The 57,671-nt window shown below is 39.8% G+C and carries 57 protein-coding genes and 1 riboswitch (2 of these 58 cut by a window edge); of the genes, 49 read left to right on the top strand and 8 right to left on the bottom strand.

Features of this window, described 5'->3' with window-relative positions:
• The 22 genes from MKX62_RS22150 to MKX62_RS22045 form a co-directional block, all read left to right on the top strand.
• A protein-coding gene (locus MKX62_RS22150; protein WP_067210598.1) for a thioesterase family protein crosses the window boundary here: on the top strand, window positions 1–86 show its end. 310 nt of this gene lie to the left of the window's left edge; only the last 86 of its 396 coding nucleotides appear in the window; its start codon lies off the left edge, out of view; it ends in the stop codon at window positions 84–86.
• Between the two features lie 44 nt (window positions 87–130).
• Window positions 131–1,276, top strand: coding sequence for a Leu/Phe/Val dehydrogenase (locus tag MKX62_RS22145; RefSeq protein ID WP_340742360.1), 1,146 nt, complete (start codon window positions 131–133; stop codon window positions 1,274–1,276).
• Between the two features lie 15 nt (window positions 1,277–1,291).
• Window positions 1,292–2,347: a pyruvate dehydrogenase (acetyl-transferring) E1 component subunit alpha gene (gene pdhA / locus MKX62_RS22140; RefSeq protein WP_067210595.1), complete on the top strand. Its 1,056-nt coding sequence runs from the start codon at window positions 1,292–1,294 to the stop codon at window positions 2,345–2,347.
• A 3-nt stretch (window positions 2,348–2,350) separates the two neighbouring features.
• Complete coding sequence (locus MKX62_RS22135; protein WP_340742359.1) at window positions 2,351–3,367, top strand: alpha-ketoacid dehydrogenase subunit beta; 1,017 nt, start codon at window positions 2,351–2,353, stop codon at window positions 3,365–3,367.
• A 12-nt stretch (window positions 3,368–3,379) separates the two neighbouring features.
• Window positions 3,380–4,600, top strand: a complete 1,221-nt coding sequence (locus MKX62_RS22130) for a dihydrolipoamide acetyltransferase family protein (protein WP_340742358.1) — start codon at window positions 3,380–3,382, stop codon at window positions 4,598–4,600.
• 1 nt (window position 4,601) lies between these two features.
• On the top strand, window positions 4,602–6,041 hold the full coding sequence (locus tag MKX62_RS22125; RefSeq protein WP_340742357.1) for a dihydrolipoyl dehydrogenase family protein: 1,440 nt from the start codon (window positions 4,602–4,604) through the stop codon (window positions 6,039–6,041).
• A gap of 154 nt (window positions 6,042–6,195) precedes the next feature.
• Window positions 6,196–7,179 carry an ABC transporter substrate-binding protein gene (locus MKX62_RS22120; RefSeq protein WP_187045177.1) on the top strand — a complete coding sequence of 328 codons (984 nt, stop codon included), beginning with the start codon at window positions 6,196–6,198 and terminating at the stop codon, window positions 7,177–7,179.
• A gap of 18 nt (window positions 7,180–7,197) precedes the next feature.
• On the top strand, window positions 7,198–8,247 hold the full coding sequence (locus tag MKX62_RS22115; RefSeq protein ID WP_340742356.1) for an ABC transporter permease: 1,050 nt from the start codon (window positions 7,198–7,200) through the stop codon (window positions 8,245–8,247).
• On the top strand, window positions 8,225–9,022 hold the full coding sequence (locus tag MKX62_RS22110; RefSeq protein WP_067210581.1) for an ABC transporter ATP-binding protein: 798 nt from the start codon (window positions 8,225–8,227) through the stop codon (window positions 9,020–9,022). The genes MKX62_RS22115 and MKX62_RS22110 overlap by 23 nt, the downstream gene beginning before the upstream one ends.
• 39 nt (window positions 9,023–9,061) lie before the next feature.
• A complete protein-coding gene (locus tag MKX62_RS22105) occupies window positions 9,062–9,853 on the top strand; it encodes a fumarylacetoacetate hydrolase family protein (RefSeq protein ID WP_340742355.1) in 792 nt (263 codons plus the stop codon).
• Window positions 9,850–10,608 (top strand): fumarylacetoacetate hydrolase family protein, encoded by a 759-nt coding sequence (locus MKX62_RS22100; RefSeq protein ID WP_340742354.1) that lies wholly within the window; start codon window positions 9,850–9,852, stop codon window positions 10,606–10,608. The genes MKX62_RS22105 and MKX62_RS22100 overlap by 4 nt, the downstream gene beginning before the upstream one ends.
• Window positions 10,609–10,630: 22 nt before the next feature.
• Complete coding sequence (locus MKX62_RS22095) at window positions 10,631–11,020, top strand: 5-carboxymethyl-2-hydroxymuconate Delta-isomerase (protein ID WP_340742353.1); 390 nt, start codon at window positions 10,631–10,633, stop codon at window positions 11,018–11,020.
• Window positions 11,021–11,569: 549 nt separating this feature from the next.
• Complete coding sequence (gene hpaB, locus MKX62_RS22090) at window positions 11,570–13,054, top strand: 4-hydroxyphenylacetate 3-monooxygenase, oxygenase component (protein ID WP_340742352.1); 1,485 nt, start codon at window positions 11,570–11,572, stop codon at window positions 13,052–13,054.
• Window positions 13,055–13,189: 135 nt separating this feature from the next.
• Entirely contained in the window at window positions 13,190–13,660 is a 471-nt protein-coding gene (locus MKX62_RS22085) for a flavin reductase family protein (protein WP_340742621.1), read from the top strand.
• A 115-nt stretch (window positions 13,661–13,775) separates the two neighbouring features.
• Window positions 13,776–14,699, top strand: a complete 924-nt coding sequence (gene hpaI, locus MKX62_RS22080; RefSeq protein ID WP_340742351.1) for a 2,4-dihydroxyhept-2-ene-1,7-dioic acid aldolase — start codon at window positions 13,776–13,778, stop codon at window positions 14,697–14,699.
• A 198-nt stretch (window positions 14,700–14,897) separates the two neighbouring features.
• Window positions 14,898–16,409 carry a 5-carboxymethyl-2-hydroxymuconate semialdehyde dehydrogenase gene (gene hpaE, locus MKX62_RS22075; RefSeq protein ID WP_338656241.1) on the top strand — a complete coding sequence of 504 codons (1,512 nt, stop codon included), beginning with the start codon at window positions 14,898–14,900 and terminating at the stop codon, window positions 16,407–16,409.
• A 20-nt stretch (window positions 16,410–16,429) separates the two neighbouring features.
• Entirely contained in the window at window positions 16,430–17,413 is a 984-nt protein-coding gene (gene hpaD / locus MKX62_RS22070) for a 3,4-dihydroxyphenylacetate 2,3-dioxygenase (RefSeq protein ID WP_338656243.1), read from the top strand.
• 323 nt (window positions 17,414–17,736) lie between these two features.
• On the top strand, window positions 17,737–18,723 hold the full coding sequence (locus MKX62_RS22065; RefSeq protein ID WP_340742350.1) for an ABC transporter substrate-binding protein: 987 nt from the start codon (window positions 17,737–17,739) through the stop codon (window positions 18,721–18,723).
• 790 nt (window positions 18,724–19,513) lie between these two features.
• Window positions 19,514–19,639, top strand: a complete 126-nt coding sequence (locus tag MKX62_RS22060; protein ID WP_338656246.1) for a hypothetical protein — start codon at window positions 19,514–19,516, stop codon at window positions 19,637–19,639.
• A gap of 103 nt (window positions 19,640–19,742) precedes the next feature.
• Window positions 19,743–21,080 (top strand): gluconate:H+ symporter, encoded by a 1,338-nt coding sequence (locus MKX62_RS22055; RefSeq protein ID WP_067210563.1) that lies wholly within the window; start codon window positions 19,743–19,745, stop codon window positions 21,078–21,080.
• A gap of 165 nt (window positions 21,081–21,245) precedes the next feature.
• Window positions 21,246–22,037 (top strand): VLRF1 family aeRF1-type release factor, encoded by a 792-nt coding sequence (locus tag MKX62_RS22050; RefSeq protein WP_340742349.1) that lies wholly within the window; start codon window positions 21,246–21,248, stop codon window positions 22,035–22,037.
• Between the two features lie 200 nt (window positions 22,038–22,237).
• Window positions 22,238–24,058: a LysM peptidoglycan-binding domain-containing protein gene (locus tag MKX62_RS22045; RefSeq protein WP_340742348.1), complete on the top strand. Its 1,821-nt coding sequence runs from the start codon at window positions 22,238–22,240 to the stop codon at window positions 24,056–24,058.
• A 64-nt stretch (window positions 24,059–24,122) separates the two neighbouring features.
• Here MKX62_RS22045 and MKX62_RS22040 read toward each other — a convergent pair whose 3' ends face one another.
• Window positions 24,123–24,311, bottom strand: coding sequence for a hypothetical protein (locus tag MKX62_RS22040; protein ID WP_340742347.1), 189 nt, complete (start codon window positions 24,309–24,311; stop codon window positions 24,123–24,125).
• An 820-nt stretch (window positions 24,312–25,131) separates the two neighbouring features.
• Here MKX62_RS22040 and MKX62_RS22035 point away from each other — a divergent pair.
• The 11 genes from MKX62_RS22035 to MKX62_RS21985 all read left to right on the top strand — a co-directional run bounded on the left by MKX62_RS22035 (window position 25,132) and on the right by MKX62_RS21985 (window position 34,444).
• The gene (locus tag MKX62_RS22035) at window positions 25,132–25,296 is read left to right on the top strand and encodes an aspartyl-phosphate phosphatase Spo0E family protein (RefSeq protein WP_067210553.1); all 165 of its coding nucleotides are present in this window, start codon (window positions 25,132–25,134) and stop codon (window positions 25,294–25,296) included.
• Between the two features lie 317 nt (window positions 25,297–25,613).
• On the top strand, window positions 25,614–26,630 hold the full coding sequence (locus MKX62_RS22030; protein WP_187045167.1) for an ABC transporter substrate-binding protein: 1,017 nt from the start codon (window positions 25,614–25,616) through the stop codon (window positions 26,628–26,630).
• An 18-nt stretch (window positions 26,631–26,648) separates the two neighbouring features.
• The gene (locus tag MKX62_RS22025) at window positions 26,649–27,701 is read left to right on the top strand and encodes an ABC transporter permease (protein ID WP_340742346.1); all 1,053 of its coding nucleotides are present in this window, start codon (window positions 26,649–26,651) and stop codon (window positions 27,699–27,701) included.
• A complete protein-coding gene (locus tag MKX62_RS22020) occupies window positions 27,676–28,473 on the top strand; it encodes an ABC transporter ATP-binding protein (RefSeq protein ID WP_067210546.1) in 798 nt (265 codons plus the stop codon). Before MKX62_RS22025 ends, MKX62_RS22020 begins: the two co-directional genes overlap by 26 nt.
• 152 nt (window positions 28,474–28,625) lie before the next feature.
• Window positions 28,626–29,747: an NAD(P)/FAD-dependent oxidoreductase gene (locus MKX62_RS22015; RefSeq protein ID WP_340742345.1), complete on the top strand. Its 1,122-nt coding sequence runs from the start codon at window positions 28,626–28,628 to the stop codon at window positions 29,745–29,747.
• Between the two features lie 151 nt (window positions 29,748–29,898).
• Window positions 29,899–30,432, top strand: coding sequence for a YhcN/YlaJ family sporulation lipoprotein (locus MKX62_RS22010; RefSeq protein ID WP_187045164.1), 534 nt, complete (start codon window positions 29,899–29,901; stop codon window positions 30,430–30,432).
• A 230-nt stretch (window positions 30,433–30,662) separates the two neighbouring features.
• Window positions 30,663–31,439 (top strand): hypothetical protein, encoded by a 777-nt coding sequence (locus tag MKX62_RS22005; protein ID WP_338656260.1) that lies wholly within the window; start codon window positions 30,663–30,665, stop codon window positions 31,437–31,439.
• 214 nt (window positions 31,440–31,653) lie between these two features.
• The gene (locus MKX62_RS22000; protein ID WP_340742344.1) at window positions 31,654–32,049 is read left to right on the top strand and encodes a hypothetical protein; all 396 of its coding nucleotides are present in this window, start codon (window positions 31,654–31,656) and stop codon (window positions 32,047–32,049) included.
• Between the two features lie 898 nt (window positions 32,050–32,947).
• Window positions 32,948–33,145, top strand: coding sequence for a hypothetical protein (locus tag MKX62_RS21995; RefSeq protein WP_067210533.1), 198 nt, complete (start codon window positions 32,948–32,950; stop codon window positions 33,143–33,145).
• 129 nt (window positions 33,146–33,274) lie between these two features.
• Window positions 33,275–34,030 (top strand): exodeoxyribonuclease III, encoded by a 756-nt coding sequence (locus MKX62_RS21990; RefSeq protein ID WP_067210531.1) that lies wholly within the window; start codon window positions 33,275–33,277, stop codon window positions 34,028–34,030.
• A 132-nt stretch (window positions 34,031–34,162) separates the two neighbouring features.
• Entirely contained in the window at window positions 34,163–34,444 is a 282-nt protein-coding gene (locus MKX62_RS21985) for a VOC family protein (RefSeq protein WP_338656828.1), read from the top strand.
• 157 nt (window positions 34,445–34,601) lie between these two features.
• Here the strand turns inward: MKX62_RS21985 and MKX62_RS21980 are convergent, their stop codons facing one another.
• Window positions 34,602–35,543: a YsnF/AvaK domain-containing protein gene (locus tag MKX62_RS21980; RefSeq protein WP_340742343.1), complete on the bottom strand. Its 942-nt coding sequence runs from the start codon at window positions 35,541–35,543 to the stop codon at window positions 34,602–34,604.
• A gap of 420 nt (window positions 35,544–35,963) precedes the next feature.
• The gene (locus tag MKX62_RS21975) at window positions 35,964–37,166 is read right to left on the bottom strand and encodes a CynX/NimT family MFS transporter (RefSeq protein WP_338656830.1); all 1,203 of its coding nucleotides are present in this window, start codon (window positions 37,164–37,166) and stop codon (window positions 35,964–35,966) included.
• Window positions 37,167–37,317: 151 nt separating this feature from the next.
• Window positions 37,318–37,419: riboswitch (purine riboswitch) on the top strand.
• A gap of 154 nt (window positions 37,420–37,573) precedes the next feature.
• Between MKX62_RS21975 and MKX62_RS21970 the strand changes: the two genes are divergently transcribed.
• The 4 genes from MKX62_RS21970 (at window position 37,574) to MKX62_RS21955 (ending at window position 41,571) form a co-directional block, all read left to right on the top strand.
• The gene (locus MKX62_RS21970) at window positions 37,574–38,161 is read left to right on the top strand and encodes a xanthine phosphoribosyltransferase (protein WP_338656266.1); all 588 of its coding nucleotides are present in this window, start codon (window positions 37,574–37,576) and stop codon (window positions 38,159–38,161) included.
• Window positions 38,158–39,444 carry a nucleobase:cation symporter-2 family protein gene (locus MKX62_RS21965; protein WP_340742342.1) on the top strand — a complete coding sequence of 429 codons (1,287 nt, stop codon included), beginning with the start codon at window positions 38,158–38,160 and terminating at the stop codon, window positions 39,442–39,444. The genes MKX62_RS21970 and MKX62_RS21965 overlap by 4 nt, the downstream gene beginning before the upstream one ends.
• Before the next feature lie 331 nt (window positions 39,445–39,775).
• Window positions 39,776–40,510: a VWA domain-containing protein gene (locus MKX62_RS21960; protein WP_338656297.1), complete on the top strand. Its 735-nt coding sequence runs from the start codon at window positions 39,776–39,778 to the stop codon at window positions 40,508–40,510.
• Between the two features lie 245 nt (window positions 40,511–40,755).
• Window positions 40,756–41,571 carry a Cof-type HAD-IIB family hydrolase gene (locus tag MKX62_RS21955; RefSeq protein ID WP_340742341.1) on the top strand — a complete coding sequence of 272 codons (816 nt, stop codon included), beginning with the start codon at window positions 40,756–40,758 and terminating at the stop codon, window positions 41,569–41,571.
• Window positions 41,572–41,818: 247 nt separating this feature from the next.
• Here MKX62_RS21955 and MKX62_RS21950 read toward each other — a convergent pair whose 3' ends face one another.
• Window positions 41,819–42,148: a DUF3889 domain-containing protein gene (locus tag MKX62_RS21950; protein WP_340742340.1), complete on the bottom strand. Its 330-nt coding sequence runs from the start codon at window positions 42,146–42,148 to the stop codon at window positions 41,819–41,821.
• A gap of 458 nt (window positions 42,149–42,606) precedes the next feature.
• Here MKX62_RS21950 and MKX62_RS21945 point away from each other — a divergent pair, with 458 nt between their 5' ends.
• Complete coding sequence (locus tag MKX62_RS21945) at window positions 42,607–43,818, top strand: NupC/NupG family nucleoside CNT transporter (RefSeq protein ID WP_340742339.1); 1,212 nt, start codon at window positions 42,607–42,609, stop codon at window positions 43,816–43,818.
• An 87-nt stretch (window positions 43,819–43,905) separates the two neighbouring features.
• Here MKX62_RS21945 and MKX62_RS21940 read toward each other — a convergent pair whose 3' ends face one another.
• From MKX62_RS21940 to MKX62_RS21930, 3 genes are all read right to left on the bottom strand, one after another.
• Window positions 43,906–44,184 (bottom strand): DNA primase, encoded by a 279-nt coding sequence (locus MKX62_RS21940; protein WP_338656303.1) that lies wholly within the window; start codon window positions 44,182–44,184, stop codon window positions 43,906–43,908.
• Between the two features lie 140 nt (window positions 44,185–44,324).
• Window positions 44,325–46,133: a cache domain-containing sensor histidine kinase gene (locus MKX62_RS21935; RefSeq protein WP_340742338.1), complete on the bottom strand. Its 1,809-nt coding sequence runs from the start codon at window positions 46,131–46,133 to the stop codon at window positions 44,325–44,327.
• 4 nt (window positions 46,134–46,137) lie between these two features.
• Window positions 46,138–46,917, bottom strand: a complete 780-nt coding sequence (locus tag MKX62_RS21930) for a response regulator transcription factor (RefSeq protein WP_340742337.1) — start codon at window positions 46,915–46,917, stop codon at window positions 46,138–46,140.
• Between the two features lie 369 nt (window positions 46,918–47,286).
• On the opposite strand from MKX62_RS21930, the gene MKX62_RS21925 reads away from it, so the two are divergent.
• The 6 genes from MKX62_RS21925 (at window position 47,287) to MKX62_RS21900 (ending at window position 53,250) form a co-directional block, all read left to right on the top strand.
• Window positions 47,287–48,660 carry an ABC transporter substrate-binding protein gene (locus MKX62_RS21925; RefSeq protein WP_340742336.1) on the top strand — a complete coding sequence of 458 codons (1,374 nt, stop codon included), beginning with the start codon at window positions 47,287–47,289 and terminating at the stop codon, window positions 48,658–48,660.
• Between the two features lie 67 nt (window positions 48,661–48,727).
• Window positions 48,728–49,624: a carbohydrate ABC transporter permease gene (locus tag MKX62_RS21920; RefSeq protein ID WP_445683392.1), complete on the top strand. Its 897-nt coding sequence runs from the start codon at window positions 48,728–48,730 to the stop codon at window positions 49,622–49,624.
• Window positions 49,625–49,639: 15 nt separating this feature from the next.
• Complete coding sequence (locus MKX62_RS21915; protein ID WP_340742335.1) at window positions 49,640–50,521, top strand: carbohydrate ABC transporter permease; 882 nt, start codon at window positions 49,640–49,642, stop codon at window positions 50,519–50,521.
• A gap of 88 nt (window positions 50,522–50,609) precedes the next feature.
• Window positions 50,610–51,527: a dihydrodipicolinate synthase family protein gene (locus MKX62_RS21910; RefSeq protein WP_340742334.1), complete on the top strand. Its 918-nt coding sequence runs from the start codon at window positions 50,610–50,612 to the stop codon at window positions 51,525–51,527.
• 18 nt (window positions 51,528–51,545) lie between these two features.
• Window positions 51,546–52,532 carry an SGNH/GDSL hydrolase family protein gene (locus tag MKX62_RS21905; protein ID WP_340742333.1) on the top strand — a complete coding sequence of 329 codons (987 nt, stop codon included), beginning with the start codon at window positions 51,546–51,548 and terminating at the stop codon, window positions 52,530–52,532.
• Window positions 52,533–52,560: 28 nt separating this feature from the next.
• Window positions 52,561–53,250, top strand: coding sequence for an N-acetylmannosamine-6-phosphate 2-epimerase (locus MKX62_RS21900; protein ID WP_067210503.1), 690 nt, complete (start codon window positions 52,561–52,563; stop codon window positions 53,248–53,250).
• Window positions 53,251–53,493: 243 nt separating this feature from the next.
• On the opposite strand, the gene MKX62_RS21895 is transcribed toward MKX62_RS21900, so the two are convergent.
• Window positions 53,494–54,396 (bottom strand): aldo/keto reductase, encoded by a 903-nt coding sequence (locus tag MKX62_RS21895; RefSeq protein ID WP_067210500.1) that lies wholly within the window; start codon window positions 54,394–54,396, stop codon window positions 53,494–53,496.
• 70 nt (window positions 54,397–54,466) lie between these two features.
• Here MKX62_RS21895 and MKX62_RS21890 point away from each other — a divergent pair, with 70 nt between their 5' ends.
• The 5 genes from MKX62_RS21890 to deoB all read left to right on the top strand — a co-directional run.
• On the top strand, window positions 54,467–55,012 hold the full coding sequence (locus MKX62_RS21890; RefSeq protein ID WP_067210499.1) for an NUDIX domain-containing protein: 546 nt from the start codon (window positions 54,467–54,469) through the stop codon (window positions 55,010–55,012).
• Window positions 55,013–55,381: 369 nt separating this feature from the next.
• Window positions 55,382–55,897: a hypothetical protein gene (locus tag MKX62_RS21885; protein ID WP_340742332.1), complete on the top strand. Its 516-nt coding sequence runs from the start codon at window positions 55,382–55,384 to the stop codon at window positions 55,895–55,897.
• Between the two features lie 94 nt (window positions 55,898–55,991).
• Window positions 55,992–56,450: a ferric iron uptake transcriptional regulator gene (gene fur, locus MKX62_RS21880; RefSeq protein WP_067210494.1), complete on the top strand. Its 459-nt coding sequence runs from the start codon at window positions 55,992–55,994 to the stop codon at window positions 56,448–56,450.
• A 204-nt stretch (window positions 56,451–56,654) separates the two neighbouring features.
• Window positions 56,655–57,554, top strand: coding sequence for a site-specific tyrosine recombinase XerD (xerD, locus tag MKX62_RS21875; protein WP_340742620.1), 900 nt, complete (start codon window positions 56,655–56,657; stop codon window positions 57,552–57,554).
• A 39-nt stretch (window positions 57,555–57,593) separates the two neighbouring features.
• Window positions 57,594–57,671, top strand: the beginning of a protein-coding gene (gene deoB, locus MKX62_RS21870) for a phosphopentomutase (protein WP_340742331.1). It continues 1,116 nt past the right edge of the window; 78 of the gene's 1,194 nt are visible here — the first part of the coding sequence; the start codon lies at window positions 57,594–57,596; its stop codon lies beyond the right edge, outside the window.

Raw genomic sequence — 57,671 nt, 5'->3', positions numbered from 1 at the left:
TAGGGCTTATCGGAAAAGGTGAAGTGATGCAAGTTATATTGTTAAAGGAAAAAATTGCGGAAAAGCTGAATGAAGCTTCATCCTGAAAAAAGAGGTTTTCATGACCAATCTTAAAGGGGAGAATCGAGTAATGCTAGCTGAAAGAACGTCAATGACAAAGGAATTTGAACTCTTCGATCGAATGAGTGAGCATGAGCAAGTCGTTTTTTGTAATGACTCTTCAACAGGTTTGCGTGCGATTATTGCAATTCATGACACAACGCTTGGACCAGCACTCGGCGGATGTCGCATGCAACCTTATAGCAGTGTGGAAGAAGCGTTAGAAGATGTTCTTCGCCTTTCAAAAGGAATGACCTATAAATGTGCGGCAGCCGATGTCGATTTCGGGGGTGGGAAAGCAGTTATTATCGGTGATCCGAAAACAGATAAATCACCGGAATTATTTCGTGCGTTCGGTCAATTTGTGAATTCACTGGGCGGCCGTTTTTATACGGGAACGGATATGGGAACGACAATGGATGATTTCGTTCACGCAATGAAAGAAACCAATTTCGTCAATGGTCTCCCTGAGGTATATGGGGGCGGCGGAGACTCATCAATTCCAACAGCTGCAGGTGTTTTGTACGGTATAAAAGCGACCAATCAGATGCTCTATGGAAATGACGATTTAGGCCAACATATATACGCGATTCAAGGTCTTGGAAAAGTTGGATTCAAAGTTGCAAGTGGATTGCTTGAAGCAGGAGCTCGCATTTTCGTAACGGATATTAATGAAGAGAGTCTGCGGGCAATTGAAGAAGTTGCAACAAAAACTACTGGTAACGTACAAATTGTTGCAAATGAAGCTATTTATTCGCAGGAAGCGGATATATTTGTTCCGTGTGCATTTGGTGGAATTATTAACGACGCTACAATTCCTCAGTTTAAAGTAAGAGCGATTGTAGGTTCGGCTAATAATCAGTTATTAGATGATAGACACGGTAAATTATTGCGAGATAAAGGGATATTATATGCACCAGACTATATCGTCAATTCCGGTGGGCTTATTCAAGTGGCAGATGAATTGTATGGCATTAACCATGAGCGTGTACTTGTGAAAACGAAACATATATACGATGCAATTATGGAAGTTTACGAGGAAGCTGCGAATAGTGGAAAAACAACAGAGGAATCCGCTAATGCAATGTGCGAGAAAAGAATAGCGGATCGAGGAAGAAGGAATAGCTTTTACTCAGCACCAGCTAAACCAAAACGGTCGTTTCGCAATCATTCCTGATTGGAGGCAAGTTAAGTGGAACATAACTATCCTATAAAAAGAATAGTAGATAATAAAGGCTTTCTTGTTGATACAAGCTTTGAAAAGCAGATAGATGAGCAATTGGTAAAAAATTTGTACTATCACATGTTACGAGTTCGTACATTTGATAGAAAAGCAATTAATTTGCAACGACAGGGACGTCTAGGTACTTATGCGCCTTTTGAAGGACAGGAAGCTGCTCAAGTTGGTAGCGCACTCGCACTAAATGCCGACGACTGGGTGTTCCCGACGTATCGTGATCATGGTGCGACGATAACGTTCGGGAAAAGTATGGCCAGAACATTTTTGTACTGGAATGGGAGAGTAGAAGGTTGTGTAGCTCCAACGGATAGAAATATTTTCCCGCCAGCTGTTCCAATTGCGACTCAACTCCCCCATGCCGCAGGCGCTGCATGGGCTGAAAAGAGAAGGGGAACACAAAATGTTGCAATTGCCTATTTCGGCGACGGTGCTACCTCGGAAGGGGATTTTCATGAAGGATTGAATTTTGCGAGCGTATTCAAAGTACCAGTCGTCTTTTTTAATCAAAATAATGGGTATGCGATTTCGGTTCCGATTGAAAAACAGATGAATTCTGCAACAATCGCTCAAAAATCAGTTGCCTATGGTATGCCAGGGTATCGAATTGATGGTAATGATTGTTTTGCAGTTTATTTTGAAACGAAAAAGGCCTTTGACTATGCCCGGTGTGGAAATGGCCCGACATTAATAGAAGCGGTTACTTGGCGAAAAGGAGCTCATACGACTGCTGATGATCCGTCTAAATATCGTCCTGAAAAACAAGGAGAGAATTTTGTTGACCCTCTTATCCGATTAGAATTATTCATGAAGAATTACGGCTACTGGAATGATGAGTGGATCCAAGCGACTAAAGAAGAAACGACTAGTGAAGTTGAAGCAGCAGTAGAAGAAATGGAAAAGTTCCCGCCGCCGAATGTAGCTGACGTTTTCGATCATGTATACGCTGAAATGCCAGCACAACTCGCTGAACAAAAAGAAGCGTACCTTGCACATTTAGGGAGGCAATAATTGATGACACAACTGAAAGAGTCGGATTCAAAAAAAGAAACGACAAAACAAATGACACTAATCCAAGCGATTAATGATGGCATGCGTTTGATGCTAGACGAGGATGATCGAACCATCATACTCGGTGAAGATATCGGTAAAAACGGTGGAGTTTTCCGTGCGACAGAAGGACTTCAGGAGCAGTTTGGGGATGACCGGGTAGTCGATACTCCGCTTTCAGAGGCAGGAATTATTGGCACATCAATAGGTCTTGCAGTTAATGGTTTTCGACCGGTTGCAGAAATCCAATTCCTTGGTTTTATCTATCCTGCGTACGAACAGATTATGACACATGTTTCAAGGATTAGAATGCGGTCGATGTCTCGTTTTACTGTGCCTATAGTCATTCGAGCACCATACGGGGCAGGAATTCGTGCGCCCGAAATACATTCTGATAGTACAGAAATTTTATTCACACATATGCCTGGCATCAAGGTAGTCTGTCCGTCTAATCCATACGATGCTAAAGGGTTATTGATTGCGGCGATGGAAGATCCTGACCCTGTTCTAGTTTTGGAGCCTATGAAAAACTACCGTTCGAAGAGAGAAGAAGTACCTGTTGGAAAGTATACTGTGGAAATTGGTAAAGGGAAGATCGTGCGTAAAGGTTCGGATGTCACACTTATTGCTTGGGGAGCTATGATTTCAATCGCAGAAAAAGCCGCCGAACTGGCCGGGAAAAAGGGGATTAGTTGCGAAATTATCGATCTGCGAACATTGTATCCAATCGATCGGGACATCATTACTCAATCTGTGCAGAAGACAACGAGAGCGGTCATCATTCATGAGGCGCATAATACCGGAGGGCTCGGCAATGATATTGTTTCGATTATAAACGATACCGCTTTCCTTTATCTACGAGCTCCAATTGAACGCGTGACGGGATTCGACGTACCGGTTCCATTCTTTACATTAGAAGAACATTATCTTCCAACTACGGCACGTGTCGTTGAAGGAATAGAAAAAGTGCTTCATTTTTAAGGAGGAAATGGAATGCTCGAAGTAAAGTTACATGATGTCGGGGAAGGAATGACCGAAGGGGAAGTGCTCCATTATTTAGTCAAAGTTGGGGATTCGGTTATGACAGATCAACCGCTTGTTGAGGTGCAAACAGACAAAATGGTCGCTGAACTTACTTCACCCTGCTCAGGTATCGTGAAAGAAATACGTATTGAAGCAGGGGAAACCGTTCAGGTCGGAACAAGTCTACTTTATATTGAAATTGATGAAGCTGTTCGAGCTGTACAAAAATCATTCGTAGAAACGAAGTCAATTGCTGAGGAGCAAGCAATCCCGACAATTAAACTAGAAGAGAAATCCCCTCATATGCCTTTTAATCGAATACTAGCTGCACCATACACACGCAAGATTGCACGGGATAACAATATAAATATTGAAGATGTCCATGCTAGTGATCCCTCTGGAAGAATAAGCGAAGAAGATGTTTTACGATTCTTAAAAGGACAACAAACCGACACGGAACCAAAGAAGGAAAGTAAGCAGGTAGAGGTCGACCAAGAGGTTCCTGATGAAATTCCTTTTAGAGGAATTCGAAGAAAAATCGCAGAAAAGATGACGAAATCACTCTTTACAATTCCGCATGTTACTCATTTTGACGAGGTCAATATGACGAACTTATTTAAAATGAGAGAGCAATTGAAAGCTGATGGTGAATCAGTTAGTGTATCAGCATTTCTTATAAAGGCACTCGTTATTTCGTTGAAGGATTTCCCGATATTCAATGCTGAACTTGATGAAGAAAATAGCCGGATACTACTCAAGAAAAACTATCATATCGGTATCGCAACAAATACCGATAGCGGTCTAATTGTACCTGTTTTACATGATGTTGATAAACAATCCATCAAAGAGATTAATGCAAATGTCAGAAGTTTGACAGCAAAAGCAATCGCTGGTAAATTACAACCGTTTGAAATGAAAAACAGCACATTTACGGTGAGTAATGTTGGACCCCTGGGTGGTATGGGTGCCACACCAATTATCAACTACCCTGAAACAGCTCTAATTGCTTTCCACAAAACGAAAAAACAACCGATTGTCAATGAGCATGATGAAATTGTTATCGGTCATATCATGACACTGTCAATGGCGTTTGACCATCGTGTTGCTGATGGTGCGACAGCCATTGCATTCACAAATCGTTTTGCAAGCCTAATTGAACAGCCTCACAAGCTGATGATGGAGATGATTTAAAATGGTTGTTGGAGAAATCAGTCAGGAAAGAAATCTCATTATCATTGGAGGGGGACCGGGCGGCTACTCTGCTGCTATACGTGGTGCGCAGCTTGGTCTCTCAGTGACGTTAATTGAACAGGCAGAATTGGGCGGTGTTTGTCTGAATGAAGGATGCATTCCATCTAAAATATTTACACATGCAGCAGGTATGCGCTCAGATATAGCCCATTTTCAAGAACTTGGAATTGGGAATATGGAAAAAATAATTGATATCAAAAAGCTGGTTTCCTATAAAGACAAAGTTATCAAACAGCTCAGGTCTGGCGTAGAAAGTCTATGTAATGAAAACAAAATTGAAATAATCCGGGGCAAAGTTACTTTCCTCGCAGTAGACAAAATCGGTGTAGAAAATGGCCATCAATTCGATATCTTTGAATTTGAGCAAGTTATTATCGCAACAGGAAGTTCCCCAACTATGCCGCCAACAATTCAAGAAAAAGGGGAAAGGATTTTATTGCCTCATGAAATATTTAAACTGGAAGAGATACCTAAGCATCTTATTGTTAGAGGTCAAGATACCATTGCACTCGAAGCAGCTTCAAGTTTTGCAGCATTAGGAGCGCAAGTAAGTATTGTAATTGACGATCAAGCAGGTTTTCCATTTGACGAATCTATTAATAAGGAATTAAATCGTTTATTTAAAAAGCGAAAAATGAAAGTCTATAAAGAACTTGAACTCATATCAACACATGAAACGGAAGACGGAATTACGCTAACATTTCAAACAGATAAAAACGTAGAAGAGACAATTAGGGGATCATATCTATTCGTTTCTGGAACTAGGAGACCCAATTTGGAGGCTCTCGGCATAAGCCGCTTCGGAATTGTACAAACAGCCGAGGGTTTCATAAAAGTAGATGGAAATATGCAATCATCGATACCTTCTATATATGCAATTGGTGATGTAACAGAAGGTCCCCTATCGGCTGTGAAAGCAATTAAACAAGGAAAAGCTGCCGTAGCATCAATTGCAGGAGAACAAACTGAAGTCAATCTGACATTTATGCCGGTTGTGGCACATACAATTCCACCAATCGTTTCTGTAGGGCTTACAGAACAAAGTGCGCGCGATTTTGGATTGGCTATTCGTGTCAGTCAATTTGCACTTGGTGGCAATGGCTATGCAACAATTACTGGTAAAAAGGATGGGTTTATTAAAGTTATTTCTGATGCAACAACTGAAATCATTCAAGGCATTCACATGATTGGTGAAGGGGCCGTTGAAATGTCAGGTTCGTTTGTGCAGTTGCTTGAAATGGCTGCGAAAGAAGAAGATATTAAATTCCCACACTATGCACATCCAGGGTTCAATGAAGGACTACTTGAAGCGGTAGAGGGGCTAATCGGACAAGCGATTCATGCTGCGCCGATAAAAAGAAAAGACATGTTGACGATCTAACGCATCTAAAAAGGAGTAAAGGAAATAAAAATCTCATTCAACCCGTTTTGGCGCTTAGTTCATCAATTCAACTAGGCAAACCAAACGCATCACACATTGATTCCTAGGATTCAAATAAATAGTAAATATACTAGCATAAAAAGGGGGAATTGTAATGAAGAGCGGTTCGAAAAAAATGTTGGTATTTATTCTTAGTGCTGTATTACTACTTGCAGCATGTGGGAATAGCGGGGAAGTTAAGGATAAGAAAACATCTTCGAAGAAATATAAAATAGGTGTCAGTCAAATTGTTGAACATCCATCCCTCAATGCAGCTTATGACGGCTTTAAAAAGGCTTTAGAAGATGCAGGGATTGATGTGGAATATGATGTTCAAATTGCTCAAGGCGATAACAGTGTAAACACAACGATAGCGACAAATCTTGTCAGCGCAGATGTCGATCTAATATTTGCGAACTCAACTCCTAGTGCTCAGGCAGCAGCTAGTGCTACAACGGAAATTCCAATCATTTTCACATCGGTAACAGATGCGGTTGGGGCGGAACTCGTTGACTCAATGGAAAGCCCTGGAGGCAACGTTACAGGAACAATTGACGCGCATCCTGATGCAATTACCAATACAATGAAGTTCCTTAAAGAAGAATTGGATGCAAAAAATGTAGGAATGGTGTTTAACTCTGGAGAGCAAAACTCTCGTGCTCAAGTAGATGCAGTTAAAGAAATGCTGAAAGATATGGATATGACTGTTGTCGAAGCGTCTGTTGCTACATCCGCAGATGTGAAACAAGCGACTGAATCGTTGCTTGGCAAAGTAGATTCTATGTACATCATCACAGATAACACGGTTGTTTCGGCGCTTGAATCTGTAATTTCAGTCGCCAATGACAATAAAATTCCGATGATGGTTGGCGAATTCGACTCTGTAAAACGAGGCGGCTTAGCAGCATATGGATTTGAATACTTTGACATCGGTTATGAAGCAGGACAAATGGCTGTGAAAATCTTAAAAGGTGAAAGTAAACCAGCTGACTTACCAGTTCAAATTCCACAAAAGTTGAAATTGATTATGAATAAAGACACCGCATCTACTCTAGGACTCGACATTAAAGACGAATGGAAAGCTGAATTTAGTGAATAGATAGGAGGGTGATTTTACATGTTTTCAGCTGTATTTGGCTCTGTAGAGCAAGGAATCATCTATGCAATTATGGCACTTGGCGTGTATATTTCATTCCGAGTTTTGGATTTTCCAGACTTAACGGTTGACGGAAGTTTTGTTACAGGAGCTGGAGTTGCCGCCACGATGATTATCTTCGGATATCATCCGGTGGCGGCTACAGTAGTAGCCATTGTTATCGGTTTTCTTGCTGGATGTGTAACCGGCCTTCTGCACACAAAAGGGAAAATCAATGCACTTCTATCTGGAATATTAATGATGATTGCCTTGTATTCGATAAATTTACGCATAATGGGACTGACATCTGAGAATTCGATTGGTCGTCCGAATATCCCATTGCTAAATGCCGAAACTTTGTTTGTTCAGTTCAAAACATTTTGGAGCCCTTTAGGTATCGACACTGCGATTAGCAATTTTTTCAGCATGCTGGGATTCCAACACTTGCCTTCAACGTGGGGTACATTGTTCATCATGATTATTATCGTTTTGCTAATCAAATTTGTCGTCGATTGGTTTTTGAAAACCGAAGTCGGGCTTGCAATAAGGGCTACTGGTGATAATAAGAAAATGATTCGTAGTTTATCAGCTAATACAGACACACTCGTTATTGTAGGTCTTGGCTTTTCAAATGCACTCGTTGCCTTTTCGGGAGCATTGATTGCTCAGTATTCAAAGTTTGCTGACATCGGAATGGGAATCGGAATGATTATCATCGGGCTAGCTTCCGTTATTATTGGTGAAGCAATTTTCGGTACGAAAACGATTATGCGAACGACGTTTGCTGTAATTGCAGGAGCCATTATTTATAGAATTGTACTTGGACTTGCACTTAGAGTGGACTTTCTCGATACGGGTGATATGAAATTAATTACAGCAGTTATTGTAATTGGTGCGTTGATATTACCGCAGTTCTTTGAAAAAAAGCGAGAAAAAAGCAGGAAAGCTAAACGCCATGCTGAGAGGCTAATAGAGCATGAACAGTTGCTGATGAGGGAGGGAAATCCCGTTGCTAAAGCTCAGTCAGATTAATAAATTATTTAATGAAGCAACACCTGATGAAAAAGTAGCTTTGGATCAAATTAATCTAACATTAAATCCAGGAGATTTTATGACTGTGATTGGAAGCAACGGTGCCGGTAAATCGACGATGTTAAATATGATTTCAGGTGCTCTTTCTCCTGATTTTGGTGTTATTGAAATTGCTTCTAATGATGTTACAAAAATGCCTGAATACAAGCGCTCACAAATGATTGGAAGGGTATTTCAAGATCCAATGGCGGGGACAGCTCCTACAATGACGATTGAGGAAAACCTTGCAATGGCCTATTCACGAAACAAAAAACGTGTATTAAAAAAGGCTGTTGATAAGAAACGGCGTGAATTATTCCGCGTATCTCTTGAAGCCCTTCATTTAAACCTTGAAAACCGATTGAATGCAAAAGTAGGAATGCTTTCTGGTGGGGAGAGGCAAGCACTTTCACTGTTGATGGCTACCTTTACACAACCATCTATTTTGCTACTTGATGAACACACTGCTGCACTAGATCCAGCACGAGCCGAATTAATTACAAAATTAACAAAGCAACTTGTTGAAAAAGATCAGCTCACAACGCTGATGATCACTCATAATATGCAGCAAGCACTCGACCTAGGGAACAGGCTTATTATGATGGATAAAGGGCAAATCATTTTGGAAATAGAGGCCGATGAGAAGAGGAAATTAACCATTCCTAAACTGATGGATGAATTCCAACGCATTCGCGGTGAAAAGTTAACGAGCGATAAAGCATTGTTATCAGTATAGTAATTTGTTTTCTTTGTTTGTTGCAAAGGAGTGGAATGGATGAGTAGAGCAAGGATTAAAGTGTTTGGGGTAAATGAATTAGTTTCAGTCGATGTGAATATAGTTACGAGTACAATCACGATAGAGGACTGCGCGGTAAATGCTAATGAAATACAACTCGACATCCCGATAACAGGAACGGTTTTTGGTACACTGCTGAACTATAAAGGGGCACTTGAAAGACTTGGTGATGCTGTAAATGACAAACCATATAGTGCACCACCAATTGCCCCAGTTCTTTATATTAAACCGGCAAATACTTTCAACCGTTACGGTGCAGAAATCCCTATGCCAGCTGGGATATCAAGGCTGGAAATGGGTGCGGCACTCGGAGTGGTCATAGGAAAGCAAGCCGTTGCTGTGGATGAAGAAAATGCGCTGACTCATGTGGCAGGCTATACGATTATCAATGATGTCAGCGTGCCACATGATAGCGTATACCGTCCAGCTGTCCGGCACAAAGCACGTGATGGATTTTGTCCTATAGGGCCATGGATTATCGACCGGCAAGAAGTGGATACCCCAGATGATTTAATTATCCGTGTATTCATCAATGATAAGCTCCAGCAGGAAAATTCAACATCGAATTTGATTCGTTCGGTCTCTCGTTTACTAACTGATGTAACCGAGTTCATGACGTTGAATCCAGGAGATGTGTTACTCGTAGGGGTCCCTGAAGAAGCACCGCAAGCCAAGATAGGCGATAAAGTTCGAATTGAAATAGCAGGTATTGGTAGTTTAGAAAATTTCATAGTTGACGAAAAAGAATCCAAATGGAGGGGGACGATATGAAAAAAGCACGAATAGCATATGGGGGTGCCATCCATGAAGCAATTGAATGGGAAGGGCAACTCAAATTAAATGATGGTCGACTAGTAGAGGAGAGCAAAGTAACTTGGCTTACGCCGATAGAGCCACGGACGGTATTTGCGTTAGGTCTTAACTATGCGGATCATGCAGCAGAACTTGCATTTGCCGCTCCATCTGAACCACTTGTCTTTTTAAAAGGACCGAATACATTTATCGGGCACCAAGCATATACTCGTCGTCCCTCAGACGTAACTTATATGCACTGTGAGTGTGAATTGGCCGTCATCATCGGTGATACAGCTCGAAACGTCAAAAAAGAAGACGCCTATAACTATGTTAAAGGCTATAGTGTCGCTAATGATTATGCGATTAGAGATTATTTGGAAAATTATTACCGTCCCAACTTACGCGTGAAGAATCGTGATACTGGGACACCATTCGGTCCGTGGATTGTTGAGGCGGCAGATGTTGCGGACCCAATGAATTTAAAATTGACGACGCATGTCAATAACAAACTCGTACAAGAAGGAACTACAGCGGATATGATCTTCGATATTCCCACGCTTATTGAGTACTTAAGTAGTTTCATGACATTGAGTGAAAATGACGTCATTCTTACAGGAACTCCTAAAGGTTCTGTCAATACTGCCGTCGGAGATGTTGTCGTCACGGAAGTTGAGGGAATCGGACGGTTAGTAAATACCATTATCGGAGATGAATCTTTCATCTATCGATAGTGTAAAGAGGAGAAGAATTTGCTTGCCACATTTTATTGTAGAGTACACGGATAATATTAAAGATGAAGCGAATATTGCAAAGCTATTTGAAGAGATTCATAAAGTCTTGATTGCACGAGATACGATTTTTCCGATAGGGGGAATCCGCTCAAGAGCGATTGAATTAAAGGAGTATCGGGTGGCAGATGGTGCTGAGGAAGACGCTTTTGTCCATGCCAAGTTGAAAATAGGGGCTGGACGCTCAGAAGAAATAATGAAAGAAGTTTGTGATGCGCTATTTGAAGTCATGAAAGAACATTTCTCGCAAGTAATGTCCAAGCGCTATTTAGCATTGTCAATGGAAGTAATCGAATTTAGTGAAGCGGGTACTTATAAACAAAATAATATTCATGCTAGATTTAAAAAGAAGTGAGAGATGACTATATAGTCGGCACTTAACAAATAGACTGTTCTTCCAACACCGCTTTGTCGCTCGGTGATGGCCTCACGCAATAAGCCCGCCAGAAGATTACTGTCGGTCTTATTGCTCCGGCTCACACTTGTCGCTCCTTCGCTAGAATTGTTCGTTATACGGGTGAGGTATACCACCTAGTTAATTCTAAATAAGTAGTGCCGAATATATATATGGACTGCACATCTGAATTTTTTATGTCCTTACGCTCTTGGAGATTGTTTGGTGTGGCCATTTCTACTCAGTGTGCAGTGTCAGTAACTGGAACAATACATTTTTCTTCATTGTACTAGTAATTTCCTTACCTATGTAAATTTAGCGTAGGCGCCTTAAAGGGGTAGCCGAAGCCCTAAGACTGGCGGCGAAGCTGCTTGGCTTAGGGCGAGAGGCATCCCCAAGCGCCGCAGCGGATTCAACGGAATTCTATATTTAAATCTAAATAGTATGAACTGTTAAATGTCGCTTGTCATATTGAAATTTCACTTTATCCAAAAACAAGGAGGAAATAGAATGGGCGCACGAACGGGGAAAGAATATATTGAAGGTATTAAAGAACGGAACACGGAAGTATGGATACATGGTGAGAAAGTAAACGACGTTACCATACATCCAGCATTTAAAAATGTGGTGGAGAGCGTTGCAGGTCTTTATGATTTACAACATGAGAAGCCTGAAAAAATGCTTTATACATCACCGACATCTGGGAAAAAAGTTGGACTTTCTTTTATCGCTCCTAAAACGAAAGAAGATTTGTTCAAAAGACGTGAAATGCATACGGAGTGGGCAACTTTTTCCGGCGGCATGATGGGACGTTCCCCAGACTATCTGAACACTAGCATTATGGCATTCGGTACAGCCAGTCAATTCTTTGCGCAGGAAGGTGGTGGTAGTGATCAATTCGCCAAAAATGCAGCAGATTACTATGAATATGCACGTGAAAATGACATTAGTTTAACACACACATTAATTCATCCACAGGTAAACAGGTCGATGCTAACGCAAGCAGAGCAAAAAGATCCATTTCTCTCCGCACGTATTACGAAAAAGACTTCAGACGGAATTATTGTGAACGGTTGTCGACTCTTGGCAACATTAGGCGGTATCACTGATGAGCTCGTCGTATTTCCTTCCACTATAAACAGAACGCCAGGTACTACAGATGACCCCTTCGCATTTGCATTTGCGATCCCAAATAATACAAAAGGTTTAAAATTCCTATCCCGTGAATCATTCGACTATGGTAAAAGCAAATGGGATCATCCATTAGGTGCTAGGTTTGATGAGAGTGATGCAATCATTTCATTTGAAGATGTATTTGTTCCATGGGAAAGAGTTTTTGTAAGTGAAAGTACAGATATATGTAATCGTACGTATACCGAGACAAATGCGGTTATACATATGACGCATCAAGTGATTGCAAAAAACGTTGTCAAAACAGAGTTCATCCTTGGTGTTGTCATCAGTATGATGGAAGCAATCGGTATTGATAAATTCATGCATGTTAAAGAAAAAGCGAGTGAAATCATGGTTATTTTAGAAGTGATGCGTTCCCACTTATTCAAATCGGAGCACAATGCAAAAATCGATCAATACGGTAATATGACGCCGGACTTTGAACCACTAAATGCAGCACGTAATTGGTTCCCGAAAATGTATCAGCGTATGAATGAAATTATTAAAATTCTAGGCGCTTCCGGATTAATGGCGCTTCCAACTGAAGCAGACTTTAGCAATACGGATGTTGGACCGTTAGTTCATCGATATACACAAGGTGCGAACATTAACGGCGAAGAAAAAGTACAGCTATTCCGTTTAGCATGGGATATTTCTATTAGTGCGTTCGGTAACCGACAAGCTCTCTATGAATATTATTTCTTTGGAGATCCAGTGAGAATGTCGAATGCCTATTATGATGGATTTGATAAGCAACCTTATAAAGACATGGTTACAAACTTTTTAAATAAAACTAAAAAAGAAGCTGGAATAGTATTTTGACTAGAAAAGCGTATGGCGCCTGAAGACTAGACGCTGTACCGTGTCGAATAACTTATAATTTCTTATTTCGAAATAAATAAACAGGTGAATTGAAAGTGGAAAGGAGAATATATTATGCAGCAAGTAGATCACGAGATTGATGATCGTTTATTCAGAAATGCTATGGGCAGTTTTGCAACGGGTGTGACGGTTATTACAACGGAAGTTGCTGAAGAGGTACATGGTATGACAGCGAATGCTTTTATGTCCATATCTCTAAACCCGAAGCTGGTGGCAATTAGTATTGGAGAAAATGCAAGAATGCATCAGCATATCAAAGATGCTAATCAATTCGCGATTAACATATTATCATCTGACCAACAAAATGTGTCAAAACAATTTTCGGGTCAGCTTAATGGAGAATCTGAAATTACATTTGCCACCTATAAAGGATTGCCAATTCTAGAAGATGGGTTAGCCGTTGTTACATGCAAACTGTATAGCGAATACGTAGTAGGAGATCATACGGTTTTTATTGGTCATGTTACTGGCGTTAAACTTGAACAAAAAGATCCATTACTATTTAGTCAAGGAAAGTACCGTGAACTAAAAGAACTCGAAGAATAATGAGTGTGCTAGTTTACCTTATTAGTGGTGTGAAAGAGAGTCGAGTAGGCGAGCTATACAGCTGGAATACTTTTCTTGAAACAGATATTTAATAATTTTGAAGGAGTGGATTCTTTTGATATACGATGAAGCCAAAAAGAAGTTAAGAGGTTCAATTTGTCCTGTCGTTACACCATTTACTGAAAGTGGTGCGATTGATGAAGATGCATTCATTAAGCTGATTAATTGGCAAATTGACAGCGGAAGTCATGGGATTTCTGTTACAGGAACGAGTGGTGAACCAAGTTCTTTAACAATTGCTGAAAGAAAACGAGTTATGGAATTAGCAAAAGAAACAATTGCTGGACGTGTATTTTTTGCACCTGGTACAGGGTCTACCAATCATGATGAAACAATGGAGTTAACGAAATATGCAGAAGAACTAGGTGCAGATGCTGCAATGGTTATTGTGCCTTACTACAATAGACCGAACCAGGAAGCACTTTATCAGCACTTTAAAACGGTTGCTGATTCAGTTACAACGCCAATCATTATTTACAATATCCCAGGTCGATCCGCCGTAAATATGGAAGTTAGCACGATGAAACGCTTAGTTGAGGACTGTCCCAACATTATTGGTGTAAAAGAAGCAAACAAAGACTTTGAACATGTAAATCGTGTACTTCTAAATTGTGGAAGAGACTTCCTGTTATTCTCAGGAATCGAACTGCTTTGCTATCCAATGCTGGCAATTGGCGGGGCTGGATTTATTAGTGCCACAGCAAATGTTGAGCCAACTAAAGTAGCCGAACTTTACAATGCTTGGGTTGCTGGAGACGTTGCGAGAGCACAAGATCTTCACTTCGAATTAATGCCATTAAATGATGCACTCTTCAAAGATACCAATCCAGCCCCCGTTAAAGTAGCACTTGGTATGATGGGGAAAATTACGCCGAAGCTTCGCTTACCTCTAGGATTACCAACAGCTGTAATCCAACAAGAAGTTCGTGAATCACTTATTGAGCTTGCAATTTTACCTAAGGAAGTTACTGCAAACTGACTAAAAAAATAATATATATGTTGAACAAATGAATGCCTATATAAACTGAGTGAAGGCGCATTACAGGGGGGCTAAGGAAGGCAGTCTAAGTTCGCAACGTCATGTCGCAACGACTGCATGACCTGCATCCTGCAGGCCAAAGCGAATTAGATGGGATTCCTTATTTCAACATATATAAGAAGGAAATAGGTGATAAGTATGGTGTCAACCCATGGGGTAGTTTCTTATAAACATGAAACACAACAGAATATTTCACTCTATATAAATGGAGAGTTCACTCCCGCTTTAAGTGGGACGACGATCAAAAATATGAATCCGTTTACTAATGAACAAATCAATGAAGTTGCTGAAGGGCAATCTGATGATATTAATAAAGCAGTGGCAGCTGCGCGGGAAGCCTTTGATCATGGTCCATGGAAAACGATGAAGCTAAAAAAAAGAATGGCCTATATTTATCGAATTGCAGATTTGATTGACGAAGATATAGAGAAAATCGCTTATTTGGAATCACTTGATACGGGACTTCCAATTAGTCAAACTCGAAATATGGTAAGCCGTGCTTCAGAAAACTTTCGGTTTTATGCACGTATGGTAGAAAGCCGTCTTGTTGGAGATGCCTATCAAGTAGATGATGAATTTATCAACTACACGATTCATGCGCCTGTAGGAGTTGCAGGATTAATCACGCCATGGAATGCCCCCTTCATGTTGGAGACATGGAAAGTTGCACCAGCACTTGCGACAGGAAATACAGTTGTTTTAAAACCAGCAGAACTTTCTCCGCTTTCGGCAAATCTATTGGCTGAAGTGATTCATAAAGCGGATCTTCCAAAAGGCGTTTTCAACGTTGTTCATGGCTACGGCGAGACAGCGGGGGATGCGCTAGTCAAGCATCCTGATGTCCAGCTTATTTCATTTACTGGCGAAACAACGACGGGTACAACGATCATAAAAAATAGTGCCGATACACTGAAAAGTTGCTCGATGGAACTTGGTGGGAAATCACCAATTATCGTCTTTGAAGATGCTGATTTCGATCGTGCTTTAGATGCTTGTGTCTGGGGAATATACTCTTTTAACGGTGAACGATGTACGGCGAACTCACGCTTATTTGTGCAAGAAGAGATTAAAGACAAATTTATCGACGCTTTAAAGATACGTGTTGCGAATATTAAAGTTGGTGACCCCCTCGACGCATATACGGAGGTGGGACCACTAATCGATAAAGGGCATTATAATAAGGTCAAAAGCTATTTGGAAATTGCAAAAGAAGAAGGTACCGAAGTGATTAATGGAGATATCCCAATTGAATTAGCTAAAGGAAACTTTGTGGCACCGACACTTATACTAAATGCTGAAAATCATATGCGCGTTGCACAAGAAGAAATTTTTGGTCCAGTACTAACCGTGATGACATTTAAAGATGAAGAAGAAGTCATTAGGTTGGCAAACAGTATTGAATACGGACTTGCGGGTTATGTTTGGACGAACGATATTAAACGAGGTCACCGTGTTGCGCAAAAAGTTGAAGCAGGAATGCTTTGGGTGAATGCTCAGAACGTTCGTGACTTAAGAACACCCTTTGGAGGTTCGAAATCTTCTGGTATCGGTCGTGAAGGTGGCCATTACGGCTTCAATTTTTATACTGAACAGAAAATTATTCATGTTTCAATTGCTGATCATCGTATTCAGCAGTTCGGGAAAAAATAGTGGAAGGTATGGTGAACACGATGGATTTTTCAATCATACGGATCGCGAGAACGGTTCTTCATGTAGTAGATTTGCAGGCGTCTCGTAAGTTCTATGTTGAGGGATTAGGCATGATTGAAACAGAAAGTGATGAAAATCATATTTACTTAAGAGGTTTAGAAGAACATTCGCATCACAGTTTACTATTGAAAAAAGCAGACAAAGCCGTTGTTGAGGTACTTAGTTACAAAGTGGAAAAAGAACAGGATCTCGATGAAATTGAAAAGCTTTTCATCTCACTGGGTCTGAAAACAAAATGGGTAGCGAAAGGGGTACAACATGCAATTGGAAGAACCCTTCGAGTGCATGATATCTCAGGAATTCCATTAGAGTTTTTTGCAGAAATGACTATCGTTGACCGGATGTTGCAGCGTTATGATCTTTATCGAGGAGCGAAAATTCAAAGGATTGACCACGTAAACTGTGCAGTACCAGATGTTCAAAAAGCCTTTGATTTTTATGTTGATCACTTAGGATTCTCGTGTTCAGAGTATACGGATACTGAGGATGGGGACTTGTGGGCAGCATGGCTTTATCGAAAGCCGACTGTTCATGATCAAGCATTCATGAGCGGTCCTGGACCAAAATTGCATCACTTTGCTTACTCATTAACAGATCGACTTAGCGTGCTCGATTGTTGTGATATTTTAGCGAGTATGGGCTATGCAGATTCAATTGAACGGGGACCCGGCCGCCATGGATTATCCAACGCCTTCTTCCTCTATTTAAGAGATCCAGATGGCCACCGCATTGAACTTTATACGGGCGATTATTTAACAAGCGACCCAGATTTAAAGCCGAAACGCTGGGATTTAAATGATCCACTTCGCCAAACATTCTGGGGTCACAAAGCACCGGATTGTTGGTTTAATGAAACAAGTACGTTCATTGATATTGAAACGGGTGAAGAAATAGAGTGTCAAGAACCATTATTAGCACAAAGACAACCAAAAATTATGGCTTAAGTACTGAACTAACCTATAGAACAATATGAAACACCTACGAAAATGTACCTGTTAACTTTTTCGTGGGTGTTTTTTGTATTGGAATGAACTAGCGATTACGAAACGTTAAGAAGATCTCCAAATTAAATTATAGCTTCACTTGGAACCAATTTTGACATGCGGGGAACTGTCCAATGCAAATAAATCTAATGTAAGCGCTTAAATATTCTTAATGTTTGGAACCTTATTGACTATCAATCACAGGCAGTGTAGCATTATGAAAAATTAACTTTTAGAATCAAATTTTCACAAAATATGCAGGTTTAATTAAAGGAGGAAAAAGAATGAAGATTTATTTGAAGAAAATGGCGGTTGTCATTTTCGGTGCTGCATTACTACTTGGGGCATGTGGAGAAGGAGAGAAAAAAGAGTCGAGTGCTAATGGGGACACAAAGAAATATAAAATAGGTGTCACGCAAATTGTAGAACATCCCTCATTGAATGCCGCTTATGATGGCTTTAAAAAGGCATTGGAAGATGCAGGGCTTGACGTGGAATATGTAGTTCAGAATGCACAAAATGACAATAGTGCTAACACAACGATTGCTACAAATCTTGTTAACTCGGGTGTAGACTTGATCTTTGCAAATTCGACACCCAGTGCACAAGCTGTAGCAAGTGCGACTCAAGAAATTCCAATCGTTTTCACATCAGTTACAGATGCTGTTGGTGCTGAATTAGTAGAGTCATTGGAAAGTCCGGGTGGTAATGTAACAGGTACTATTGATTTGCATCCTGATGTAATTCCACAAACATTGAAGTTCCTACAAGAACAATTAGGTGCGAAAAATGTAGGCATTATTTATAACGCGGGGGAGCAAAATGCACGCGTTCAAGTGGATAAGATTCATGAAGTAGTAAAAGATATGGATTTGACTATTGTTGAAGCTCCTGTTGCCACATCAGCGGATGTAAAACAAGCGGTTGACTCATTGATTGGTAAAGTCGATTCTTTGTATATCATTAAAGATAACACGGTTGTTTCGGCGCTTGAAACTGTCACTTCAGTTGCGTTCGACAATAAACTACCCATGATGGTCGGTGAACTAGACTCCGTAAAACGAGGCGGTTTAGCAGCATACGGCTTTAGTTATCATGATCTGGGTTATGAAACAGGCCAAATGGCTGTGAAGATATTAAAAGGAGAAAGCAAGCCGTCTGAATTACCCGTTCAAGTTCCGAAAAAATTAAAATTTGTTGTTAATGAAGATACTGCATCTAAAATCGGTCTTGAGATTAAAGAAGAGTGGAAAGCTGAACTTAGTGAATAGATAGTTGATTATTTTTCATATTTTTAGTTGTTTTTTAGTTCCATGTTCAAATTTGCTTATTAGCGATATAAAATGAGGCCGATTGCATATAGTGCAATCGGTTTTATTTTATAGAAAAAAAACGGCGGATAATTTAATAACAGCAGGGTGCTTTAAGAAGCCTCACTATAATTCTCTTACCTTTAAAATATAGTGATTTCTTAAATTGAAAGGCCATTCTAAAATAATACTAGGCAGTATTGATCCAGTTCTAGGGAAATTCCTATTAAGTAAAAAGCGTCTCAAAGTTAGATGATGGAAGGAAAAAAGAGGGGAATCACGAAGAGGAAATCTGCTATTCAGAATTAATGATTGATTTTGAATGCGATTTCACTATATAATGAGAATACTAAATCGGTTTACTAAACCGATTTATTGAAAAAATATTTAAAAATAGGACATTTACTATCGGAAAGGGGAGATTATGTTGCCATATATTTATTTGGTGTTTTTACGATAGGCGAAGCACTAAATACGTTTAATCCTTTTAGGGTGGGAGCCTTACGCTTTTTATGTCAAATTTATCACGAATTCGAATGTGTTATTTTAAACTTTTCTCGTAGCAAAAGTATCGACATGGGCGATGTGCGTTTTGTAGAAGGTTACCCGAGAACTTTCGCTGATAAAGAAATTCGTGGGGAGGGTCCCGGCAAGATATTTTAATTTGAAAATGTTATTGAAAGCGTATACATTGAGTGGGGAATTTGAAATTAAGCAGTAAACTATCCCAAATCATAACTAAAGAGGACAAATGAAGATATCGAAATACTCGCTTCTTACTCAACTCACAGAAACTAAAGAAGTTGCCGTTATCCGGGAAAATGATGCAGAAGAAATTATCCAATCGACAAAAACTGCTATTGAAGGCGGCTTTTAAGCTAACCTATACAGCTCCAGATATACAATCATTGCGTAAATAGAATACGAATAATTAAAAAATATACATATTGGGGAAGAAAATAGGCTTGGGGGAAATGAATATGGAATGGATTATAAATTATTTGCCTATTATTTGGGTAGCTCTTGGAGTGGCTTTACTACTTTATTTGAACATTGTTGTAAAACTAAACAGTGTACTTGCTCTTTTGATCGTCGCGATACTGGTAGGTATTTTAAATGGTTTAACACTAGATGCAGTTGTCCTGTCGATCAAAACAGGTTTTGGCGGCACGCTTGGAAGTTTGGCAATCATTATCGGAATGGGTGCTGTACTTGGTAAATTGATGGTTGACTCCGGGGCTGCTCAACGCGTAGCTTCTACCTTATTAAACAAATTTGGAGTGAAAAATGTTGAGTGGGCAATATTAATTGTTGGAGCAATTTTCGGTATTTCAGTTTTTTACGAAGTTGCTTTCATCATTTTGGCTCCACTAGTAATTAGTATTGCTGTAGAAGCAAAAATTCCTTATTTACGTTTAGGGATTACTATGGTTGCCTCCGCGACAATGGCGCATAGTATATTCCCTCCACAACCGGGTCCAACTGCACTTGTTCAGGCATACGGTGCGGACATGGGTATGGTATATATATTGGGATTGGTTGTTGTCATCCCATCTGTTATTGCCGCGGGTATTATTTTACCTAGAATGCTACGTAATTTAGATCGTCCTGTGCCACCATTGTTGAAAAAGTCGAAAGAATTCACAGAAGATGAAATGCCTGGTTTTGCAATCAGTATAATTGTTCCATTGTTGCCAGCAATCATTATAACAACAGCTACTGTGATGGATCTATTTATTGAAAAAGGAACGATGTTCTACCAAATTATTAATTTCCTTGGCAGTGCCGAAATTAGTATGTTACTTGCGGTATTAGTTGCCATTTACGTATTCGGTACACGAAGAGGTCGAACAATGCCGGAAATCATGACTTCTTTTTCCGGGGCAATCGAGGGTATTGCGATGATTGTATTCATTGTTGGTGCCGGTGGTGCATTCAAACAAATCATTTTAGATACAGGAATTGGTGACTTTATCGCTGGAATGATGGAAAATACAAGTGTATCTCCGTTAATTATGGCATGGGTCATCACGGCAATGCTTCGTATTGCAACAGGGACAGGCGTTGTTTCTGCGATAACCGCTGCTGGAATCGTAGGTCCGCTTATTCATACGTTTGATGTGAATCCTGTATTAATGGTTTTAGCAACAGCCGCAGGAAGTAACACGATTACTCATGTAAATGACGCATCGTTTTGGTTGTTTAAAGAGTATTTTAACTTATCCATTAAAGACACATTCAAAACATGGGGCCTTCTTTTATTCACGAACTCGATTGTTGGTCTTGGTGTTGTATTACTACTTAGCTTATTTATTTAATGAAGTGAAAAGCTGTCTTCAAAGTCCATGTGAAGAGGATTTTGAAAACAGCTTTTTCTAATCCTTTATTAACTTGTAAATGTAAGTGTACTCACAATTCGTTTTAGACTAAGCACGTGAGGGTATGCTAATAGTGAATCGAAAATTAAGGAGGTTAATGTAATTATGTCATTAAGCAAAGAACTTAAAACCTTAAAAGACTTTCACTGTGATGACCGTTGTGTATTGAGTGTCTATTTAAACACTAATCCCGGTGATCCTGATCAACTAAACGGGGCATGGAGAATTCATTTGAAGAGTGGATTGAAGCGGATTGACGAGTATATTAAAGCTTCCAAAGATGAAAAGGAATTGAAAAATTTTACTGAACTTAGAAAGAAAGTTCAAACAGAAGTCGAGGATAATAAGAATGATCTAAGCAAAGGTGTTGTGATTTTTGCATCATTAGAGCCGGAACTATGGGCAGTTCACTATGTTCAAGTCCCAGTGAAAACAAGCTTCCACTGGGAAAACCACCCAGTCACTGAAGAGATGGAATATATGTACAAAGCATATCCGGAAGCGGGGATTATCTTGCCGAGCTTTGGGGAAGTACGCATTTTAGATACAGCAATGGGGGCCGTTATTGATGAAGCCACCTATGTATTCGACGCGAATTTGGAAGGATGGGGAAAAAGTCAGAAAAAAGATCCTAACGAAACACTAACCGGGGCTACTCGTGACGACGCCTTAGAACCACGTTTGAGAGAAAACCTTCAGCGGTTCTATAAAGGAATGGGTGAAATTGTTGGGAAATTGAAAAAGGAACGCGGCTGGCAAGAAATACATGTGTCGGGTGAAGCTGATTTAGCAAACGCTTTCGCCGAAACGTTGCGAGAAAAACCAGCAAGCTGCATCTATAAAAACTTGAATAATAGCAAACCGGCTGATGTGCTTCACCAAGTCTTTGAAAAGTAAATATGCGAAATTGGAAAAACGAATGGCTCTTTTATAAAAAGAGCCGTTCGTTTTTTTGTGCTTTCTACTTTGAATGAATGTCATAGTTAGAACATACCGCCCGCTAGACGAATAACCTAGGTGTGGGTAGAGCAATTGAATTCTGTTCACATTTAACTTGGGAAATTACGAGGTTGTCAAAATGGAAGGATGTGTTAGCGATGCAACTTTTTTATGTAGTTAGGACTGGCGACACATTAAATAACATAGCTAAGCGGTGGGAACTTCCAGTGAAATCCCTTATTGCCGCAAATAATTTAACGCAACCATATAGAATCACTATCGGGCAACAGTTGTCAATTCCACCTGGCGTCAATAAATACCGCGTTAAGTCGGGAGATTCCGTGTACCGGATTTCTCAAATGTATGGTGTTCCTGTTTCTTTGATTGTCGAAACAAATAGGCTAAGGCCACCATATGCCTTACAGGTAGGTCAGTTACTTGAAATCCCACATGGTGTAGCTTATTACGTCGTTCAACCTCGGGACACATTGGTTCAGATTGCCAAGCGTTTCAACGTGACGACAGGTGGTCAAAGCAATCCTAAGTATTTACAGACGACCAACGAACTGCCATCCACAGCTCTAACTCCTGGAATGAAATTAAGTATTCCTTTCGCGCCTACCGCTGATCGAGGATTTCTTGCTTATACATCTGATCGCGGAGGGCAGTATGATATATGGGTGTATAATCCGCGGACCGGGAAAAATAGACAACTTACAAGTGGTTTAGGCGATGCACGCTCGCAACCAATTTGGTCGCCGGATAGCGGCCGAATCGCATTTGTTGGGAAGGATAGGATTATCTATGTTATTTATACAGCAACGGGTTTAATCGCTGGTATTGATCAGTTGGAAGAAGGGGGAGATTTCAGTCTGGGTTGGTCTCCAGACAGTTCAAGTTTAGCTTATGCGACCCGAGGAATGATTATACTGTATAACGCCACGTTGCATGCAGCGAAGACGATCAGGCAACCTGGTGCATCAGAAGTGAGCTGGTTTCCGAGTGGCACGGAATTAATGTTTCAAGCTCTGGATGCATCAGGTATAAGTCAGCTATTCAGCAGTGATACAAATGGAATGGCTAAAAAGCAAATTACTAGAAATACGAACGGTCCTCTTCATGATGCGCGTCTATCACCCGATGGTAGCTTTGCTCTCTATACAACACCAGATGCAAGTGTTTCAATTATTTACACTGTGGAGCTTGCTACAGGTGTTGTGCATGAAGTGAAAGGGGGACCAGATGGGAAAAACTATTTCCCGGAATGGTCACCTGATTCTTTACGAATCGCGTATAGTGCGACCGCATCTGATGATAGAGGCTATTTTACGCAAATAAGAACTGTGGAGCGACTTGGGAATGATGATCGGATATGGGCGATTTCGAATTGCTTTTCGACACCAGTTACTTGGTCGCCTGATGGAAGAAAAATTGCATACCTTTCTGGGTGTAAAGAGCAGGAATTTGCCAATGAGCTGTGGGTGCTTGATCTAACCCATCCTGTCCCAATTAGGCTCATTGAAGACGTGACTATCACGTCAGTGCAATGGTCGCCAACACCGATTATGGATTTGTCAAAAGCGGAATTTACGAACGAGACTTTTGACGTTAACTTTCAATATCCCGCAAGTTGGCATAGGGTAAACAATGAAAGATATGAAGGCGATGATGGCTTTTTTCAGATTTCAGCTCTTTTGGGATCCGATTCGATCGACAAGGTATGCCATGACGAAGCTTTTCAAAAACTAATGCCCTATGGCTCGGCGCCTCGAATAATAAAATCACAAAACCCATATGAACAGTCATGCACTATTTTACCTTCTGCCGATCAACCAGCTGAAATGAAGGGGCAGGCAGCCTTTATCGCAAATTATCCGAGTCCGATAATGATTGATGGAATATCTTATAATTACTTTATATTATGGGCGGATAAGGAACATATTGATGGAATTTCCTCAACTGTTTTGTTTTTGCCGTAGGGTACTTCGAAAAAATAACCACTAGGGTTGGTTACTCCTAGTGGTTTTCAGTAAATATTTTCTATTATTTATAAGTCTTTTCCGATTCACTCTTTTGTCTGTCGTTTTGTGTCATCGGTTCATGCTTCGGATTTATGTTTCCGAGTTCGGCTAACTCAAGCGAAATTTCTTCTTTCATTGTATTCGATTTTAATTTTTGATGTTTCGATGGGGTTGATTTGTTGGTAGTTCCTTTTGGATTATCTTTTGTCATAATAAACCCTCCATTTCAATAAGTGTATTCTACGTTAATATGGCTTCAAAACCGATTTCAATTCGTATTAGCTGTGAAGAAATTTATTGAGACGAAAAAAGCATGATCCATGAAGGACCATGCTTTTTCATTCCCCTATGAAAGGGGTGCACTCGGAAAATTTGTTTTCTCAATGATACAAACTGTTTTTACTGACGATTATTTAATACTCGTCTTTCAGCTTGATAAGCCTGACGTGCGCCGCCACTTTTGGCAAAGCTGTCAGTATTCAAATTGCACTTAAACAAAAAACGTAACGCTTACTGCTTGGTCTAAAACTTCGTGATTAACCTGTATTACTTAGTTAAAGCCTTAATTATTCATCCCTAATGCCGGATGAATAGCTAAGTGATACACAACTTAACTCTAAATCAGGTGGTTCTCATCGAATGTAACTAGTCGCCAGTAAAGCAAATTTTCCGCCAAGGCTGTGCATTTCATCCATTAGAAGTTACTTGTAGGTTACTCGTCTACGAATAGCTTCTTCAGGTTGTTTCACCTTGTAATCTATCTATACCCAGCTGAATATGATATAAACCATTTTAAGTGAAATAGTTAAAAATACAATCAATCCACGAATGAAAACATGTTTAAAGCGTTAAGAATCAACTAATACGACTTATATTCCTATGACTTGTGACAAATTTATGAATTAATGTAATCTTGACTTAATACGACATTTTTTTTAAACATGATGTTGTACGATGAACTAGTTGCTTCCGAACCTACTAGATAAAGAGCGCATAATTTGAAGCCGAATATATTATATGGAGGAAGATTTGTGAAAAGGCTACTGAATGAAAAGGCGTTGTTGTTTCAAATTGGGATTAAGAGAAAAGTCATGTATAGAAAAGCAAAAACTTTCGGATATACGCATCCCCTTGTTGTCGCGTGTAGTCAAGAATTGGATGAGTTGATTAATAGATATCAAGAAAAAGTATCGTAATAAATGAAGTAATTACTCAGCTCAAATGCGGATTATCCCTAATTGTGTAGAAAAACGGTCAAAACTCCTTCGGCGGGTATTGGTCGTTTTTTTGTACGTAAAAATGAACCAAGTAATTCGTTGAGTTTTTATACATTAAAATGAATCGTTAATAATTAAAAAACAAAAAACACTATTTAGAAAATGTAAGCGCTTCAATGTTTAGAATACTTAAAATTCCATTGACTAACATTTGCAAACAGTGTATTGTTACGAATAATTATCGTCGTAAAGACAAGTCTATTAAAGAAGGCGATAATGAAAAAGGGGGAACAAAAATGAAAACAAATTGGTTAAAGTATGCAGTGGCATTATTTAGCGTTATTTTCATCCTTGCGGCATGTGGAGAAAACAAAGCAGAGAATGCATCCAAGCCATCAAATGATGAAAAAGAGCAAGGAACTAATGAAGAAACGAAGAAATATAAAATTGGTATGACTCAAATTGTCGAGCATCCATCTTTGAATGCTGCGGCAGACGGATTTAAAAAAGCATTGGCTGATGCAGGTCTTGACGTGGAATACGTTGAGCAAAATGCTCAGAATGATAATAGCTCTAATACAACGATAGCTAATAACTTAGTCAGTTCCGGCGTTGATTTAATTTTTGCGAACTCGACGCCTAGTGCACAAGCAGTCGCAGTAGCGACACAAGAAATTCCAATTGTATTTACATCGGTAACAGATGCTGTTAGTGCTGAACTAGTTGCTTCAATGGAAAGTCCAGGTGGCAATGTGACTGGGACAATTGATAATCATCCTGAAGCAATTCCATCAACGATGAAGTTCATGAAAGAAGAATTAGGCGTTAAAAATGTTGGAATGGTCTTTAACGCTGGAGAGCAAAACTCACGTTCACAAGTTGATGCGGTTAAAGAAATATTAAAAGATATGGATATGACTGTAAAGGAAGCGCCAGTTGCAACATCCGCGGATGTGAAGCAAGCTACTGAATCATTGATTGGTAAAGTAGATGCTTTCTACATTATTACAGATAATACGGTTGTGTCAGCACTTGAATCGGTGATAGATGTTGCGAATGCCAATAAGATTCCGTTGTTAGTCGGTGAGTTCGACTCCGTAAAACGCGGTGGTTTAGGCGCATATGGATTTGAATTTTACGATATAGGTTTTGAAGCAGGTCAAATGGCTGTTAAGATCTTAAAAGGCGAAAGTAAACCGGCTGACTTGCCCGTTCAAATTCCTCAGAACTTAAAATTTGTTATAAATAAAGCTACAGCTGATACACTTGGTCTTGATATCAAGGACGAATGGAAAGCTGAATTAAGCGAATAAATTAGGAGATGATTCTGTATGTTTAGTGCTATATTCGGCTCTGTGGAGCAAGGAATCATCTATGCAATCATGGCACTCGGTGTGTACATCACATTCCGGGTGCTAGATTTTCCCGATCTAACGGTTGACGGAAGTTTTGTAACAGGGGCAGCGGTTGCAGCCACGATGATTGTCTTTGGGTATCATCCGTTATTCGCAACTGGAGTCGCCATTGTTATTGGATTTATTGCCGGTTGTATTACGGGTCTTTTACATACGAAAGGAAAGATTAATCCATTACTTGCGGGTATCTTGATGATGATTGCCTTGTACTCTATCAATTTAAGGATTATGGGGATGACGTCGGATAGTTCTGTTGGACGTCCCAATATTCCTTTGTTAAATGCAGAGACGTTGTTTAGTAAATTCTATGTATTTTGGAGTACGCTTGGCATTGATGAGTCAATCAATCAATTCTTCAGCATGCTAGGCGTTACATACTTACCTTCTACATGGGGAACGTTATTTTTAATGATTATAGCTACATTGCTTATTAAAGTCGTTGTAGATTGGTTTTTACAAACAGAAATCGGGCTTGCAATACGGGCAACTGGTGATAATAAGAAAATGATTCGCAGCTTTTCAGCGAATACAGATACTCTTGTAATCCTAGGGTTAGGCCTATCTAATGGGCTTGTCGCTTTTTCTGGTGCATTGATTGCTCAGTACTCGAAGTTTTCCGATATCGGTATGGGAATCGGTATGATTATTATCGGACTAGCTTCTGTTATTATTGGTGAAGCAATCTTTGGTACAAAAACAATTATGCGAACAACACTTGCAGTGATTGCAGGTGCTATTATTTATAGAATCGTATTGGGTCTTGCACTTCGAGTAGAATTTCTCGATACAGGAGACATGAAGTTAATCACCGCCGTTATTGTTATAGCTGCACTTATTTTACCGCAATACATTGATAAAAGACGGGAAAATAAGAGGAAAGCGAAACGTCATGCCGAACGATTAACAACTTATGATCAAGTATTAAACAAGGGAGGGAATGCAATTGCTGAAACTCCAACAGATAAATAAAGTATTTAACGAAGCGACTCCCGATGAAAAAATCGCACTTGATCAAATCAACTTACATTTGAAAAAAGGAGATTTTGTAACTGTCATCGGCAGTAATGGTGCGGGGAAATCAACAATGATGAATATGATTTCAGGAGCACTTACGCCTGATTTCGGTGTCATTGAAATCGCGGGTAAAAATGTTGTGAAACTGCCTGAATATAAACGTTCGGTAATGATCGGCAGAGTATTCCAAGATCCAATGGCAGGAACCGCTCCTTCTATGACAATTGAAGAAAACCTAGCAATGGCGTACTCGCGCAATAAAACACGCGGATTACGTAAAGGTGTTCACAAGAAACGTCGTGAACTATTCCGGGAATCACTAGAAACACTTCATTTGAACCTAGAGGATCGATTGAATGCCAAGGTAGGTATGCTATCAGGTGGGGAGCGTCAAGCACTCTCTTTGTTAATGGCTACTTTTACACAACCGTCCATTTTGCTTCTTGATGAACATACAGCGGCCCTTGACCCATCAAGGGCGGAATTGATCACGAATCTAACGAAACAACTTGTAGAAAAGGATCAATTGACAACGCTGATGGTCACACATAATATGCAGCAAGCAATGGATTTAGGCAATAGGCTCATTATGATGGACAAAGGGCAAATCATTTTGGAAGTTGAAGCTGAGGAAAAGAAGCAGTTGACGATCGAAAAGTTAATGGCCGAATTCCAACGCATTCGCGGTGAAAAGTTAAACAGTGATGCCGCGTTGTTATCTGTGTGAAGTGAATAAGGATAAAACACCACAACTCGACATGGTTGTGGTGTTTTTTATGGAGTTGCGGGTAAATTCGACAAAACCATGTTAATCGGTCAAAATTCAGTATAAGAACTGGTATGATTAGAATAAACTCAAAGTGGAAAAGGTGTTTTATAATGAAGAAATTTATCATCATAGGCTCAGGAATTTTAGGAGCGTCGACAGCGTATCATTTAGCCAAATCTGGAGTTAAAGTGACAGTTATAGATCGTCAGGACGCGGGGCAGGCGACGGATGCGGCAGCGGGCATTATCTGTCCATGGCTATCCCAACGGAGAAATAAAGCTTGGTACGCCCTTGCGAAAGGCGGGGCGGCATATTATACGTCACTCATCCAACAGCTTGAAGAAGACGGGGAAACGGAAACGGGGTACCGACGCGTTGGTGCGGTCAGCTTGCACACGGATGCTGTCAAACTCGAGAAAATGAAAGAACGTGCGGTAAAAAGACGAGAAGATGCACCTGAAATTGGCGATATCCGTCAATTGAATGCAAGTGAAACATCGGCTTTATTTCCGCCGCTTTCTGGGGAATATGAATCTATTCAAATTAGTGGAGCGGCTCGTGTAAACGGGCGTGCTTTACGAAATGCGTTGGTCAGTGCCGCAAAAAAACATGGTGCAGTGTTCGTAAATGGGTCTGCAGCACTTATTGCTACTGACAAAGTTGTCACGGGAGTTCAAGTAGAAGATCAACAGTTTTTAGCGGATAAAGTCATAGTCACTGCCGGTGCATGGGCGGCAGAATTAGTTGAGCCGCTAGGCATTCATCTACAAGTGAGTGCTCAAAAAGCACAAATCGTCCATCTACAACTTGAAAAAACACAAACCACCGAATGGCCAGTCGTCATGCCACCAACTGACCAATACATTCTTGCATTTGATCATGGAAAAGTAGTCATTGGAGCAACGCATGAAGATGATAAACAGTTTGATATGCGCGTTACTGCTGGAGGCTTGCATGAGGTATTAGGTAAAGCTCTAACAGTCGCGCCAGGATTAGCAGACAGCGCTTTTACCGAGGTACGTGTAGGTTACCGTCCGTTTACCCCATGTTTCCTCCCGATTATTGGAGAAGTTCCAGGAGCAAAAGGGATTTTACTAGCGAATGGATTGGGTGCTTCAGGACTAACTGTCGGACCTTTCTTAGGAAAACAACTAGCAAAATTAGCAATGAATGAACCGGTTGAAATAGACCTTGAGTTGTATAAAGTTGTAAGTGCAATCAAAGCTGAGTAACAGTCGCCTGAATGTATTACCATAATTTACTTCATTCTCAAGCCGTTTTTCAGCTTGAGAATTTTTTTGGCATAAAATTTTAAAACGACTACATAAAAAAAGACAAACAGACCATGCTATCGTTACTGACAAATTTGAAGGAGGATTATCAATGACTAAGATGTTGCGTGTTTTGGCCACTTTGCTCGTCATTTTTTCTTTGATGGGTTGTGGAACGAAGAAAAATGAAGAAGTGAAGGACAATGCAGTGGGTACAGAAACAGAAACGGATGTAAACGATACTACCACCAATGATTCAACAAACGGTACTACAAATGACTCGGCAACGGATACCAATCCAAATAGTGAAGGTAATCAAGAGCTGACGGTCGCTGATGATGTTGCTGATAAAATAGTGGAAATGGAAGAAGTGGAAAGCGCCAATGTAATCGTAACTGACACAAATGCTTATGTGGCAGTCGTGCTAAAAGAAGGAGCAGATGGTTCAGAAGTGACTGAGAATAAGATTGCGGATGAGGTCAGGTCGACTGATGCTAACTTTAAAAATGTTTATGTATCGATGAATCCCGATTTTGTAAAACAAATGGACGAATATGGAACTAAAATTAGAGAAGACAAACCAGTGGAAGGATTCTTTGAAGAGTTTTCAGATGCGATGAAGCGAGTATTTCCTGATGCGCATTAAGCTATCCGTTTCAACTGTCTATTCAATAAAAGGCTCATCATTCTTCCAATGAATGATGAGTTTTTTTGATGAATAAACTATTTTCGGAATTACACTTCAGGTTCTCGCTAATGGACAGTTAAACCTGTTTATTTCTCGCATCGTACTTATAAAAAGGATTAACAAGCAAGAAAAAGGGGAATACGAATAAAATCGAGTATTTTTTGTGGTTTATATAAGGAGAGAACTATATGAAATCAAAAAGAGTTAGCGTAATTGTCATTAGCGCTTTATTCATACTGGGTGGATGTTCATCAAGCGCGGATCAAGTTGTAGAGACACCAGATATTACCGAAACGGATACACCCGAAAAACAAATAGAAAGCCCCGAAACTAATCCTGAGCAAACACATGAAGAAATCTTAGCGCAGGTAACATCTGCTATAGAAACTAATGTGAAATTGATGTTGCCAGAGGATATTTTTGTAGGGGAAGGTTATCTGACGGCGACTACTGCATCGAGCAAAAATAATTACGAAGTAAATTTTTATGTCACAAATGTACCGATTCCTGTAAATGATTCTACCTTACACGATGCACATCCTTATATGATTGTGAATGGGACAAGGTATGACTCAGCGGCTAGTGCTAAAGCGAAAATCAATTACCAGCCCATCAATGATAGCGCTCAAAAAGTTGATTTGGGAAATGGCATTACGGGATACCAAGATGCCGGTGCAGGGAGTATTTTCCTAACATGGCATGAGGGGCGCTGGTCATTTTCGATGCGTAATCGGAATAGCGAAGTAGGAAGTGCGAAAATGATCGATTTGGCAAAAGAGATTGTCGTAAAGTTAGAAAACCAATTATTACCAGCTCCACAACAGATCGGGGCTGGGATGTTTGATATGAATAGTGAGGGGGCAGCTGCGAATAGCTTTATGTGGCAGGAAGAGGAAGTCGTTTACGAGGTATATACGGTAGATCCTTTGTTACTTGTTAATACTGTAACAGACCAGATGAAGTAAGAATAGTGCTGAAGTCAAGACACCGCTCCAAGAGAAAAATGTAAACATTCTTCTCTTTAAATAAATACTCCTTTGCCTGTGCTAAACACAATTTGAAGTTGTGTTCAGTACAGGCATTTTTCGTATTGCGAATTATTTTCCAAATTAAAGAGGTATTCCCACAACTATTGTGAATAAAATAGAATAACAAACGATAATTACGGGAGGAATAATTATGTTAAAGCCTGTTGAAAAGATGCCGATGGGGTTCATTTTTATACCTGTGATGATGTTATCGTTCACAATACTAACTAATTTTAATTTGATTGGCTATCATTATAATTTAGATGAAAGTGCATCTTTCATAACGATTGAAGAAGGTTTTTTCAACAAAGAAAAATATAATATACAAATTAATGATGATAACACTATACAAATCTTACAAGAGGTAATGATTCCTGTTAATTCAGCAGAACGTATATGGCAATCCGATTTGATTATAATCTCGTTATTTATCGGATTATTTGCATACATATTTCAATCAGCTGCAAGACAAAGAAAAACCTTTAAATGGTTCGTACAATTATATGTAGGCATGTCTTTTTGTTATCCATTTATTTACAAAATATAATGGTGAGTAGGGTTTGGGGAAATCCATTTTCACGGGATCATTTCCGGTCCGCTTTCGGCGAAATATTCACGACACATTTATCGAGAGGCATGTGTGGCTAGAAGTGACTCCGTCACTTCTAGCCACACTATTTTCGGTAATCCTGTTGCGAATAGTTGCCTGTCGCGTTCCTACAATATTTAAGTGAATAATGCAGTTGCTTGGAAAGAAAAGAATAGAATAGATGACTTTCTATAGGGAGTGTAAGTGCCCGAAGATGCAATTCCGGGCACTCTAGTACGTTGTAAAATGCGTTCCTTGCTTACTTTTAGCAAAGAGTATGCATGTAATCATGTGATACCTTATAGAAAGTAACACTTCTTTACTAGTAAAAATGAGCAAACCCTAAAGAAAGTTTCAGCCGCCAAAATTGCATCTTTGGCGGCTTTTATCCAGGTAGATGCCCCTCTATTCTTTCGTCTCAAAAAGTTTTAGCACTTCGTATACTTATGCATTTGGAGCGCGATGGATGAAGGACCTCCATACGATTATCGGGAAAGAAATGTAGTGATGCGACAAAGTCGCATCACTACATTTCTAGACATCTCGATAATCGTATAGAAGTCTTTATATCCAAAGCAATCCAAAGTCAACTTTACACGTAGCGCCTAGTAGTTAATCATGTTATTCACTGGTTACTTTGGTTAATCAACAGACGTGATATGTAGTATGTCTTATCTTCTTTATAACATGGAATATTAGTGTCCATAGCGAGATACTAGAGAACATAGGGGAGTTCAATAAACGAGGTTTATACATCCCGAACAAAGCCGTTGAGATTTGTTTATTAATGAAAAAATGAAACCAATTTGAGTAAGTAACGTATAGTAAGTTAAATCAAAAAATGGGAGGAATACATATGAATGGACAAGATGAATGGGAAACCAATCTGGACAAAGAAATGATAGCGCTGAAAGCCAAAATAGATCATTTGGAGAATGAAATCAAGGAAATGGAATTTCTTGTGCCAAAACCATTTATCACCTCGGAACAAATCGGGCAGATTGGCAAATTTCTATTAGGAGCAATCGTTCTAATCGGAATTTTTTGGCGATGAATGAACCAACTAGGCTAGCTGTAGCAGAATTTTCGTTTTTAATAAGTGAAAAATTGAACGTATGTTCTTTTGTGCTATAGTAAGAATGGAAAGAGAATTCGCAGAGGTTAATCAAAGGAGTCAATCTATATGAAATTAGTATCATGGAACGTCAACGGATTAAGGGCATGTGTTAGTAAAGGTTTCTTAGAATACTTTGAAACGGTGGATGCAGACATCTTCTGTGTACAGGAGATAAAACTGCAAGAAGGTCAAATTGATTTACAGTTGGATGGTTATCATCAATATTGGAATTACGCACTAAAAAAGGGCTATTCAGGTACGGCTGTATTCACGAAAGAAAAACCATTGACTGTGAAATACGGTGTAGGCGATTTAGATGCTCAAGAAGAGGGACGGATTCTTACGCTTGAGTTCGCGCAGTTTTATTTAGTAAACGTCTATACGCCAAACTCGCAGCGGGATTTGGCACGATTGCCATTTCGCTTGGAATGGGAAAACGACATGCGTGACTACTTAAAGAAACTGAATGATATGAAACCAGTCATTCTATGTGGTGATTTGAATGTCGCACATCAGGAAATAGATGTACGAAATGTGAAATCGAACATCGGTAATTCGGGCTTCACCAGTGAGGAACGCGGAAAGATGACGGAGCTATTAGGGGAAGGATTCATCGATACGTATCGGTATTTCAATCCAAATCTAGAAGGAGCATATACTTGGTGGTCGTACATGAGTAAAGTTAGGGAGCGGAATATTGGATGGCGGATTGATTATTTCATAGCCTCCAAACAATTGGAATCTCTATTGAAAGATGCTACCATCCATCCACATATACTGGGCAGCGACCATTGTCCGATTGTTTTAGAAATTGATTTATAAATAAAGATGTTAGGGGAAATAACTTATAGGGACTACCGACCAAAAATAACGACGTTGCTTATCTTTGCTTATGATTGAAGGAAATGCACAAAATGCCATGAATTTTTACACAGCTATTTTGATGAATCGGAAATTCTAAATGTAGTCCATCAAGAAAACGACATGATCATGCACGCCACAATCACAATAAAAGGACAGGCGTTCATGTGCATCGACAGTTCTATCAACCAAGAATTCACATTCACTCCTTCCACTTCATTGTTTGTGGCATGTGACACGGCAGCGGAAATTGGTCGGCTTTTTGAACAGCTATCACAGGATGGACGAGTCCTGATGCTGCTTTCTGAAACGCCGGTCAGTGACAAGTTTGGTTGGGTAGGGGATAAATTCGGCGTCACCTGTCAATTGAACTAACCAAAAAAGTGATGGAAGTCAATCCGGAAAACGAAAAGGAGCTTGCTTAAGTAGATCATCTACTTAAGCAGGCTCCTTTTTAAAGGAATAAGAAAATATCTGTTTTTCAATTTGGAGCAGTGTCTAGACTCCAGGCGCCTTACGGTTTTCTTAATTATTAAAATCGTTTCCGGTCGATTAAAGAATCATTATTTAATTCATTCCGCTCAAATGGATTTGTATCCAATGAATGTATGGCCGTCCCATCACGTTCATCTAGTACTGCATCGGTCCGGTCGATATCCGCTTCTTCACGGCGCACGGTTTCGTTAACCGTTTCTGTATCATGAACTTCACGTTTGCCAACGACGATTTCTTCACTAACGACAGGACGTTTTGTCACTTCAACTCGCTCTTCCATAACAGGTATATGAATATTTTCACCATCATCAAACACTTCTCCGGCAGCAGTCTCTTCAGTTACTGCGCGTCGTTCAATGTACACTTCTTCACGTGTGACGGGCACTTCTACCGTTTGTGTCTCTTCGACAATGTGCTTACTGACGTTCACTTCACCCGCCTGATAGCGTTCTTTGTCGACATTGAGCTTCTCTTCGTGCAATCTTAGATGTTCTTCCTGTTCTTCCTGTTCTGCATCTGTTCCTAACCCTAACCCTTGGCTGTTCATTGCTAGATTGGGATTATCATAATCATCAACAACAAGATTTGAGCCGATATTAGGATCTGTATAACCTGCTTGATATTCCGTTCCTTGATTTCCATAGAGATTACCGTATTCCTGGTCCACGTATAGAAGAATTCCGCCAGCTTTGACTTCATTGAAATAACGGTTGGATTCTTCGTCGGTGAATCCCATGTTAGTGAATGCACCTTTGACGGGTTCATCTCCGCTCAGGAAAGCGATGAACTTGTCCATCCAGTTACCTTCAGGCGATCGGAGATCCACATCAGTTTCTCCTCGGATAATCGATAATGTATCTGCATCATTCGTCACAATATAAATATCGTTTTCAGTATAACCTTGCGCTTTTAACTCATCAATCTTATTCAAGACTTGGGTTTCATTATGGAATGTACCTACAAACTTTTTGTCAGCCATTTCAAATTGCCTCCTAAGATTTTTATAGTGTTAGTGCTAGTCTTTAAAATACCCAGCTTTCAAATAATAAAACCTATCCGCAATTTGCTGCTGAAGCATATTGAATTCACGTTAACGATTACCTGTTGAACCCATTTGATTAGTAGCAACTGATGCAAAAATGAAAAGAATGAAAGAGAACTTTATCAATTTGCCTCGTAGAAACGGCAAGAAATCTAGGGGAGTTGTCTGTATTTGATTTATAGTTGGGTTAGTATTAACTGCTATTTTGATAGAGAGGTTCTTTTGATAGCCCAGTAGAATAAAGAGGAGAAGGTCAAAACGGATGTTGTAGCCGAGTAAAAAAATGATAACTTGAAAAAGGCTGTAAACCAATATTGGTTTACAGCACTTTTTTGGTAGTAGAAGATTTCTAAGCACCTACTCTGGAGTAACGAAGGTGTTTTTCCCTGCTTTCAAGCCTGATAGGAGGACAATTAAAGATGCAATGATAATAATCAGCATCGGCACTGTCCAACCTGATGTGAAATCGTGTAATAATCCGAAGAGTACTGGTCCAACCGCCGCAAGTAAATAGCCGAAGGACTGTGCCATACCTGATAGATCTGCAGCTTCATGTGGTGTCCGTGTGCGTAATGAGAAGAACATCATTGAAAGTCCAAATGCTGCGCCACCTGCAATTCCAATCAAAATCATAAAGAGTGGAACAAGTGCAGTTGTGCCTGCCATGATACCGCCATAGCCCAAGAGGTATAATAGTGCGACACCCGCTACAATCCAGCGCTGATCTTTTACTTTTCCTGCTAGAATCGGAACGATGAATGTCATTGGTAATTGCGCAAATTGCAAGAGGGAAACCATCCATCCAGCACTATCTGGACTTATTCCTTGCGTTTTTAACACCTCAGGCATCCATGCGGAAGTTGTATAAAATATCAAAGATTGGAACCCCATAAAGAAGGTAACACTCCAAGCCAATGGAGAATGCCATAAAGAGGGTGATTTGGCCTTTTCCAAATGAACATCCAAGGAGTTTGGTGATTTCTTGTTTTTAAGTTGCGGGAGCCAGACGAGTAGAGCGATAAATGCTAGCAACGCCCAAACTCCTAATGCGCCTCTCCATCCAAACTGTGTATTATGAGAAAGTGGTGCACTGACGCCAACCGCGATGGCTGCGGATAAATTCATAGAGACCGAATAAATACCGGTAATGAGACCCATATGCAGTGGAAAGTTGAGTTTTATTAGACCTGGTAATAAGACATTTCCAAATGCAATGGCAAGTCCTATTAGGAAAGTGCCAATGAGCAAATTAGGTGTTGTGCCTAGAGAACGAGTAATAATACCTGCTGTCAATAATATGAGTGATACGAATAATGTCAGTTCCATTCCGAAGCGACGTGCAATTTTCGGAGCGAACGGTGAAATAAGTGCAAAAGCGAGCAGAGGAATGGTCGTTAGGAATCCCGCTAATACATTTGAAATGGCCAAACTGTCTCTAATGGAAGAGATTAATGGTCCGACAGATGTTAAAGGCGACCGAAGTGTGGACGCGATGAAAATGATTCCGATAAGAAGAAACCATGTATTTCGTGTGAATTTTAATTTTTTATTTGTATTCATGGAATGTGGATTGGTCAAGATAATGCCCCCAAAGTCTACTTATTTCATCTACAATAACACATTCACCGCACATAGTACGTTCATTGAATTGAATGAATCATTATTTAACTTTTGAGTTTGTTGAAATCTGAAATTCCCGTGCTATACTAATAACATTCTAATAGCATTCGCTCATATAATAGCGGGAATATGGCCCGCAAGTATCTACCGATTTACCGTAAATAAATCGACTATGAGAAGCAACGAATTGAAAAAGTCGTACTCATTTAATTGGGTATGTCTCTTTCTTTTCCATTCAGCAAATAAGCCTGAATGACATTGCTCCTCTCATGGTTTGATTGGATGCATGGTCATAGGGCTTATTTTTGTGGCTCTTGATTGTGAAAACAAGAAGGAGGAAAAATAAAATGAAATTGTTAAAAGATAAAATTGTAAAAGACGGTAAAGTATTATCGAATCAGGTGCTAAAAGTAGATTCATTTTTGAATCATCAAATCGATCCACCTCTTATGCAGGCGGTTGGGGAAGAATTTGCAACACGATTTAAAGATGCGGGAATAACTAAAATTCTAACGATTGAATCGTCGGGTATTGCTCCATCAATGATGGCGGGCTTGATACTAGGGGTACCGGTAATTTTTGCACGTAAAAGGAAATCACTAACGTTAGTGGACCATTTGTATACGGCGAGTGTCCATTCATTCACAAAAAAAGAAACAAATGATATTTCCGTTTCAAAAGATTTCATTACAGCACAAGATACAGTCTTACTCATCGATGACTTCCTTGCAAACGGACAAGCTGTACTTGGGTTGCTAGATATCATTGAGCAAGCTGGAGCAAAGTTGGCAGGCGTTGGTATTGTTATCGAAAAAGGTTTCCAACCTGGTGGGGCGCTCATCCGTGAACGCGGCATCCGTGTAGAGTCACTTGCGAATATTGCTTCACTCGAAAATGGGCAAGTGACATTTATTGAGGAGGAAACTTCCAAGTGAGCAATCCACTTAAGTCAACTGCTTTAGGGCTCCAACATGTTTTGGCGATGTATGCGGGGGCGGTCCTCGTACCATTAATCGTCGGTAATGCACTGGGCCTAACTTCTACACAACTGACTTATCTTGTTTCCATCGACATTTTAATGTGTGGGATTGCAACGATTTTACAAATTATGAATAACCGTTTCTTCGGAATCGGATTGCCCGTTGTATTAGGATGTTCGTTTACAGCGGTAGCCCCGATGATTGCGATTGGCACCGAGTCTGGAATTCCCGCTATTTATGGGGCAATTATCGTATCGGGACTTTTCGTCATTGTTATTAGCCGTTTCTTCGGTATGCTTGTACGATTTTTCCCTCCAGTTGTAACAGGTTCTGTCGTTACGATTATCGGTATTACGTTGATACCCGTAGCTATTAACAATATGGGTGGGGGACAAGGTGCAAGTGATTTCGGTTCATTGTCAAATATAGCATTGTCTTTCGGAACGTTGCTTTTTATCCTCCTAGTCTTCAAGTTTTCCACTGGTTTTATGCGGGCTATTTCCATCTTACTCGGCTTGGTTGTCGGGACTGTTGTTGCTACGTTTATGGGGAAAGTTGACTTCTCGGCCGTTCGGGATGCAGCCTATTTCCATATGGTTGAGCCTTTCTACTTCGGTATGCCGACTTTCGAATGGCCTGCTATCGCGACAATGATACTTGTTGCAATGGTATCCCTTGTTGAATCAACAGGCGTTTACTTTGCGCTAGGTGATATTTGTGAGCGTGATATAAAGAAAAAAGATCTTGAAAAAGGGTATCGTGCGGAAGGTATTGCCGTTTTACTAGGCGGTATTTTCAATGCATTTCCGTATACGACGTTTTCACAAAATGTCGGTTTAATTCAAATGTCGGGTGTCAGATCACGAAAAATCATTTTAATCGCGGGTATTATGTTGATTACGCTCGGTTTTGTTCCAAAAATCGCAGCTTTCACAACAATCATTCCAAATGCAGTTTTAGGCGGCGCGATGATCGCAATGTTCGGAATGGTCGTTTCCCAAGGAATTAAAATGTTGAGCAAAATCATTAGTGATTCTCAAGAGAATTCTATGATCATTGCTTGCGCAATCGGAATTGGCCTTGGCGTGACTGTCGTACCTGAACTTTTCGCACAATTCCCTAAAGGTCTTAAAATTTTGACTAGTAACGGTATTGTCGCGGGAAGTGTCACTGCGATTGTGTTGAATATACTCTTTAATATGTTGCCTTCACGTAAGAAGAAATTTAAAACTGAATAAAATAGTCCACATGTTTTGATATGGACTATGAAGTATGTCGCTCCTTAATCATTTAGATTAAGGAGCGACATTTTTTGTGTGAAAAATAATGCATCTGAGAGAAGTTAATAAGAAAAACAAACAACTACATTTATTTCTTGAAAAGCGGAAGTTAATCAGCGACACCATCTTGCTATCCATAAACTTATGGTACAATCAGTTGTAATTGTTGATGGATTAATGAGAATATTTAGATGTTGGTACTTTTTACGACTTCAGATTTTTTAATGAGAAAATAATAATTTTGTGTGGCATAAATTAACTATTAAAGAACGATAAGGAGCATGATTAAATGACAAACTTAATAGATTTAACTAAAAAAGCAGGTATTGTATTAGAGAAGAAGAAACTAACTGGTGTTGAAGCAGAAATCATATTAGCAATCGATCAATCGGGCTCAATGAGTTCACTATATAAGAATGGGACTGTACAGCAGATTGTAGAGCGTTTACTAGCCATTGGTATGAACATGGATGCTAATAAAGAAATTGATGTATTTCAGTTCAATAACGGTGCAAATTTTGTTGGTACAGCAACAGAAGCGAACCATGCAACATTTGTAAAGGACACTAAAATGACTGTAAGTGGTGGAACGAAATATGCTCCAGTTATGGAATTGATAGTGAGTAAATATGGAACTGCACTGAGTGGGAATCAAGAACCTGCTAAGAAAAGTTTGTTTGGTGGTTTATTCAGTAAGAAAGCAAAAGAAATTCCTATTAAGCCTGAACATCCTACTTTTGTACTCTTTATAACGGATGGGAATAACTCTGATAAAAGTGAGGCAACACGGATTGTGCGTGAAAGCGCAAATCAACCTATTTTCTGGCAGTTTGTTGGGATTGGTAAAGAAAAATTTGCTTTCTTGCAAAAGTTAGACGACCTTAAAGACAGGTATGTAGACAATGCAGATTTCTTTAAAATCAGTAATATTGCAAAGGTTTCCGATGAAGAGCTGTATGATAAGTTGCTTACAGAGTTTCCAGACTGGTTACTTCAAGTGAAAGCCAAGGGGATGCTAAGCTGATAAATTACATCTTTTTTGCGAAGATTAGCTTCTGGGAAGTGGAGTTAGGCAATCGGATCGAAGGTTTGCGTATCGTGACTCGAGGTAGCCACAAAAAACGCCTGTAAGTTAGTGACATAACTATTTTGTTTTCCAACTCTCAATTTTAACATATAATTTTTGCGAGATGAAAAGTATCTTCACTAGACAGTGTAAGCAACAACATGCGACGATAACTAGATAGCATTAAGTAAAGGGGGAATTCCATGTATAAACTAATTGCGATTGACCTTGATGGGACATTACTTACGGATGAATTACTGATTACGCCAAGAACAATCCAGGCTATTCAAAAAGCGGTGGAATTAGGAACAGTTGTCACGATTGCGACAGGGCGTATGTTTCCATCTGCGAAATTATTTGCACAGCAACTTGGCATCAATGTACCAGTTATTACGTATCAGGGTGCAATCATTAAAAGCATTGATGACGATGAAGTGATGTATGAACGACTTATTCCTCCTAACATGGCACAAAAACTAGTTGAGATTGCTCGTGATAAAAAAATACATTTGCAAGTTTATCAAGATGATATTCTTTATGCTGCATCAGAAAATGACAAGATTATTGAGTACTCCAAAAAGTCGAAGGTCCCGTATAAAATAGAACCGGATCTTGGCAAACTTGCGAAACTAGGATTTACGAAAGCACTCTTTATCGAAGAGCCTGCCTACCTTGCAACCTTACAGGATGAATTGCGGGCATTGTTTGGAGGGAATGCACATATCGCCAAGTCTTTAGTAAACTATCTTGAAGTGACGCATCCGGAAGCTAACAAAGGAAGTGCTTTATTGCACCTAGCGAGTAATCTTGGTATCGATCGTACAGAAATTATCGCTATAGGCGACAATCACAATGATATTGAACTGATTAAGACGGCTGGTTTAGGTATCGCGATGGGTAACGGGGTCCAGGAATTGAAAGACCTTGCGGATTATATCTCACTGACGAACAATGAAGAAGGAGTGCTCCATGCAATCGAAAAATTTGTTTTAAAGCCTTTGGGAGCAATGATAGAATGATGGTGAGGTAACTTCCTTTGGTGTTGAAAATAGTTGAATAGGGCTACTTAATGAAAAAACGCCTACGATAGATGCACTTTTAATAAGTGTGTCAATTACGTAGGTGTTTTATATTGTCTCAGTAATTTAGGTAAGGGCATAGTTTTTCCATTTAATTAAGCCTCTTGATTATTTGGATTTAAAAATAATATCCCTTGAAAAATGGGGATTATCAAATTCCGAAAAAAATGGCCACGACTGTGAAGTTTTACCTAGAAGTTTCTTCAAATTCAATAGTAACTACTTTTTCAGTTTCGGTAGTATACTCAATTCTTACAAAAACGCCGAATTCGTGGTCACCATCTTTTAACCATAGCTTAAACTTTTCAATTGTTGAATCCTTTCTAGATTCGCTTCCTTCATGAAGGTAGTCAATAATAGTTGCATTGGGATATTTTGATTGTGTTTCTTTTATAGCGAGTTTACCCCACTTAGCGTAAGCTGGAATTTCTGGTGGTGTATGAGCAATGGTTGGGATATATGTTGGTGCTGAATTAACTGCAATAATAATTCCAAGTGCAATAAATATTTTTCTCATAATTGATGACATCTCCTTTTTTATAGGATGGGTAATTTTTTGAAAGTCATTCTAAGACCAACTGCTTACCATCGTTTAATCCATTTTTTTAATTACAGTTGTTTCTTTTCTTCGTAAAAATAGACATTGGTAACAGGATATAGAAGATGATTGTACTAAGACTTTCTTATAGGTCAGCTGTATTGACTTAAAGGGTAGTCTTTTTGTTGTCTTAAAATGTGAGCGTATTCAAAAAACGACGAGTAATTTCGGATAAATGTGGAATACTAACTGCTGAATCATTTGGAAAACATAGTTTTTCCTATTTTCCGCACAATTTATTTACTTATGTCATTTCGTTTGCTAAACTCATTTAGTTGTATGACGTCAGACAACGAAAATGAGCTTTCCATAGTGCGAATTGGCGTATTAGTAACAAAATTATAAATGGAAAACTTCCATATGAAGAGGTGTACTAGTTGAATTTATTGTGGGGGCTTTTAGGGATAGTTGTGGTATTAGGAATTGCATTTCTTTTATCTAATGGAAAGAAATCGATTAATTACCGGACTATCGTTGTTGGTTTAATCATCCAAGTGACATTTGCATTCGTCGTCTTGAAATGGGAGGCGGGGAGATCTGGTTTAATATGGTTTTCCGGACTCGTGCAAAATGTCATTGACTACGCTGGTGAAGGAGTTGCATTTCTTTTTGGTCCAGCAGCGGATGTTAATGAATTCGGTTTCGTCTTTGCATTCCAAGTATTGACGATCATTATTTTCTTTTCTTCCTTGATTTCCGTATTATATTATCTTGGAATTATGCAGTTGGTTATCAAGCTAATCGGAGGCGCATTATCGAAACTGCTTGGCACGAGTAAAGCAGAATCGGTGTCTGCGGCAGCGAATATATTTGTCGGACAGACGGAAGCTCCGCTTGTCATCAGACCGTTTTTAGCAAATATGACGAAGTCTGAGCTATTTGCAGTCATGACTGGAGGACTTGCGTCGGTTGCTGGTTCTGTTCTCGCTGGTTATGCGCTTTTGGGCGTTCCACTTGAGTATTTAATTGCTGCAAGCTTCATGGCGGCACCTGCAGGTCTAGTGATGGCAAAAATAATGATACCCGAAACTGAGAAGTCAGAAGTCGCTGAATTTGAAATGGGTAAGGACCAGGAATCAGTGAACGTTATTGATGCAGCCGCACGTGGGGCAGGAGATGGATTAAAACTTGCTCTCAACGTCGGTGCCATGCTATTGGCTTTCATTGCACTTATCGCTATGATGAATGGCATGTTAGGTGGAGTCGGTAAAGTGTTTGGCTATGCATCGTTGACTGTTGAGGGGATTTTGGGCGTTCTATTTGCACCGCTCGCATTTGCCATCGGTGTTCCTTGGTCAGAGGCTGTAATAGCGGGTGGTTTCATTGGCCAAAAACTTGTATTGAATGAGTTTGTCGCGTATGCGTCATTCGCCCCGGAAATCGCTTCTCTTAGCCCTAAAACGGTTATTGTCGTTAGCTTTGCCCTTTGCGGCTTTGCAAACTTAAGCTCTCTAGCTATTCTTCTGGGAGGCTTAGGTGCTCTTGCGCCAAGTCGACGTCCTGACATTGCGAGACTGGGTATCCGTGCGGTGGCAGCTGGGATGTTAGCCTCGTTATTGAGTGCCGCTATTGCAGGGATGTTCATTTAAAAATGAAATTTTGAATTCCAAAAAGGACTGGACGGCTACGATGCCATCCAGTCCTTTTTGGTTTAAGTGCTACAGCAGATTATCTAATTAACCGTCGCTGCCATCTTCGATATGGTCGTCATCTTTCTTATCATCAACGACGCCATCGTCATCAACCTCAACATCTTTATCTGTTTCATCATCAGTATCTAAATCTACATCCGTATTTGTTCCATCCTCAGGATTGACATCTTCTACAGGTTCGTTAACATCCACGTCAACATCGTCGTCATCCCCATCGCCACATGCAGCAAGCATTCCGACTGAGAGCAATGTTGCCGCTCCTAGCTTTAACCATTTCTTTTCGCCTTTAAGTTTTAAATCCATTTAAATCTCCTCCAAGAGTATGTCTAAGATGAATGGTGCATGTTCTTGTAATACCCACATTTTATCGTGTGAATCATTTAGATTTTTCAGATAGGTGAAAGAAGCATAGTAATTAGAGTCCTGTTTCCTAACTAGTAACTTCATGGTCTTGCTGGAATTCGTATGGTTACAGTCGTGCCTACTCCGAGCGAGCTATCAATCTCAATGCCATATTGATCACCAAAATAGTACCGAATTTGATCATGGACATTTTTAAGCCCGATATGTTCTTCGGTTAATGTACTGGAGGATTGTGCAAGGCGATTTTTCAAGTATTGTAGTTGTTCTTCATCAATACCGACCCCATTGTCACTCACCGTTATTAGCATATCCTGGCCGGAAAAAATAGATGAAACTTCAAGTATTCCAGCTCCATATTTACGCTCTAACCCATGGACAATACCATTTTCGACAAGGGGCTGAAGGGAGAAATGCAAAAGTCGTATAGATTCACTAGTTGGAGCTAAGTTTTCGACGTACTGAATTTTATCTCCGAATCGCATTTGTTGTACTTGGATATACAGGCGAATGTGGGTCAATTCTTCTTCCAATGTGATTGTTTCTTTCCCACTTTGGATATTAATTCGAAATAACTGTCCGAGTACCCCAATCATTTCAGCAATATCCCGTTGTTTGTTTAACACCGCTTTCATTTGAATCGATTCAAGTGCGTTAGCTAAAAAGTGCGGATTGATTTGACTTTTAAGCGCGCGGTAATGTGCTAGCTTTTGTTGAGCTTTTAACACAGAGGACCGTTCAATGTAATCTTGTATGTCCGTGACCATTTTGCTAATTCCCTGATAAAGTCCGCCAAATTCATCCTGACGTTTGCTAGTCAAGTTAACATCGAATTTTCCGCGACCGATTATTTTCACTTGCCTACTTAAAAAGATAATTGGTTCAGTTACACGTATGTATAAGATCACCATAAATAACATAGCCATACCAATCGAAAAGAAAGCTAACCCTAAAATAACTTTGCGAAGCATTTCCGCATGCTTAGTCATTTCCTGTTCTTCTATATATTGAATAACTGTCCAGTCTGAGTAGGGAGAAGTGACAAAATTGAAAAATGAATTAACCCCGTCTACCGGTGCGTAAAAATTCCCGGATTCCTTATTTGAATCGGAAAGGAAAGGCTGGATAGCGGGTTTAAATGTCATATTGGAGTCGATTTGATCTAGGTCAGAAGCGTAAATAACACTGCCAAGAGGATCCAAAATAACGAAATTCCGATTATGATTTTCTGATAAATTTAGAATGTTACGTAATGAATCTAAACGGATATCAATAAGCAAAACACCTAACGGTTGTCTGCTTCCATTTTTATTAATTACCCTTGCGATTGATATCACTGATTCATTGGAATTTACCCTATTAAATGGTTGGTGAGTACCAAATAAGACGATTCTACCTTTTTGCTCAATGGTTTGTTTATACCATTCTTCGTTTGTTAAGTTACTCACATCGTATACGGATTTTTTTAGTGTCGAATAAAATACATGGTCACCTATATAAATTTGGACGCTATCGACATTCTCAATTGTTATTTCAATTGTACTGATAAAATGTTCAATCGCATTTTCGTATTCTAAAATTTGAACATAGTCTCGTTCTGAGTCATCTCCTTGCCAATTTTCAAGCGCATTTTGTAGTTTACTGTCCATCTGTGCAGTAAGCGCCCCCATCTCGATGCTCTGCAAATATTGATCGAAATTAAAAGATAGATTATTAAGAATGAGATTCGAACTATTTTGATACTCTTTTTTAGCTGATTGAATTGAAAACATGTAAATCATTACGGATAAAATCAGCAGCGGGATGGTAATCGTCAAAATCATAAGGACAAAAATTTGATGATTCACATGTTTAAATTGGAAAAATGGTAAGAAGCGCTTCAAATGGTTCATAATATCATTGCCTTAACTGTTTTCTATATTCTGTTGGTGTCATTTGGGTAATACTTTTAAATACTTTTACGAAATGTTTATAACTTTTATACCCACATAAACTTGCCACGTCGGCGATGGAATGTTGCGACACCTTCAGGCATTGTAGCGCATAATTAATTCTTATTTCGCTTACAAAAGTCATGTAGTTTTTATTTAATTTTGTTTTGAATAGCCGACTTAAATAAGAAGGATGATAAAAGAAATGTTCGGCAACCATATTGAGTGTTAATTCTTGATCCAAATGCAGTTTGATATAGGACTCTATTTTTTCGAAAAGTTGAAGGCCTTCTTCAGGCGCAATTCCAACCCCTTGATTTGTACCTCGATCTGTCAGCCGTTCGAAAGATTGTGGCATAAGTTGCTTTAGGCGTATTTTTTCTAAGCAATTTACAATAACTGAAAAACTTTTTTCGTATTGCAATGGTTTTAGTAAATAATCATATACACCGCCATAATGAATGGCTTTTTGCGCGTACTCGAATTCATTGTGGCCAGTCAAGATAATAAAAAGGGTATCGGGCAGTTTTGATCGGAGCTGTCCAATCATTTCAAGTCCATCCATTACAGGCATACGAATGTCTGTAATCACCAAGTGGGGGAGCTCGATTAAAGCTCTATCCACTCCGTCTTTCCCGTTTTCCGCCTCAATAATTGTATGGACCCCTAACTCTTTCCAATCGAAGTACTGTTTTAATCCAGAACGTATGAGAGGTTCATCCTCAACAATCATCAATTTATACATCGTATTCCCCCAAAAATCATTTGATAGTAGTTGTTGTTTTTTAGGAATGTGTTAAAAGACCTCTAAATTTCTATTACTTACTTAAACAGCCATTTTGTGAATCTATTTTAAGTGTACACGATAAAAAAAGTTTCCCCAACAAGAAATTGGTAGAAGATTCAAACATGTTGTGGAGGTTAATCTTTAATGGCGGCGTATTGAAGTTGGAATTATTAAATAATTTAAAGGGGTTTGGAGCATTTATGTCAGAATAGGGCTATGAATGTAAAGTTCATGGGATTGTCATGTCTGGTTATTGACTTTATGCTTAAAACAGGAAATGAAAGCGCTTCACCACTATTTCCGGAAATACAAGGAGGGGGAGATATTATGCGAGGTTCGAAAAAGGGTTCTGTCTTGTTAGTTGTAATGGCTCTTGTATTATCACTATTTTTGACCGCTTGTAGTCAAGACACAGCAAAGGAAAGCGAAGGTGGCAAAGACACAGACAAAAATCCAAGTAACGAAAAACAGGTGGAAATAACGTGGTGGAATTTCCCGAACTTCCAAGCCTTAGATGGAGAAGTGGGTAAGTATGAGAAAGAAATTATTGCCGCTTTCAATGAAAAAAATCCAGACATTAAAGTGAAGTTAGAGATGCTTACTTTTGAAGGTGGACCTGAAAAGCTGAATGTAGCAATCGCTACGAACACAGCACCAGATATGATCTACGACGCTCCAGGGCGGATCATTGATTGGGGTAAGAAAGGGTTACTTGCACCACTAAATGACATGATGCCAGATGATGTGAAAAATGATATATCTCCAGCGTTAATGAAACAATCGATGGTTGGAGATCAGGTTTATATGTATCCATTCAATACAGGGCCATTCATGATGGCTGTCAACAAGACTTTATTTGAGGACATTGGCGAACTTGATTTGCTACCATTAGATCGACCAGATCGGACATGGACTGTAGCGGAGTATGAGAAAGCGTTACATGCAGTTAAAGAAAAGGCTCCGGGTATCATTCCATCTGGTTTCTATGCAAAAAGCGTTGCGGGAGACCAAGGGACACGAGGATATATTACTAATCTAGGAACTAGTCGGTTTTTGAATGAAGATTATAGCGCTGTTGCGATTAACTCAGAAAGCGGGATTAAAGGGCTTGAATGGGTTGTTCAAGCTTCAAGAGATGGACTGGTGGCACCGGGCGCTGCTTCATTAGATGCTGGGGATCATAATGATTTATTCTTGCAAGGTAAAATGGCATTTGCTATTAACTATTCTGCTGTACTTAAATCACTTTTTGCTCCAAATAAAACAGAGGACTTTGAGGATGTTTTACTTCCTTATCCAACACCGGATGGATCCGATCCGAAGCTTGAACCATTTCTTGGTGGTCTAGCAGTCTTTAATAATGATGACGATAAAAAAGCTGAAGCAGCAAAAAAATTAGTTGACTTCATCGTGAACGATCCTGAATGGGGCGAGAAAAACTTGATTCAAACAGGAGGTTTGTCAGCGCGGAACTCAGTTACAGGCCTATATGAAGGGTCTGAGTATGAGTATTCAGAGCTGGCACGTAAATTCATAACAGATCCACCAACGATTGCAGACGGCTATGCAGAAGTGCGTACTTTCTGGTTCCCAGCACTGCAAGAAGCAATCCTTGAAACGAAATCAGCTAAAGAAGCATTAGATGAATTTGCGGAGAAGTCCAATGCCGCGATTGAGAAAGCGAAAGCAGCGAATAAATAAAGTGAAGAGGAGCAGCATTATTTATTCGCTGCTCCTTTCCATAAAGAATTAGATTGGGGTGAAACAATTGTTAGCTACCATTCGTAAACCAAACAAAAACAAATTACGTGATTGGATGATGAGTTATTTGTTTTTATTACCTGCGTTAACATTTTTCCTCATTTTCGTTGTGTATCCCATGCTGCGAGGAATATACATGAGTTTTTTCGATTACAACATTACGAGTTTTGAATTTATTGGATGGGATAATTATGTAACTCTTTATCATGATAAAACGTTCCATAAATCTATGATTAATACAATTGTACTTGTTGCAGTTGCTGTTCCTATCGTTATTGGTTTTTCTATTTTTGTAGCGATGTCCATCTATAAGAAAAGTGAATTTATAAGATCATTTTGTAGGGGGATATTCTATCTACCTGCTGTAACCTCAGTGGTGAGTGTTACTGTCGTATGGGGTTGGATCTATCATCCTAACTTTGGAATTCTTAATTATATTACTAGTTTTTTTGGAATAGAGCCGGTCTCCTGGCTGGGAGATCCTAAAACAGCTTTGATGGCGATTACAGTTATATTAATCACGACTTCCGTTGGACAGCCAATTATTCTGTACGTTGCTTCACTCGGTAACATTCCGACTACGTATATTGAAGCAGCCCAGATTGATCGAGCTACACCGTGGCAAATTTTCCGGAAAATTATATGGCCATTACTGATGCCGACAAGTTTATATGTGATTGTCATTACGACAATTAATTCGTTTCAGTGTTTCGCTCTCATCCAATTGCTAACCTCTGGAGGTCCAATTTATAGTACATCGACCGTGATGTATGGCGTATATCAACAAGCATTCCTACTTGGTAATTTTGGCTTAGCTTCTGCAATGGGGGTCATTTTAGCTTTAGTCATTGGAGTGATTTCTATCATTCAATTTAAATACTTAGGCAATGATGTTGAGTATTAGGGGGAGGGAAACGTCGTGAAAGCACAATCCCAGTTAAACATGAAGAAAAAGTTTAATCGATCTAGTAATAAAAAAAGGTTTCGTGAATTAAGCGCATTCAAAATAATAGCTACACTATTACTGATTCTCTCTGCACTATTCTTTGTTTTTCCGTTTTATTGGATTATCACGGGGGCATTCAAAGCTCAAGTTGTTGCGATAACGATACCACCAGAATGGTTTCCACTAAAACCAATATTGGATAACTGGGTAACACTATTTAGTAATCCGGTTTGGCGCTGGACATTTAATAGTTTCTTTATTGCAAGTAGTGAAATGATTGCTGTCTGTTTTGTAAGCGCTACAGCGGGCTTTGTTCTTGCCAAAAAAGTATTTCCTGGGCGCAAGCTGATCTTTATTTTACTAATTGCTGCAATGGCACTACCTAAACAAGTTATTCTTGTTCCATTGTTCACAATGCTAGCGGATTTCGGTTGGGTAGATACATATAAAGGGTTAATCATTCCGGCAATCGGCTGGCCATTCGGTGTATTCCTTATGAAACAGTTTTCTCAAACGATACCCAATGAACTTTTGGAAGCTGCTAAAATAGATGGCTGTGGTGAAATTCGTACGTTTTGGCATATTGTTATTCCGATGCTAAAACCAGCTCTAGGTGCTTTGGCAATCTTTACATTCATGTTAAGTTGGAACGATTATTTCAGCCAACTTGTTATCACTCGTTCGACGGAAATGATGACCCTACCACTAGGTATTGCTACGATGCAGGGTGAGCATAAGACTGATTATGGGGTCATGATGGCTGGAGCAGCACTTGCATCTGTACCGATGATTGTCATATTCACATTGTTCCAAAAGTCCTTTACACAAGGAATTACGATGGGCTCAGTCAAATAAACACCCGCTTCGTCGCTCGGCGAAAGGCTGCCTCTTGTAGAGCGCCTTCGCTCAGTTTACATAGATAGTCAAGAGGGGAGAAAAGAATATGTTACTTGATAAGTATAAAGGAATTATTCCAGCATTCTATGCTTGTTATGATGAAGCAGGAGAAATATCACCAGAGAGAATTAAAGCGTTAGCGATTCATCTTTATGAAAAAGGAGTACAAGGTCTCTACGTTGGTGGCAGTTCGGGGGAGTGTATTTATCAAAATCTTGAGGAGAGAAAGGCGACATTGAAATATGTTGCCGAAAGCCTGAAAGGGCAACTTACGTTGATTGCCCATGTTGGAGCACCATCAACAAAAGAAAGCGTTGAATTAGCGAAGTACGCGGAAGAATTAGGGTATGATGCGTTGTCTGCTATACCGCCAATTTATTTTCAACTGCCTGAATGTGCAATTGAAAAGTACTGGACGGAAATTATGGATTCAACGGACCTGCCGTTTATTATTTATAACATCCCTCAAACGACCGGATACAATCTTTCCATTAACTTACTCAAGAAGTTATTACAGAACGACAAGCTAATTGGTGTGAAAAACTCTTCGATGCCAGTCATGGATATTGAAAGATTTAAAGCGGCAGCACATGACGACTTTATTGTTTTTAATGGCCCAGATGAGCAATATGTATCCGGAAGGTTAATTGGTGCGGATAGCGGGATTGGCGGAACTTATGGTGTGATGCCAGAGTTGTTCCTAAAAGCGGAAGAGTTTGTATCAGCCGGGGATTTCTCAGAAGCGCGGAAAATTCAACATGACATTAATGATATCATTATGGCATTATGTTCATTGAATGGTTCAATGTATTCCGTTATTAAAGAAATCTATAAACTAAAGGGCGTAAATATTGGTAGCGTAAGAGGCCCATTAGTGCCGGTATCTGGAGACGATATTGAGAAAGTTGAAGGTATTAAGACTAGGATTGACGAAGTAATAATGAACTATCAGACTCAAAATTAAAATGTTGGCGGTGGATAAATGAAACCAATTGTATTGAATTCAGAAACGATTTTGGGCGCTATATCACTTGAAAAAAGTGGAGGGCTTATTAGTCCTTGGAGAATTTTTCATGAAGATAAAGATTTTTATACGCCAAATCAACTTAACCGAACAGCAGAGATACCTGCCGGCGTTCGAATAACGTTTGAAACAAACTCCCCAACGATTAAAGTGGAATTTGCAGCATCTGAAGTTGAAGTAGAATTCGATGTCATGATTGATAGGGAATTAGTGAAAACGATAATAGTTAGATCTAAGGATACGTCTTTTACAGTGGATGGTCTTTTAGCAAGTAATAAAGTTGTTGAAATTTATTTATCGCAACGACAAAAAATGGCCGTAAGGAATGTTTATATTGCTGAAGAAGCGAATTGGAACGCTTACCCTTCTTTAAGGAGGAAATGGCTGGCCTATGGGAGTTCCATTACTCAATGCCAGGCGGCAGAAAGCCCTTCACAGACATGGCCGGTTATTACCGCGGCCGAATTAGATTTGGATTTAACTTGCCTGGGATTCAGTGGGCAATGCCAGTATGAACCAATGATTGCTAGAACGATTAGGGATACGCCCGTTGACTTTATTTCCCTCTGTGCGGGCATAAATATATACGGTGCAAACAGTTATAATGAACGAACATTTCAAGCGATTATCATTGGATTTATTAAAATTATTCGTGAAAAACAGTCGAAAGTTCCAATAGTTTTAAGTTCTCCTATTTATGGAGCATTTAGAGAGGGGACCCCTAATCTAGTCGGCTTTACGCTTATTAAGATGAGACAACAAATACAAGAAATTGTAGAGATATTTAGAAGAAATGGTGATGATCATCTTTTTTATGTGAACGGGTTGGATATCCTGGGGGAAGACTACGCCGGCTTACTACCGGACGAACTTCATCCGAATGCAGAAGGCTATAAGCTGATGGGGCATAATTTTGCAAATGAATTTAAGGAATATTTTAAATGAAAGCAGGGCTACATGGAGGTGTATTTAACTGAAAACTAAAGCGGAAATTTTTGCTGCTATAGAACATGAACTTATTGTTTCTTGTCAGGCACTTCCAGAAGAACCAATGCACAGTTCGTTTATAATGGGGAAAATGGCATATTCCGCAATGAAGGGCGGGGCTAAAGGAATTAGAGCGAATAGCGTTGAAGATATTAAAGAGATTAAAAAAAATGTGGAATTGCCGATCATTGGCATCATTAAAAGTGTTTACAAGGGATCTGATGTTTTCATCACACCAACTCTAAAAGAAATAGATTTACTTTATCGAGAAGGTGTGAACATTATTGCGTTAGATGCAACTAATAGAATCAGGCCGGACGGTAAACTCATAAGCGAGGTTTTCCCTACTATTCGCGAAAAATATAGTGATCAACTATTCATGGCTGATTGCTCAACGTATGAAGAAGCGAAAGAAGCTTATGCATTAGGATTTGATTGCCTAGGAACAACACTTAGTGGCTATACCGACTATACGCGAGGGACAAGTTTGCCGGATATGGAGTTAATTGAGAGGCTAGTGAAGGATTTTCCTATCCCGATTATCGCAGAAGGCGGTATTTGGACACCAGAACAACTTAAGCGCGTGTTCGAACTGGGGGCTTACTCTGCTGTTGTTGGAACAGCAATAACAAGACCTATGGATATTACAAAAAGGTTTGTTGATGCTATTAAATGAGAGATGTTAATTGAACAGTAAAAAGGAGCTAAAACCATAGCGGTTTATAGCTCCTTTTTGTGTAGGTAACCCGTGGCGGTGATAATACGGCAGATGCCAGTCATAATCGGAGCCATGGCGAGCATAACAGGTCTCATGCCGGTCATAATCAGATGGACGGTCGCTTTTCCAGCAAGAAATGCCTTGAATCTGAGGTGCAGTAATGTATTTAGTTAATTGTTTGTTTGTTCCTTCAGAAGAGAATCAAACGCGATGCTCTTTGTAATTGTGTATTTTTGCAATATGCCCTAACTGAGTGATTTCTTCGTCAGTCGTTTTTTTCTCGTAAGCGATGATTGAATCGAGCAATTGCTCAGTTGTGCGCGCACCAACGAGGGCTGACGCTACTGTTTTATCATGAAGGGCGAAAGCAATTGCCGCCGCGTGCAGGTCTTCTGATTGTTCACTCAGCGCTTGGACTGTTTGTGTTAATTCACTCGCATTATATTCGACAAATCCATTCGCTTTTGCAGCTCTTGATAAACCTTCCGATGTTAAAAAACCTTTGGCTATGGTCCCACGCGTAATAACAGAGGCACCGGCCTCGTGGATCGTTGGAAACCATTCTTCTGGTCTGCGGTCAAGCAGGTTATATTGCATCATTACAGAGACTGCTGAACTAGTATCCAAGAATCGCTTAATAACATTCGGACGAATCGAAGAAATGCCATATTGACGAATAAGTCCATCTTTTTTTAAGCTTTCAAATGCATCAATTGTCTCCTCCACATTGTCTTCCATTGTCCCGCCATGAAGCTGGTAGACATCGATATAATCTGTGTCGAGGCGCAATAGACTCTGTTTGACTGCCTCCATAATATGCTCTTTTGAAGAATCCCATGTCCATCCTTCACCACTCGGATTCATCTTATTGCCGGCTTTCGTCGCAAGGATAATATCATTCCGTCTTCCTTTTATCGAAGACCCCAGGAGTTCTTCATTTTTACCGCTATTATACAAATCGGCTGTATCAAAGTAATTGATGCCTGAGTGAATCGCAGCGTCGACGATGTTTTTCGATTCGGTTAAATCATCTGGCAGTGACATACATCCGAGTCCGATTTCGGAAATGTATAGACCGCTTTTACCCAATTCTCTTTTCTTCATGAAAGCACCCCCTGTTTTGTTCATGGTACAATGACGTCACACTATTATCCATAAAAAGGAGTCGGAAATGATGAATAAATATGAAGAAAAAACAATTTCAGGTGAAACACTTTATGAAGGTAAAATTATCACACTGCGTGTTGAGGAAGTGGAACTTCCGGATGGTAAGAAAGCGACACGTGAATTGATCAAACATCCGGGGGCAGTTTCCATCATTCCGATTACTGCTGATGGAAAAATTGTACTCGTTGAACAATATAGAAAAGCGCTGGAACGTACGCTGATTGAAATTCCAGCGGGGAAAATTGATCCGGGAGAGGAACCGGCAGTGACGGCGGTCCGCGAACTGGAAGAAGAAACGGGATACGGCGCGAAAGAATTTACTTATATCCAGTCCTTTGCAACGTCCCCTGGTTTTGCAGATGAAGTAATTCATATGTATTTAGCACAAGATCTATATAAAATCGAAAACCCGGCAGCGGGAGATGAAGATGAATTCATTGGACTACTAGAAGTGACACTCGTAGAAGCGCAAGAAATGGTTGTGTCAGGAGAAATTTTCGATGCAAAAACTGCGTTCGCTGTTCTTTATGCCAAAAACCTTTTAACAAAGTGACCTAATTTTGAACGGACAAGCATATGTTGTATAAGGTGACACTTCAATCGATGGGGGAAGTCTTATCCCCCCGCGGATTGAGGCAGGACTCAGACTTATTACGCCGTGTTCTATGGCAAAAAGGAGGGATGAATTTCAATCCCTCCCTTCTGAGTGACCGACAGGGAGGAATGAACTGCAATTCCTCCTCGTTGGCCCGAACCAATCGGGCTTTTACGGACAGTTGACCCCCATTTACGTTTATTCTTACGCCAAAACTTAAATGGGGTTCTTTTGACGTACTAATGCCGATGATGCCACAGGAAGTGGTGTTTCTAGTCGGCTTGTCCGTCACCGTTAATGCAGGATAAACTATGCGGAGGTGAAGCTTTGGTCCGTTCTTTATCGTTCATCCACTTATTTGTCATTCTTGCAATTGGCTTTATCGGTGGAGCGCTCTTATTTCGCGAGATGCCTACAACTGCGGTAGAGAGGGTAGTTACATTTTATGATTCTCGGGTCGTTCTAGGGCATGATGCAGGTTATATAAAACCTGTGGGTATGGCAGCACTCTTTTTTATCATTGCGTTTATACTGGCGATGTTTAGGAAAACAAGATTCACCGTATTACTTTTCGGAGCAGTGAAATGTGTTCTTTTCGGATTGTCTTCTTCCTATTTACTAGCTTCAGGCACGAAAATAATGGCTTATTCAATTTGGTGGTTTCCGTTTCAGTTTCTTATTTGTTTTCTGTTTTTAGTGTATTGCGCAATCCTAAGTCCACCTTACTTTATGCGTTCAACGATGGGGAAAGGCCCTAATACACGCGCATTACCGATGATTGTCGGCATGTCGATTGCCATACTTGCTATCGAAATTATCGTCTTTCAATTCATTTTAAAGTAGAATATTTTCGTCTTTAATTATCTGTCTGCTCCCTTTCTGTTGTCATAAGGAAAGCCCATTTGTTATAATGGATACAGTTTGAGGGGGGCGTCGTATGGAGAGCCGAATCGATCGGATAAAAAAACAATTGCATGGGGCCAGCTACAAGCTGACACCTCAGCGCGAAGCGACGGTTTTGGTCCTCCTTGAGCATGAGGAAGATCATCTGAGTGCTGAAGATGTATTTTTGCTAGTCAAAGAGAAAGCACCGGAAATCGGGCTTGCTACCGTGTATCGTACGTTGGAATTGCTGACAGATCTTAAGGTAGTCGATAAAATCAATTTTGGTGACGGTGTATCGAGGTATGATCTGCGGCAGGAAGGTGCTGCCCATTTCCATCATCATCTTATTTGTATCGAATGTGGAACAGTGGATGAAATTCAAGAAGATCTTCTCGGAGATGTCGAAAAGATTGTTGAAAGTCGCTTTGAATTCGCTATTAAGGACCATTGGTTAACGTTTCACGGTATTTGCAAAAGATGTAAATCGGATGTAGATGAAGGTGAGAAGTAAGAAGAGGGATGGCATAATGCTGTCCCTTTTGTCGTTGGGTAGGAAATTATAAAATTTAGGTCTGTAGAAAACTTGAGGAAAAGCTATTCCACGTTCAGATTCCAGCACTTTTGTCTTGGACTCAAACCTGTAACAATCGAAGGGGGGAAGGGATTTGTTCAAATTAAAGGCAAATGGAAACGGTTTTTCTGTTTCCCGCTTGTTATGAAAGACATCCGTTTTGCGCTTGAAGATTACATGCACTTTTTACAAGTGGAGCGGCAGTTGTCAGGAAATACAATTATTTCATATAAGCGTGACCTTGCCGAATATCTAGACTATATGGAACAGGCAGGTTACGAATCATTGGATGACGTAGATCGTCCTGTTATAGTGGGGCATTTACATCGATTGAAAGAAGGCGGGAAATCGGCTAGGACCATATCTAGACAAATTTCATCAATCCGTTCATTTCATCAATTCCTTCTTCGGGAAAAGGTCACGACCCAGGATCCAACAGTCCATTTGGAACTGCCGAAACTTGAGCAGAAATTACCACGTGTTTTATCAATGGACGAAGTAGACAGACTAATCGAGGCGCCAGATCGTTCAAAGCCACAGGGTGTCAGAGATACTGCGTTGCTCGAAATTTTGTATGGGACAGGTATGCGTGTAAGTGAACTGATTGGACTTAATATGGATGATATTCATCTCACGATGGGGTTTGTCCGTGTATTCGGTAAAGGTGGGAAAGAAAGAATTATCCCTCTCGGGGGGAAATCAATTACGGCGTGTAAGCGTTATATCGAAGAAGCACGTCCAATTTTTATAGAAAAACAAAAAGGTGCCGATGCATTATTTGTCAACATGAGGGGAACAAGACTTACTAGACAGGGTTGTTGGAAACTGTTGAATGGACATGCCCTAAAAGCGGGTATACAGAAAGAGTTGACGCCACATATATTGCGTCATACTTTTGCTACTCACCTCATCGAAAACGGGGCGGATCTGCGGGCAGTACAAGAAATGCTCGGACACGCCGATATTTCCACTACGCAAATTTATACACATGTCAGCCGTTCGAGGTTGAAAGAGGTCTATGTGAAATTCCATCCAAGAGCATAGAATTCTACAGGAAAGATTATTTTTAAGGAGGATTAACTTATGGGGAAACAACAATTCAAACGTATCCATCTAATCGTGCTCGACTCTGTGGGCATCGGAGAATCACCGGATGCTTCT

It is taken from the genome of Sporosarcina sp. FSL K6-5500, from assembly GCF_038005665.1.
In the GTDB taxonomy this organism is placed as follows: domain Bacteria; phylum Bacillota; class Bacilli; order Bacillales_A; family Planococcaceae; genus Sporosarcina; species Sporosarcina psychrophila.
Note: the sequence above shows the minus strand (reverse complement) of the source record. Positions and strands in the feature narration are given on the sequence as shown.

Bases quoted from the DNA above. Each gene is read 5' to 3' on its own strand.
- MKX62_RS22145 (WP_340742360.1), top strand. From the start codon at position 131: ATGCTAGCTGAAAGAACGTCAATGACAAAGGAATTTGAACTCTTCGAT.
- MKX62_RS22135 (WP_340742359.1), top strand. From the start codon at position 2,351: ATGACACAACTGAAAGAGTCGGATTCAAAAAAAGAAACGACAAAACAA.
- MKX62_RS22130 (WP_340742358.1), top strand. From the start codon at position 3,380: ATGCTCGAAGTAAAGTTACATGATGTCGGGGAAGGAATGACCGAAGGG.
- MKX62_RS22125 (WP_340742357.1), top strand. From the start codon at position 4,602: ATGGTTGTTGGAGAAATCAGTCAGGAAAGAAATCTCATTATCATTGGA.
- MKX62_RS22120 (WP_187045177.1), top strand. From the start codon at position 6,196: ATGAAGAGCGGTTCGAAAAAAATGTTGGTATTTATTCTTAGTGCTGTA.
- MKX62_RS22115 (WP_340742356.1), top strand. From the start codon at position 7,198: ATGTTTTCAGCTGTATTTGGCTCTGTAGAGCAAGGAATCATCTATGCA.
- MKX62_RS22105 (WP_340742355.1), top strand. From the start codon at position 9,062: ATGAGTAGAGCAAGGATTAAAGTGTTTGGGGTAAATGAATTAGTTTCA.
- MKX62_RS22100 (WP_340742354.1), top strand. From the start codon at position 9,850: ATGAAAAAAGCACGAATAGCATATGGGGGTGCCATCCATGAAGCAATT.
- hpaB (WP_340742352.1), top strand. From the start codon at position 11,570: ATGGGCGCACGAACGGGGAAAGAATATATTGAAGGTATTAAAGAACGG.
- hpaE (WP_338656241.1), top strand. From the start codon at position 14,898: ATGGTGTCAACCCATGGGGTAGTTTCTTATAAACATGAAACACAACAG.
- hpaD (WP_338656243.1), top strand. From the start codon at position 16,430: ATGGATTTTTCAATCATACGGATCGCGAGAACGGTTCTTCATGTAGTA.
- MKX62_RS22065 (WP_340742350.1), top strand. From the start codon at position 17,737: ATGAAGATTTATTTGAAGAAAATGGCGGTTGTCATTTTCGGTGCTGCA.
- MKX62_RS22060 (WP_338656246.1), top strand. From the start codon at position 19,514: ATGAAGATATCGAAATACTCGCTTCTTACTCAACTCACAGAAACTAAA.
- MKX62_RS22055 (WP_067210563.1), top strand. From the start codon at position 19,743: ATGGAATGGATTATAAATTATTTGCCTATTATTTGGGTAGCTCTTGGA.
- MKX62_RS22050 (WP_340742349.1), top strand. From the start codon at position 21,246: ATGTCATTAAGCAAAGAACTTAAAACCTTAAAAGACTTTCACTGTGAT.
- MKX62_RS22045 (WP_340742348.1), top strand. From the start codon at position 22,238: ATGCAACTTTTTTATGTAGTTAGGACTGGCGACACATTAAATAACATA.
- MKX62_RS22040 (WP_340742347.1), bottom strand. From the start codon at position 24,311: ATGACAAAAGATAATCCAAAAGGAACTACCAACAAATCAACCCCATCG.
- MKX62_RS22030 (WP_187045167.1), top strand. From the start codon at position 25,614: ATGAAAACAAATTGGTTAAAGTATGCAGTGGCATTATTTAGCGTTATT.
- MKX62_RS22025 (WP_340742346.1), top strand. From the start codon at position 26,649: ATGTTTAGTGCTATATTCGGCTCTGTGGAGCAAGGAATCATCTATGCA.
- MKX62_RS22015 (WP_340742345.1), top strand. From the start codon at position 28,626: ATGAAGAAATTTATCATCATAGGCTCAGGAATTTTAGGAGCGTCGACA.
- MKX62_RS22010 (WP_187045164.1), top strand. From the start codon at position 29,899: ATGACTAAGATGTTGCGTGTTTTGGCCACTTTGCTCGTCATTTTTTCT.
- MKX62_RS22005 (WP_338656260.1), top strand. From the start codon at position 30,663: ATGAAATCAAAAAGAGTTAGCGTAATTGTCATTAGCGCTTTATTCATA.
- MKX62_RS22000 (WP_340742344.1), top strand. From the start codon at position 31,654: ATGTTAAAGCCTGTTGAAAAGATGCCGATGGGGTTCATTTTTATACCT.
- MKX62_RS21995 (WP_067210533.1), top strand. From the start codon at position 32,948: ATGAATGGACAAGATGAATGGGAAACCAATCTGGACAAAGAAATGATA.
- MKX62_RS21990 (WP_067210531.1), top strand. From the start codon at position 33,275: ATGAAATTAGTATCATGGAACGTCAACGGATTAAGGGCATGTGTTAGT.
- MKX62_RS21980 (WP_340742343.1), bottom strand. From the start codon at position 35,543: ATGGCTGACAAAAAGTTTGTAGGTACATTCCATAATGAAACCCAAGTC.
- MKX62_RS21975 (WP_338656830.1), bottom strand. From the start codon at position 37,166: ATGAATACAAATAAAAAATTAAAATTCACACGAAATACATGGTTTCTT.
- MKX62_RS21970 (WP_338656266.1), top strand. From the start codon at position 37,574: ATGAAATTGTTAAAAGATAAAATTGTAAAAGACGGTAAAGTATTATCG.
- MKX62_RS21960 (WP_338656297.1), top strand. From the start codon at position 39,776: ATGACAAACTTAATAGATTTAACTAAAAAAGCAGGTATTGTATTAGAG.
- MKX62_RS21955 (WP_340742341.1), top strand. From the start codon at position 40,756: ATGTATAAACTAATTGCGATTGACCTTGATGGGACATTACTTACGGAT.
- MKX62_RS21950 (WP_340742340.1), bottom strand. From the start codon at position 42,148: ATGAGAAAAATATTTATTGCACTTGGAATTATTATTGCAGTTAATTCA.
- MKX62_RS21940 (WP_338656303.1), bottom strand. From the start codon at position 44,184: ATGGATTTAAAACTTAAAGGCGAAAAGAAATGGTTAAAGCTAGGAGCG.
- MKX62_RS21935 (WP_340742338.1), bottom strand. From the start codon at position 46,133: ATGAACCATTTGAAGCGCTTCTTACCATTTTTCCAATTTAAACATGTG.
- MKX62_RS21930 (WP_340742337.1), bottom strand. From the start codon at position 46,917: ATGTATAAATTGATGATTGTTGAGGATGAACCTCTCATACGTTCTGGA.
- MKX62_RS21925 (WP_340742336.1), top strand. From the start codon at position 47,287: ATGCGAGGTTCGAAAAAGGGTTCTGTCTTGTTAGTTGTAATGGCTCTT.
- MKX62_RS21910 (WP_340742334.1), top strand. From the start codon at position 50,610: ATGTTACTTGATAAGTATAAAGGAATTATTCCAGCATTCTATGCTTGT.
- MKX62_RS21905 (WP_340742333.1), top strand. From the start codon at position 51,546: ATGAAACCAATTGTATTGAATTCAGAAACGATTTTGGGCGCTATATCA.
- MKX62_RS21895 (WP_067210500.1), bottom strand. From the start codon at position 54,396: ATGAAGAAAAGAGAATTGGGTAAAAGCGGTCTATACATTTCCGAAATC.
- MKX62_RS21890 (WP_067210499.1), top strand. From the start codon at position 54,467: ATGAATAAATATGAAGAAAAAACAATTTCAGGTGAAACACTTTATGAA.
- fur (WP_067210494.1), top strand. From the start codon at position 55,992: ATGGAGAGCCGAATCGATCGGATAAAAAAACAATTGCATGGGGCCAGC.
- xerD (WP_340742620.1), top strand. From the start codon at position 56,655: ATGAAAGACATCCGTTTTGCGCTTGAAGATTACATGCACTTTTTACAA.